The following is a 57,671-nucleotide window of genomic DNA, read 5'->3' as shown; positions in this document are numbered from 1 at the left end:
AATCCGCCGGTACGGAAATCTTTTTGTTCCACCAGACCAGTGGCATATGCGATGGCGTTTGCAGGCGTAGACACGGGAAGCAACAAGGAACAGGAACAACTGATGGCCACCATTACCGGGCCGGCAAGGCCATACACACCCGGCAAAGCCAGGCTAAGCGGCACCAAAATGGAGGCAGCAGCGGTATTGCTCATGACATTGGATAGCAGTACCGCTACCAGGCAGAAGAAAATGGCAATAAACAACATGGGCATGGGCAGGTTATTGATTTTGGCCATGACAATTTCAGCCAGCCCCACCTCCACAAGCGCAATGCCCAGGGCCAGGCCTCCCGCCACCAGCATCAGGGTATCCCAGGGAAGACTTCTGACCTGCTCGGAATGAATCACCTGGGTCATGGTGAGCAGTACTATGGGAATGGCCGAGGTAGCGGCTACGGGAATCCCATGCAGCGGTTCGGTCAGCCACATCAGCACCGTGAGCGAAAGGGTAAATATGACCGCATACTTCTTAAAGAGATCTACTTCCCCTACCCCTTTGGGCAAAAGAGACAGGTCCAGAACTACCCCTGAAAAATCATGTTTTTTACATAGGAATTTCCAAAAAAGCCAGACCAGCAATAATCCGCTTGGAAAGCCTACGATCATCCAGTCTACAAAAGTGATGCTAATCCCCTTTTCCTGTAAGGCCCCAACCGCAATGGCATTGGGAGTACTTCCGATAATGGTACCTATCCCTCCCACCGAAGCAGCTGCGGGTATGGCCGTAAGCAAAGCTTTGGCATAAGCGGATTTTTTACCGATCAGCTGTATCAGGGGAATGATGGAAGACACCATCATGGCGGTGGTAGCTGTATTGGACATGATCATACTGGCGATGGCTGTAGTCATCATCAAACCCAAAAGCAAATATTCCGGCCTCTGACCAAAACTGCGCACCGTAAACCGGAAAAGCTGCCGGTCCAGCTCCACCATACTCATGCCCTTGGCCAGGAAAAAACCACCCAGCAAGAGCCAGACCACATTACTGGTCCAGGTGCTTATATACAGGTCCGGGGACATGGTCTTTTCAAAAAAGAAATCTGTACTGAACCCTACCAATAAGGCTGCGATGATAAAAATACCTACGGCAAAAGGAGGCATGGCCTCAGAAATCCACAGTCCTATGGCCAGAATGCTGATAAAGAAAACAAAGTTGACCGGAGGATCGTAACCGATTTTCCGAAAAAAATAGCTAACCAACAGGGCAATCAGGAAATTGCCAATAAATGTAGAGGTACTGAAAATCCAATTGAGCCTGAGTTTTCTGTAAAGAATCTGGGCCGCAGTCCTGGAATCTGAATAAAACATTAACACTTTGGTTTTAGCGGTTCAAAAAGATCCGGGTTCTGAAAAGTCCTTTTTAAAAAACAGGCTGGCTTACCTCAGACCTACTTATGGGGCAATTTACAGAAAATTTAAGAAAACTTTACCCGGTACTGATCCAAAGCCGGCAGCCACCTCGTAAATCCTGCCAAATAAGAAAATATCATAAACGACTAAATTTTAATTGACCATGAAAAAGTACTTGAATTTAAAAACGACATTAAACCTGGGACTATTGGTTGCAGGATTAGGGATTTTTGCTTCCTGTAACGATGATCCGGAACCGGAAATGCCATTTACTCCTGGAATGGAAACCTTTGATTATGGATTTAACGAAGGTCAACTGCTAGACAATCCAGCCACGGCCTACAACGGAGATGGCGAGGGAGACCATCCCAGGAATCTTTCTGCACAACTTGAAATTACCGAAATGGAAAACGGCAATGCAGAAGTGACCATTCGTCTGGAAAACGGTCTGGATGGCGTTCAGTATCCGGTTCATGTGCACGATGCTGCCGACCCCAGTACTACACCTAACGGCACCCCCTATAACGAGACGCCGAATGGAGATATTTTTGCCGGGATGATCAGTGTAAGCAATGGCATGGGTAGCGGAACCATGGAGACGGACATGGATTATAACATGTTGCTGGACACCTATGAGGGCTTTCTGGTAGTGCATGACCCCACTCAGGCAGTGAGCACTACAGACCTGGGTACTTATCTGGTGCTGGGTGTATTTGGACAGGACCTTGCTGCAGGGGAAGCCAACCTGAGAACAGAAACCTTTATGTATGACTTCAACGAAGGGCAGTTGCTGGACAACGCTGACCTGGCCTATGAAGGGGAGCATGCCAGAAACCTGATGGCGGAAATCATGGTGGAAGAGATGGTAGATGGTACTTCCAAAATCACCATCAGCCTGATGAACACCATGGAAGGCATGACTTATATGGTGCATGCACATGATGCCGCCGATCCATCCACGACCCCCAATGGTACGCCTTATAATGAAACGCCCAACGGTGATATCTTTGCCGGCGGCATAGCCGGTAATGGAGGAACAGTGATGGCTGAAAATGAGTTGGAGATTTCTTACAATGAATTGACAAGGATGTATGAAGGCTTCCTGGTGGTACACGACCCCACTCAGGAGATCAGTACCACAGATCTGACCACTTATCTGGTACTGGGTACATTCGCAAGATAATTTTTTAATAGTAAATGTTGGTCAAGAGGTCATGGGAGCGATCCCATGGCCTTTTTTTGTTTTCCCGGCCGGTTGCTGCCGAAGGTTTTTGCGGGAAGTAAAGGGGTGGTGAGCGTTTTTCCAGGTGGGATATTGATTCAATAAATTACCTGACATTAATGGAAAAACTATTATGAGCCATAAATCATTGCCAAAACTCCCTCAATAGGAATGCGGCTTTAGCCCATTCTAAAAATATAGTATTCCAAAATCCCTGGCTTTAGCCAAAATTGGAGAAATCCAAGGGAAATTGTTTTTTATGATTGAATAAGTGCCCAATTCAAAATATCTAAACACAAATTCACTTCCGCCTTGCAGGTTTTGGCGTTAAAAAACAGGGGTGGTGCGGAAGGATAGAACCGGAAAAAATTTAAAGGTTTGGAACCAAATTTGTGTTAGCTTTGTCTTTACCAATCATATGGGGCTGACCGGTTTTGACAGTAGGTGTAAGGACTGGGCTCGCATGCAGGCTGGAGTATGTACGGCCTTGAAAGATTCATACGAACCATACTTGGCGAATCTAATTACGCCATGGCTGCCTAATCTTACCCTTCGGGGAATAGATACTGCTTAAAGGGTTGAGCTTCGATAGATGCTCCCCGGCCACATCCCACTACCCGTTGCACTGTCCGGGTAGAGTTGGGGTGTCGACTTGACGGTGCTGCTCCCTGTGAGGCTACTAAGCAGGGCTAAGATCAGTGGCTAAGCCGGAAGTAGGTGTGTCACCCAGCAGCTTTCGGCCGACAATCCAATCGGTGACTAAGCATGTAGACGGTACGGTGTTTCCCTATCTGGACGCGGGTTCGAATCCCGCCAGCTCCACTTAAAGATCCCTCGCTCCCCTAAACTCTTCGAGTTTAGGGGAGCGAGGGATTTTTGTTTGGGAGGTTGACCTGATCTGAGGTCATTTAAGCCGGTTAGGATTTGAATACTTTTTGGGAATTCAGTTAACTGTCGAATGAAACCTGTTTCTACTGCCGCGGTACAGTTGGCCTATCTAACTATATCTGATCATTGATCAGTATACCATTGCTTACTTATTTCCAGTAGTGATGGACCATGATCAACAAAATCCCCCACTCAAAGAGTCCTGAAATCGCAAGGATGAACACGCAAGCAGGATCGCAAATCCTGTATTATCTGAATTTCCTGATTGAAAAGAGTTTCTCTTAAAAACCGGCCCTGGCTAAGAAACCTGCGGGTTTTGGAATAAGTCTCTGTTAACCGCGAACAAAATTTACTTTGTGTACTAAATCTCATTTTACCGTTTCAGCCCGCATGTTTTCTTAGCCGGTGTTGTAACAGTTTTTTTAATATTTAATTACGTATCCTTTTTGCAGCAATTCATTTGCCTCAGTCCAATTAGGGAGGCAATCTGTTTCTATCGTGATTGTCCTGATTTCCTTAGCTATCTTTTTACTTGCTTTCATAGCTTCCAAGTGAGCTCCGCTTCGGGCAAAATTTTTCAATTCATCCTCATTATTCCACAATGTCATAGTATAATGAGTTGTCCAAAATCCTTTCTTTCTAAAATCTTTACAATTCGTAGCTTTCAGCTGTCTAATGATTTTGAGAGCTTTTGAAGTTAAAGCGAAGAATTTTAGCGGACCTCTTAACTCGATTGATGTAATTGTCGCTTTCATTTTTATATTATTGCTAACATACTAAGTACCTGCAAACCCTATTTTTTCACCCTGTTTTTTTCATTTTCCTCCACCCTGAAAACCACCATTCTCTCAATCAGGTCAAAAGGAATAGGTTTGGTCAAGGGAAATTGTACGGATCCCTTGCCTTGCTTATAGGGAGCAAGTTCCCTTTCAAATTCAGCATGGCCTGAGGGAGTGGCATAGAAGCCGATATGGTTTTTAAAGGCCGCAAAATAGACCAGGGGCTTCCCCAGGGTCTTGTATCCGGGCATACCGCAGGAAAAAATTTCCTCCGCTCCTGGCGCGCAGGCTTTGATTATCTTCCGGATATGCTGCAAAATGTCTTGAACATCCCTGGGAAATCCGGCCATGTACTTGTCTATTACATCCATATTTACCTTTCCATAAGCCTTCCCGATTACAGGGGTTTTGCGAAAAAAAATTATTGAAATGAAGTCCGAAAAAGTAACTTGTAATGAGCCGGCAATTTAGAAACCTTTTAAGCCACAATGGTCAATTAAAAATACGGGTTTGGAATAAAAAATCCATTCATTTAAGCATTTTTTTTAATAAAAAGCCGCTCCGCGGAATTTGAAATTCCGTGGTACAGACAAAGGGGATTTGCAATCCCCCGGACGGGCACGTAAGTAGGATTACAAATCCTGACTTATCTGTGGACCGACATTACAAATGTCGGACAGCAAGGCCCCGTACCGCTCCGCGGAATGTGTAATTCGGTGGGGCAGACAAAGGGGATTTGTAATCCCCGGAACGAGCACGAAACCAGGATTGCAAATCCTGCATTATCTGTAGTCCGACATTACAAATGTCGGACAGCGCAGTTCCTTACCGCTCCGCGGGATTTGTAATCCCCGGAACGGGCACGAAACCAGGATTACAAATCCTGGTTTATCTGTGGTCCGACATTACAAATGTCGAACAGCATGTTCCCAGGTGCGGGAAATCCAGGCCTAATATTATCAATATTTTTAGTATTTACCGCTTTGTAACCAATTCTGGTGCTATATGGAAAAGGCCTATACCAGGAATCAGTAGGGCCCTGTTCCGAATACTCACCCTTGGAAAGGGCTTTTCAACGCAACAAAAGCCAATCCTGCCAACCACTCCCTTTACCCATCAACAAACGCCCATTCCCTCACGGGTTTACGGCCAAATCAATGTGGAAAATTTATGGCCCGGCTTTTGGTGGAAAAAGGATGCTGGGAGCAATGGAAAGGGCAAATGCCCGTACTGTATAACCGAGCCTGAAAAGGCGACTCCCGCTCATAAAACAGGTCTCGATAATCCTGTAACTACAACTGAACCCTTTGACTAACTAAATAAAATCGCACTATGAAAAATGCACCGTACACCACCTTTGTTCTGATGCTGGCCTGTTCGGCCATTTCCATGTACATCACCATGTATTTCAATACCTATGAGCTAAGTCATGTGTTTTTTAGCTGGACCAGAATGTACATGACCCTGATCGGTATCGGCGGCATGGCCATCATCATGTTTTTGTTTATGCGGAAAATGTACGCCAACAGGAAAAAAAATGTGGCCCTGATCCTGTGCAGTCTCTTATTGATGGCAAGTTCCACCTTTTTGGTAAGGCAGCAGATCCCCATTGAAGATGTGAAATGGATGCGGGCGATGATACCCCATCATTCCATAGCCATCCTGACCAGTAAACGCGCAGACCTGAAAGACCCGGAGGTGAAAAAATTAGCGGATGAAATCATCAAAGCGCAGGAAAGAGAAATAGCCGAGATGAAAGCGATGATCAAGCGGTTGGAAAATAATTAATAGGAAAGCATGGAAAATATTTGGTTTGATAACTGGGAAAGCCTGACCCGAACGATTTGTTTAACTACCCTGGGATACATTGCCATGGTGTTGTTATTGAGGATTTCAGGTAAAAGGACCCTGTCTAAAATGAATGCCTTTGATTTTGTCGTCACCATTGCTTTAGGCTCCTGCCTGGCCAGTGTAGCTTTAAACAAAAACATACCCCTGGCTGATGGGGTAACGGCAATTGGTCTGTTTATCGCCTTCCAGTTTCTATTAACCTGGCTGTCTGTCCGGATAAAGACCATTAAAAAATTAATTACCAGCAGTCCTTCCTTATTGTTTTACAAAGGTGAATTTCTGTATCCGGCCATGAAAAAGGAGCGAATTACCGTCGAGGAGATTTATAGCAAAGGCCGGCAGGAAGGCATGGCCAGCCTGGATGAAGTCGATATGATCATTTTAGAAACTACCGGTGATATCACCCTCATCGAAAAGACCATTGGGGGTAAGAAATCTACCTATGAAAACGTTAAGGTAGCCAGCTGAAACAGCTTCTCTAATCCAGGTCACTTTGGTTTAACTGGACATCTTCTGACCTGACAAGAGCTATCTTTTACAAAGCTACCTATTCAGCGGATATTCATTTATCCAATGAAATCCCCTGCTCAGCAGAAAATAATCTGACTTCATTTTCCGCTTTGCCTTTAGCGTAAATGGCTCATCTCCGAATCTGGCTGCCAATTGATACTCCTCCCCCTCTTCCTGTAAATGCAAGGTCGGAGTATCCTTCCCTTCAGCTGAACCGGACAGGGTAATCACACCGTTTTCCCCGACTTCTACTATGGAATAATAGGATCTGTCTCCGGAAACCCGCTCTACAACCAGCGTTTTTCCATCCAGAATCACTTTCGCCCAGGCTTCATTTGGCTGAAAGTCCTGCTGTCCGCTCTCCAGACCAATCACCTCATACGCCCCTTCCCAGGGGTTATCAAAACTTCGGTAGGATTGGGATAAAACATGACCTACCATCATGCTGACCGGCACAAACACCACCATGTAATATTTCACCAGCCGGTAAGCCCATTTCTTTTTCGGGGATAAAAAAGTCCGGGGCTGATAGCTCAGTTGTCCCGGTCTATGGAGAATAAGCAGGCAGAATAATTGCTTTATATAAGGAGCCAGGATCAGTACCGAGAATAGCAACAGGTGTGAAGAAAGGATTTTCACAGGAACGTCAAAGGAGAAATTGACCAGCACGATATTCGTCACCACGGCGATGGATAGCATCGCGCCAACCACCACCGTTCGCCGGAAAAGCAAGAGCGCCCCTGCTGTAATCTCCGAAAGGCCCATAAATACCTTGTACAAATCTGAATAGCCAAAAAACCGCCAGGCCAGTCCCATGGGCGAAAAATCGCCAAAAGATTCTTCCATGGAGATGAGGCTGGGACCGGGGAATTGCCCGATCATAAATTTGGCAACCCCATAATGGATCAAGGTGAGCCCAACAAAATACCTCGCATAGACAATCATGGAAGGGTAAGTCTTTCGGATCCAGGTAAGTTTGTTTCTCAACAAAAAGAGCAGTACTGCCAGCAGGAAAGAGAGCAGCAGCCAGGTTACGAGGTACACATAATCGAAGCGCGTATCCCCGCTTCCCCTGCCCCCGTCATAGGCCAGGTCTTCCAGTCCAAGGAACTGCCGACCCACCAAAAAATTAAGGTTTTCCATTCCCAATGAAATGGGAGCAGCAATCAGTTCATGGGCAAAGGGTATATGCCTGACCGGGAACGGCAGCATAAAAAGGAAAGCATATCCTGCTATCCAAAGCAGAAAAAAGGTGGGTAATGCGCTTGTTTTTTCAGTTTTCATAGGCTGCTGGCGAATGATTTGGGTGCTAGGCCCAAATTCAGCAACTAAAATAGTAAATAAAATTAAAGCAGCTACTAAAATTAACGGAGATTAACAATCGTCCGGCCTTATCGCTGGCTGAAGCCCTGCCCGGGCAGCTACCCTATCCCGGGGATTTGAAATCCGTGGCACGTAAACAACTCCTGCTAAATGGGTGCTGCAATAAATTTAAAATACCCGAAAAAATCCTTCCCGATTTTGGTCGGGAAAGACTCAACCCCTTGATATAGGGGATTTATTTTAGAAAATAGCAATATTCAACCAAACAAATCCTTTTCGGATTCAAACCCGGGATCACATTTCTATAAACTGTTTGTAGTGCTCATACCGCAGAAATATGTCCCTGACATAGTGGTAAGGTTCCGCTCCCCTCACAAACCCATGCCGAACCACATCATCGTAGTAGTATTCCTTATCCGCCAGTTTCAATATGAATTCTTCCACATTTTCGTCCCAGATAGCAGGGTCTTTTCCATACTTTTCTGCCAGCCGCATGGCATCATACACATGACCCGCCCCACAATTGAAGGCAGCGAGAGTAAACTTTACCCTTTGCACGGAATCTTTTACCGATTCGAAGTTGTCCCACATCTTATCCAGATACTTTACTCCTCCCTTTACATTCTGTGCCGGGTTATAACTATTGGTAACACCAACTTCCTTTGCGGTGGCCGGCATCAGTTGGATCAACCCACTGGCGCCCACCCAGGAGGTGGCCCTTGGATCAAACCTGGACTCCTGGTAAACCTGAGAACAAAGGAAACGCCAATCCCATCCCAACTCAGGGGCATTTTCTTTTATGATACCGTCGTATTCGCTGATCCTATTGCCGTTTTTGCTGTAAAAATCGCTTTGGATCCTACCCCTGAAAGATTTCCTGTTTTTGAAATATTTGTTGTAGATGACATAGTAGTCGTCTGACTTTTTCTCCTCTTTGATCCAATCGTTAATGGCCTGAAGCAATTCAGGGGAATTTTGTCTTACCGCCCAGGCAATGCGCTGGGAGAAGGAAATCCTGGTATCAATATGGAGGATGGGATAATAGGTTTTGTTGATTGCCGCAATATTGTAGTCTGCAACCGTCCTGTCAATTTCCCCATCCACTACCATGCGGATGATTTCATCTGTGGGTATATTTCCGTCTATCAGTTTAACAGGGATTTCCGCCCCAATCTCATCCTGAAGGTTTTGAAGCCTTTGGGAGTAGGAAGTGTTTTCTCTCACCCAAACGGTATCGTCCTCCAATTCAAGCGTATTGGAAATAAGCTGTTTATCAATCTTATAGCCGGGCAGCGAGCGCCAATTGTCTGGCATGCGCTGAACCAAAGCCTGATGGGTCACATAATGGTATTCTGTAAAATCCACCAGTCTTTTTCTGGGCTCCGTTACCGTCAAACCATAGGCGATCAGGTCCCCATCCCCATTGTTCAGCATATCGAATAAATCATCAATATCCTCCGCAACAGTAATCTCTAGCTCCAGATCCAGGTGTTCTGCCAGGCGGGACAATAGCTCATACTCAAAGCCCATGGGCATTCCCTTGTACAAAAAATAGCTAGTTGAGCTGTAAATGGTGATGGCATGCAGTACTCCATCCTCTTTTATGCTTTCCAGATCCTTGTCCACCTTGTAAGGAACGGTGTCCGGCAGCAATTGGCCATCTCCTTCCCCGGAACCTCTTTTTTCTTGAGAACAAGCTGACATTATCAATAATACAACAGCAAATAAAGTAGTAATTCTTATATCCATAACCTCCATATTATAAACAAATAAATGAAATTTGCAAGAAATTGTTTAACTAATTTTATTTGAAGCCTCTTTTTTTAAACGTTAAATTCCAAAAATTAAGTACTGCTAAACCCATGACCAGGTAAGAAGTGGCAATGGGTATCCATCGAAATAGGAAAGTTACTGGTAGCATGGAGTAAAATTTTATCATGAACGAATCTACTGGGTGAAGTATGCCACTTCACCCTGATATCACAGAAGCAAAAAACAGATTATTCTTACCAAAAAGCCATTTACAATGGCTGGACCTGCCCGTCTCCAATCATATTAATTTACAAGTGATCCGGCATTACAAATGCCTCGATGACATAAATCAATGGATAGAAGGGATGTAGATGCACCTACACCCAGTTTAAAATCGGGAAGTAGCTAAAAAAATAAGTAATCTAAGTGATTTTGAATATTTACATTGGATTTTACAGGTTGTACCTGGCCCAGACCCTTATTCCCTATATTATTTGGTCAAAAATAGATGTCCTTTCTATATCATTTTGCCCAAAAATGCCTTAAATTGAATTTGAATTTTCTAGGTTGAATATGGAAAGCATACAGTATATATCCGTAGTCAATATCATGATAGGTATTACCGTTACCTATTTTGTACTTGAGATCCTGCTCATGCTCAATGGAATTGATCAGGATACCTCGAATAAACTCCTGCTGGAATGGTCTAAGGGCAAGTCCTTCTTTATCCCCTTTGCCCTGGGGGCCATTGGAGGTCACCTGTTTTTGGGAACCTCAAATGCAGCCTTCAAAATGTCCAATGGCATGTTTCCGGTTTTGATATTATTCGGGCTGACAATAATCATGGTATTGATTGCTTTCAAGGTGCCCTTTAAGAAATCCAGGGCCTTCCTGACGGCTCTTCTGATAGCCGGTTTCCTGTACGGACATTTTTTCTGGTCCATGAATTATACGGTAACGCCATGAACAAACTCAAAAAGTTTTTAAAAAGGCATTTATCTGAAATACGAACGATCAAGATCATTGTGGCAAGCATGCTGGGATTGATGGTAGTGATTGATATTGTGCTTGTCACTTTGGAAGGAAAGGACTTTCCTACCTTCAGCTATGTGGTCAAAGACCTCCGGCACCGGCTGATCTGGTTTACCTTCCTCTTCGGAGGGCTGTTAGCCAAGATTTTTTATAACAGAAAAACCAGTGAAAAAAAAGAAGAAGTAACCGGAATGTTGGCTTTCTTTTCCATGGTGCTGCTGCTCTTTGTCATAGGCAGGAACCTGGAAACAGCACCAGGATTGTTTCTCCAGATTTTATTGCTGGTATGCGGTGGTGTCTTGGCCTTCAGGACATGGCCCCAATACCGGTAGCTCCAGGGCTTTTGAGTTTGATTCGTGCTTTGGAACAGATTCGACTACAAAACACCAGGATTTGATGATACCAATCCTTTCGGGAGCAAGTTAATTTTTCATTTTAGTCCTTGGGTAAAAATATGATTAGGTCTTTTGCCCTAGTTTTTCTATTTTTGGCCCGATAAGTTTCAAAAAGACAAAGGCATGCTCCCTTACACCATTAATTTGGCCCTTCGCTTAACCCGGAATGAAAGTGACCAGGGCTTGACCCCTTCCCTATTCCGTCCAGACCGCTCCCTGCACCAAACTGTTGGATATGAATTCAACTGACTTTTGGGATGTATTGATCATCGCAGGCTATCTGTTGGGCATTGTCCTGATCGGACTTTTGTCTGTGCGCAATAAAAAACGTAACAGCGAAGGGTATTTTTTGGCGGGTAAGTCATTGTCATGGGCCGTGATAGGCGCTTCCCTATTTGCATCCAATATTTCTACAGTGCACCTGGTGGGGCTTGCCGAATCCGGCTTTACAGATGGAATCGTTTGGGGCAATTTTGAGTGGTTTTCCGGAATCGAACTCCTGATCCTTGCTTTTGTATTCATCCCTTTTTACCTGCGAACCAAAATCACTACCCTGCCCCAGTTTCTTGAAAAACGCTATGACTCCCGGTCCAGGGTACTGCTGGCCATATTCAGTATTCTTGCTGCCCTCTTTATGCATATCGGAGTGAGCCTGTATGCCGGAGCCGTGGTATTTGAAAATGTTTTCGGTGTCAGTATCCCATTGTCCATTGTCATCATTGCCCTGGCTACCGGGATCTACACCATTGTGGGCGGACTGACATCTGTAGTGATCACAGAAACGGTGCAGACGGTTATATTGATTGCCGGATCCTTGACCATTACGGTACTGGCCATCTACCGCCTGCCTGAGATAGGCATTACTTCCTATGCGGAACTAAAGACGGCTGTAGATCCGGATCGCTTTAAAATTGTAAGCTTCGATGCTTCAAAAAAAGGCTTCACTTTCGCTGACATGCTATTCGGTCACCTGATTTTGGGGATCTGGTATTGGTGTACAGACCAGACCATTGTACAGCGGGTATTGGGTGCCCGCTCAGAAAAACAGGCTAAGCTTGGAGCCCTTTTTGCCGGCTTCCTGAAAATCCTTCCGGTATTCATCATGGTAGTGCCAGGTATTTTGGCCTTTGCCCTGTTCAGGCAGGAGATCGGAGCGGACACCAAAAGCGTCTTGCCAATGATGATCAATCAATTGATGCCGGTGGGGCTGAAAGGACTCATGCTGGCCGCCTTGCTTGCCGCAGTGATGAGCAGTGTGGCCGCTGCAATCAACAGCTGTTCTACGCTCATTGTGTACGATGTCTTCAACAAACTAAAACCCAACCTGGCCGATGTGCAAAAGATTTACATTGGGAGAATTACCGGCGTGCTGGTATTGATCCTGGCCGTCATTTGGTCTCCCTTTCTGGGGAGCCTGGGAACGATTTTCGAATTGATCAACCAAATGTTTTCCATCTTTGCCCCTTCTATAGTAGCCGTTTTCCTGCTTGGGATACTGTCCTCCAGGGGTACTGCCAATGCAGCCTTCTTTACGCTTTTGGGGGGAAGTTTATTTGCTGTTGCGGTTTTTTTGGTAGAAAAGTATATCCCGATTGGAGGGGTTTCGAATTACATCTCCAGTACTGATGGGCTTGGCATCAATTGGTTAAAGCAAACTTACCTTAACTTTATTTTCTCTGTTTTGCTATATGCGGTCATTTCCGTTTTCGATAAACAAAAACAGGTGATTTTCCCTGGTTTTTACCTGAAAGTCCGAAGTCCTTCATCTCTTGTCAATTGGCTGAGTGTCGTTTTATTGCTTACCATGCTGATTTTGTACTGGACATTCTATTGAGAAGGAATGACCTGGCCAAAAAAATTTAAAATTTATTCCAACCCATGCATTTGAATCAAAGACCGGTAATTCCTGATAACCCGCTTCCAGTTGTCATCATAGGGGCAGGTGGCATTGTGCGCGATGGCCATCTGCCAGCCTACGCCATGGCAAAATTCCCGATTGCTGGCATCTATGATCTAACACCGGGAAAAGCCAAATCACTGGCAGATTCCTTTGGTTTGGGGCAGGTTGCATTTGATTCTCTGGATTTGCTTATCCGGAAGGCCCTGGAGGTCGGAGCGGTATTTGACCTGGCGGTGCCCGCAGACCAAATTTCAGACCTGCTGAAGCAATTACCTGATGGCGCATCGGTACTGATACAGAAACCCATGGGCGAGAGCATTAAGGAGGCAAGTGAAATCCTCGCCCTATGCCGGGAAAAGTCCCTGGTGGCGGCTGTCAATTTTCAACTTCGGCATGCCCCATTTATTTTAGCTGCCATGGACCTGGTTCAACAGGGTCTGATCGGAGAGCTGTTTGATATAGAGTTTAAGGTAGCTGTGTATACCCCCTGGGAATTATGGGAATTCCTGAAAAAAAAGCCAAGGGTGGAAATTCTGTACCACAGTATCCATTATGTGGATACAGTCAGGGCTTTTTGGGGAAACCCATCAAGGGTGTTTGGCAGTACCATACAACATCCCAAAGCTGCTTCATTGGCAGCCACCAGAAGCACGATAGTTCTGGATTATGACACATTCAGACAAGCCCGTATCCTTACCAACCATGGTCATGATTACGGATCGAAGCACCAGGAATCTTACCTGAAGCTGGAAGGAACGCAAGGTGCCATCAAGATACAAATAGGCGTTTCATTCGATTATCCCAAAGGCAGGGCATCCAAATTGGAATATTACAGCAAATTGGAAAGTGATAAGGCTTGGCAGGAGGTTCCTTTGGAGGGGGATTGGTTCCCCCACGCCTTTATGGGCCCCATGGCATCCTTGCAAAGCCGTCTGAAAAATCCTACAGCTGCTTTCCCCAATGCCGTGGAAGACGCCTTCCAAACCATGCGCCTGGTAGAAAAATTGTACGATTCAAATGAACAGGGTGGGTTACCATTCAAATAAGAAAAGTTCGGGAAAAATCGCTTTGCATAAGGCTGAATAATCAACTTAGGCAAAACAGCAAACTTGAAAAGAAAAAGGAATGAATAAGTCAATACTAATTAAAACCGGAAGATCGCAGGATGTCCAGTTTCCTTTAAAAAATGGTGCCGGTTCTGATGCGGTGCATTCTACACCCATCTATGCCTATGCGGTGTGCAAATTACAAACGGACAGCTCTCTGGAAGGAATCGGGCTGGCTTTCACCCTGGGCGCCGGTAACAGGCTGGTCTGTGAAGCCATAGATTATTTGTTGCGCTATGTTGAGGGCAGGGAAATCAATGAACTCATGGCCGATTTTGGAACCACCTACAAAAAAATGGCAGATGACCCCAACCTCAGGTGGCTGGGACCCCATAAGGGAGTGACCCACCTGGCTCTGGCTTCGGTGGTCAATGCCTGTTATGATCTTTGGGCCAAATCCAGGTGCCAGCCACTCTGGAAATTGTTACTGGATCTTTCTCCTGAGGAATTGACCAACACCCTTGATTTTTCCTATTACGAAGATGTTTTAAGCAAACAGGAGGCCATTTCGCTGATGATTGAGCAAGAGGCAGGAAAGCAAAACCGGATGGGGATCCTTAAGGATGGATACCCGGGTTATGACACTTCTATCGGCTGGTTCAACTATTCCGAAGAGCAGTTGGTACGCAATATCAAAAAATCAATTGATCAGGGTTTTACCGCCATCAAATTAAAAGTTGGGTCAAGTGAAGTGGAAAGGGACATCCAAAGGGCAGAACTGGTACGAAAAACTGCAGGCCCAAAAGCCAGTATCATGCTGGATGCCAATCAGCAATGGAACCTGCCCAAAGCCATCACTACTTGCAGGAAACTCATGTCCATTGATCCCTATTGGATAGAGGAACCTACCCATCCCGATGATGTACAGGCTCACATCACCCTATCAAAAGAGGTACCCATCCCTATAGCCCTGGGTGAGCACGTACCCAACAAGATCATGTTCAAAAATTTTATACAATCAGGTTGCATGGCCTTTAATCAGGTGGATGCAGTCCGGGTTGGTGGCGTGTCTGAATTTTTACTTATCAGTCTTTTGTCCAAAAAATACAACATTCCTGTTGTACCTCATGTAGGGGATATGGGTCAGATCCACCAGCACCTGGTACTTTTCAATCACATTTCACTGGCCCATCCTGCCCTTTTACTGGAACACATCCCTCATTTAAAAACCTATTTTAAATTTCCTGCCCAAGTGGTAGGAGGAAAATACAAAACGCCCCAGGAACCGGGTATGAGTACCGATTTAAAGGAGACTGAAAAAGTAAAAAAAGCCCTTTCCTGTTAATTTTTGCCTACCGTAAAAAAGACCTTAAAACTTTTCATGGAAAAACTTAACCTAATATTAGGTCGTTTGGCCTAATGTTAGTATAATTGGGGCAAATGCACTAAAATAAATTACTGGCAATCAACTTCTAACAAAGCATTGCAGGTATTTTCCCTTCCAAAAGGGGCAATGCCTAAATGGGTAATCTCCCGAAGGAAAACGAAGAATTTCCAGATTCCGGTTTGGCCAGAAGGTAAAAAAGGCTGGTGAAATCCTGATGGAATTGGATTTTCCTGTTTCGTGGATTATGGTTTAGAATTAGAAAGAATGGACCAGGACTTAAATTTCAAATGATGGCAACAACATACCACAACACCTCCTAAAAAAAGCTGCAGGTCGAAATCTCCCTTAAGCATTGGGATAAGAAATATGCCTGCAAAAAAGCAAAATACAATCAATAATTATAAACCTAACATACAAAATTATGCTAGCAAATTTACAAAAGTCGATTTGGCTGTTGGCCAGGTATCTCATTTATGGCTTTGGGATGCTATTGCTGATGTTTCAGATAGTAATGGCAACCGGTTTCAAAGAAAAAGATCTTGCCTTTAACGCGCATTCCGAAAGCATGGTGGCTGAGGATGCTCCCATACAAGGCAAAGTAATGGACGAGGAAGGGAACGCCATTCCGGGGGCAGCCATCCTGGTAAAGGGAACTTCCACAGGAACTTCCACAGATATTGACGGAAACTTTAGTCTTGACGTACCCGATGGAGCGGTATTAGTGGTTTCTTTTTTGGGTTTTGTCACTCAGGAAATCGAAGTGGGGAATCGAACGGATTTGGAAATCACGCTCACCGAAGACATTGCTCAAATGGATGAAGTGGTTGTGGTTGGTTTTGGTACCCAAAAGAAATCGCACCTTACCGCAGCGGTAGAACAAATTGGAAGTGAATTGATCGAAAACAGACCCATTAACAGGTTATCCGAAGCCCTTCAGGGCGCTGTGGCCGGCTTGTATGTGACCCCGGTAAATGGTGGCCCTGCGCAAGAGTCAAATTTCAACATTCGCGGGTATACGGGATTTGGCCAGAAAGGCGGACCTCTTGTTTTAGTGGACGGAATCGAGCGAACCATGAGCGATGTAAATCCAAACGATGTTGAATCGGTTACGGTGCTGAAAGATGCTGCTGCTTCTGCCATTTATGGTTCAAGAGCTCCTTCAGGAGTTATTCTAATTACCACTAAATCAGGTTCAAAAGGAGAAAAAATACAGGTCAATTACAGCGGTAATTACAGTATTGGATCGCCCATAGGAATGCCCCAATGGGCCAATTCCTGGGAATATGCAGAAAAAATAAATGAGCAATATAGAAACTCATTACAAGCACCTATTTATACCGAAGAGGCCATCCAAAGAATGAGGGATTATGGTGCAGGATTAATCCCCAATAACATAGTAACCGAAAATGGCACCTATGGTGCACACTGGGACATGAATGGCAACAGTGACTGGTTTGATATCATGTATAAAAGTGTAGTTCCAAGTCAACAACACAATGCCAGCGTTTCAGGAGGAAGCAACAATACTGGGTATTATGTGGGACTTGGATACAACGAATCTATGGGTCTCATTAAAGGATCCGATGACAGACTGAACCGGTACAATGCGCTCTTAAAAGTAAATTCAGACGTTACAGATTGGCTTAGCCTCCGGATGAGCATGAATTATGTACGGACAGATGAAAAAGCGCCCAATTATCGGGGAGGGGGACCAAATTACGGTGACATTTGGCAGAATGCATCCGCATCACTTCCCAATTGGAATGATTTAAATCCAAATGGAAGCCCTTCTTTTTTAAGTAGTGGGCCCTCATTGCGCGGGGAAGGTGGAACCCAAACCAATCAAAGAAACGAAACCACGCTTACGGGTGGGTTTACCGTAAAACCATTTAAAGGGCTTGACATTCGGGGAAATTATACCTGGAGGAACCTTACTTCCCACCTTGAGCGCAACACATTTGTGATTTTTGTGGAAGAGGCAGATGGAAGCATCCGAAACTCCGCAAGGTCTGCACAACAAAGTAGTGTAATCCGGCAAATGAATTTTACCAATTACCACACAGCGGATATCGTAGCCGATTACAATAAGCAGATTGGAAAACACTCCATAAATGCATTGGTAGGTTACCAGGAAGAATACAACAATTTTGCCCGTTTAGCCGGTGTAGGTAGGGATCTGTATACCAATTCGGTTCCCAGTATCAGTACCACCTTCAACCCAAATCCAACTGTGAATGACATGTTAACCCATTGGGCTACACAGGGTGTCTTTGGCAGGATGGCATACAACTATGCTGAAAAATACTTTATCGAATTTAATGGCCGCTATGATGCGCATTCAAAATTTCCGGCAGACATAAGGTGGTCCTTTTTCCCCTCCGTTTCCGGAGCATGGAATATAGCAAAAGAAAATTTCTGGTCTGTCAATAAAGTAGATGCCTTCAAAATAAGAGCCGCCTACACCTCTTCCGGCGACCCTGGATCTGGTAATTACCTGTACCTTCCAACCATGGGTACCGGTATAGGAAATGGGGATGTACTGCTTGGCGGAGTGAAACCAAACATGGTCTTTATGCCACCATTGGTAAGTTCCGATTTAACCTGGTCCTCACCTCAAACACTTGGATTTGGTCTTGATGTAGTGGCTATAGAAAACAGGCTCGAGTTGACTTACGATTGGTACCAACGTACCATTTATAATCAACCAGGCCCTGCTAAAATTTTACCCCAAACCATTGGAACCGGTTTGCCAAGTATCAATAACGCAGTTAGTGAGACCAGAGGCTGGGAGTTTTCGATGAAGTGGAGAAATACGGGCAGGTTAGCCGGCAGACCATTTAATTATTCTGCAAGATTTAACATTGCCGATTATATAGGTTATGTGGTAGAATACGACGAAAACATCAATGGTCAAAGAAATGGTACCTGGACTCCAGGCGAGGTATTTGGACAGATATGGATGTACGAGTCCAATGGTGTGGCACAAAATATAGCCGATGTGGAAGCAAACGTCCCTCAGGGAGGCGGTTGGTACTACCCGGGAGATCTGATGATGAAAGATTTAAATGGCGATGGGCAGATCAATGCAGGAGAAGGAGGCAGGTGGTATGCACGTGGTGACCAGGTCATGGCCGGCTATAACTATGGGCGTTACCGATATGGTATGAATTTGCAAGCCAACTGGAATGGCATTGACCTTTCGGTAACCTTTACGGGTGTACCAAAATGGATTACCTATACCAACAACTTCCACGTCATTCCGGCAGGGATAAATATCTGGAATTCAAAATGGTTTACAAGCCACAGGGAGTTAGGTACATGGTCTCCCGAAACACCGGACAATTATTTCCCCAGACATTCCTTCAAAACCTATGGGGCAAACGACCAATATGTAGAAAACCTGGCCCATCTCAGGGTTCAGAATTTACGCCTTGGCTACAACCTTCCTCAAACACTGCTGGAAAAGGTAAAGATGAGAAAGGTGTATGTCTATACAAGTGCTGAAAACCTGGGAATGATCTATTACAAGTCAAATTTCAGGTATGAACCTGAAATATTGTCCAGATACGGTGGAAATGGTTATCCTCCACAGCGTCAAATTTCTTTTGGTGTGAACATAGGTATTTAATATAATAAAATTAACTATGAAATTTAATCTGAAATATATAAGGACATTGCTAATCCTATTTACAATGTCATTTTATAGCTGCGTAGAGGATTTTCTGGAAAGATATCCCTTAGATGCAATGACTGATGCCACCTACTTTACCTCCCCAAATGATTTAAAGGTAATGGCAAATGGCTTTTACAGACTTTTACCGAGATACCATTTTCAGGGACAGGGCAATGGAGCCCAGAACAATTTCTTAGATGCCAATACCGACATTCAGGTGGGCACCGGTCCTTCCGGCTTTTTGTTCCAAAGAGGGGCTTCAGGCCAGGCACCTGCAACAGATGGTAGCTGGAATGGCAATTTTAATTGGATAAGACAAATTAATTATTTGATAAATAACGCCAGACGTGTTGATGCAAGTGCCGAAGCAAACCAATATACGGGAGAAGCATTCTTCTTCAGGGCCTGGGTCTATTTGAACATGTTGGAGCGGTATGGAGATGTTCCCATTTACACAGAAGTACTGGATACGGATAGTGAAAGATTGTACAAAGCAAGAGATTCCCGGTATGATGTGGCTAAATTTATCATTCAGGACCTGGACTCTGCTATTGCAAACATGGGCTGGAAAAATTCCACTTTCGCAACTCCGGGACGGGTAACAAAAGAAGCTGCCCTCGTGATGAAAGCACGGACGGCTTTATTCGAAGGCAGCTGGGAGCGTTACCATGGATCGAAAAACACCCCATTTGCGGTCGAAGGCAGGGATGGAAGTGAATTTTTACAAATGGTTGAACCTACCATACAGGAATTGATTGACCATCAAGGCACCAATTTGTTTACCAATGGAGGCCCCTTTAATGAGGCTTATAATCAACTGTTTTCCCAACAGGATGCGGCTTCATCTGCCGGCGTATTTCTATATCGCATCTACGATGTGAATGAAATAGTGGGACATAATTTCTACGATTTGGTAGTAGATAATGCGCAGGCGTTAACCTGGAAACTGGTTGGCAGTTACCTGGATAAAGAGGGGATTCCGCAAGAACTATCTGCCTTGCCCTTAGATTATGCAAGTTTGAATAATCTGGGTGAGAACCTGGATCCGCGCTTCAGACAGTCTATCTGGACTCCTGACAGAGGACCTCACCAGCAAATTGAAGGTTATGGATCAACACCGACTCCGCTGCCTTTAAGGTATCCGCAGCTCAACAATGTGTTCTCGGCAAACTATACCTCAACGGGACTTCGCAGGTGGAAAGGAGCTATTTTAGATAACAATGAATGGCGAAATGGCTCAACCGATGAGGTATTGATACGTTATGCAGAAGGATTATTGGCGCTGGCAGAAGCAAAAGCCATATTGGGTACGATCAATCAAGGAGATCTGGACAAAACAGTGAATCTACTTCGTGAGAGGGTAGGTATGGCTCCCATGTCATTGGCTGACATTAATTCCTGGCCTGTTACTTATTCGGCAGAAAATGGCTTTGAGCCTTCCGAGCCAAATATTGTAAATGAGATTCGGAGAGAACGGTTAGTAGAACTTGCTTTTGAAGGACATCGGCAAAATGACTTGAAAAGGTGGGCCGTCTTTCATGAGGTAATCAATGATTGGAAACCTAAGGGTGCTCATTATCAGGAATTTGTTGATTATTATAATGATCCATCCAGGCTAGAAGCAGACGGTGTTAATCCTGGCAATACGGGTATTTGGGCCTTGACGATGGGCGAAGATTTTGATATCTTCAGTGATGGGCACATTAATCCATTTTTCCGAAATCCAGATTTTAGATCTTCTGGAGAGGGCTTCTTCATTGAACCGGGCCGGGTCTATTTATCCCCTATTCCTAGAAATGAAATTGAAGTATATAGCGATGCGGGATATGAATTGACACAAAATCCCGGATGGTTCTAAATTAATTGACTTTCAAAAAATGAATGATATGAAAAAGAATATTTTAATCCTATATATCCTGGTAATTGCAGGGGCACTATCTGCCTGCGAACCCAGGATTGACTTTGATGAAGGACAGTGGGGAGACACTGCCTTTATCACCAATGTAAATATATTTACCTTACAAGCAGATGAGCATGAGCTTCAGGAATATTATGAGAATGAAGAGTTGACACCGGCGCGCAGAAGACTCATTATTTCAACCGGAAATGCGGTGATTGAAGATGAAAATTTCACTGCAACAGTTACCGTACCAGCGGCTGCTGATCTTAGCAGGGCAGGGATCATTATTAACCATCAAAGCATGCGGGTAGAACCTGTTGGGCTTTCGCCGGTTGCTGGTATTATTACCGATTTATCCGATAGAGAATTTATTTACAAGCTTGTTTCAGCCGATGGAACAACACACGATTGGGTGATCAGGATTGTGGAAGGACAATAAGTCCTGAAATTTAAAATAAGTACTCAAATAAAAAACAATTCAAGCAGTCAAGTGTATCTTGGCTGCTTGATTTATGCTTGGCATTCAAATTATTGCCGAATAGAAAAATATACAACTACACAAAATCCACAGATTTAATTGCCCTAAAGATAACCTATGAATACCCTTAAAATAGCACTGTTTTTTTTACTGCTTCCCTCCTGGCTTGCTGCCCAGGAAACCGTTGATCTTTTTATCTGGGCCGGACAATCCAATGCGCAGGGATATATGGGTGATGCAACGGAATACCCAAAAGATGAGGAAGCATTGGATAATGACATTTTATTAAACTACACTGTATCTGGCAAAGAAAGTTCGAATGGTGATTGGATACCCATGCAAGCCCAAAAAGGGAGGTTTCCTTCCGGCCATTTTGGCCCGGAAGTGAGCTTTGCCAGGGAATTGAAAAAAGCCGGCTACCATCCTGCCATTTTCAAATATACCCGGGGTGGAACCGGGCTGAAAAGGGATTGGAAATCACCAGGAGAAGGGGGCATTTATGATGCCATGGTCGCAGATTTAAAAAAAGCCGTCGAAAATCTGGAGAAGAGTGGGCATCAGGTTAACATCAGGGGCTTTATTTGGATACAGGGTGAAACGGATGCCGGAGATGATGAAGCAGCCAAGAATTATGAAAAAAATTTAAGCCAACTGATCGCCCATTTGCGGTCTGAAGTTGTGAAAAACGATGCCCTTAAGGTTATTTTGGGAGTAGATGAACAACACTATTTTGTGGCGGAGCGGCCAATTGTTCTTGAAGCCCAGCAAAAAATTGCTCAAAGGGATACAAATATTATCTATACGACCATGCATGGCCTGCCAAAAGCGGATGTTACTCATCTGACACCTACCGGACTTGTCACACATGGCCATCGAATCTACAGGGCATACACGATTGCAGTAAGCAGCAGTAAGAATGATCTGGTCAGAACATCTTTTGCAGCTCATTGGCAATATGTAGGCCAGGCTGTAGCTGAACCGGGATATGCGGTATGGGGCACCTCTCCAGTCAAGGGAGATGATGGAAAAACACACCTGTTTGCCGCACGCTGGCCTGGAAGCAGGGTGGATCCGGGTTGGCGTTCCCACAGTGAGATTGCCCATTATGTGGGTGAAAATCCGGAGGGTCCGTTTGTTTTTTCGGATATAGCACTGAAAGGGAGCGGCAGTGATACCTGGGACAGGTATGGGATGCATAACCCGACAATCCACAAAATAAACGGTCAATATGTCCTTTTGTACATTGCAAATGACAATTACAAACAGCCTCCACATCCTTCCAATCAAAAGATAGGGATGGCACTATCAGATACCCCATATGGTCCCTGGAAAAAAGTGAACGGGGATGGATTATTGCTGGACGTTCCCGCAGACCCCGATTATTGGAACCATAATGCTAGCAATGGTGTCAACAACCCAGCCCTTCTGCAGCACCCGAACGGAGGATTTTACCTCTATTTCAAGTCTGAAAAAGCCAGGATGGGGATGGCTGTTTCAGAAAATTTAACAGGACCTTATGTACAAATGCCTTTTCCGGTTACAAATAACGACCAGGCCATTGAGGATGGGTATGCTTTTATGATGGACAATCTGTTTTGTCTACTTACGACAGACAATCATGGACTTATAGAAAAAGGTGGAGGCATACTCTGGCAATCCAAAGATGGAATAAAATTCGAAAAAAGAGCGCAAGGTTTCTATCCCGTCGAAGCCTACCTGGGCAGCGAAAAACTGGCCAATGCGATCAACCATTATGCTGGTGACATCATCAAATTTGAACGCCCCCAATTATTGATGAAAGAAGGAAAGCCCTGCTACCTGTATGTCGCCTCAGGATACAACTGGTTTGGCGGAGAGGCACCCGTTAGTTATATTTTTAAATACAGGGAGGACCAATAGATGATTTAGAATATCTTTAAGCGTATTGATTCAGGAATTCGAAGAAAAAATAATTAACAATGAAAAATATTTGTTACAGCTACAAATACCTGCTACTGCCATTGCTATTTTGGTCCAATTCAATTATTGCCCAGGATGCAGCCGACTATCTCAACAACATTGAATTTACGTTTAAAGATGTCGCCGGCATCGGCTACGAAAAGGGGGTGACTCGCAGAGATCCCAGCGATGTGATGAAAGTAGACCAGACGTATTATGTGTATTACACCAAAATACCTGATGCCCAGCCGGAATATTGGGGAGCTGGATACTGGGGAGCAAGCGTTTGGTGCGCCAAATCTGAGGATGAGGGATTTACCTGGACAGAGGTAGGTCAAATGTTGGACGTAGGAGAAAATGGAAAATGGGATTCACAAGCCGTTTTTACGCCAAACATATTTTTCGCAGATGGTAAATACTACCTGTATTATACCGGGGTAAAGCCAACACCGGGAAACCCCAATGGCGAGTTTGAGAACAACAATATCAGTGACATTACAGCGATCGGTGTGGCGGTAGCTGACTCTCCCACCGGACCTTTCAAGCGAATAAACGAGGAACCCATTCTGAAAGTAAGCGTGGAGCCTGAAAAATTTGATAGTTACCGGGTGGATGATGCCTCCTTGCTATACCGAAATGGTTTGTACTGGATGTATTACAAAGGCCGATCCTTACTTGGCGGACAGGGCGGGCCGGCGCACACCTGTATGGGCGTGGCCTATGCTAAATATCCGGAAGGGCCATACACCAAATTCGGAAAAGAAATACTCGAAAGGAGCCATGAAGTATTCATCTGGCCTCAGGGTACCGGTGTTGGTGCCTTTGCTTCCTTATCGGAAACATTTGAATATGCCCCTGATGGAATTGATTTTATGTCAAACAAACTTAATGCAAAGGTAAAAGAACGTGCGGTTGCCCCGGGAGGTTTTCGGCCTGATATAACCGATCCTGTGGTTGTAGGAGAAGGATTAAAATGGGGTATATCCATGATTCCAAACAAACACGAATGTTACCTGGTACGATTCGAATTAACCTCAAAATAAAAAAATGCAAATAAAAAGATTTATGAAATTGAGATCGATAATGGTAATCTGCTTTTTAATCTATGGATTAAAAAGTTGGGGACAGGCCGAAGTCCCCATTCCGACCCAAGCCCAGCTAGACTGGCAAAATGCTGAACTCGTGGCCGTTTTCCATTATGATCTACATGTCTTTGACGGGAAGCCCTACAACCAGGCAAAAAACAGGATTACCCCTATTCCTGATTACAACATCTTTAATCCCGTTAACCTGGATACTGACCAGTGGGTCAAAGCTGCCAAAGATGCCGGCTTTAAGATGGCCATCTTAACGGCCACCCATGAAACAGGCTTTGCGCTCTACCAAAGCGATGTCAATCCCTATTCATTGAAAGCAGTAAAGTGGAGAGAAGGCAAAGGAGATATTGTACGCGACTTTGTAAATTCCTGTCGCAAATACGGTATTGCCCCTGGCATTTACATCGGGATCCGTTGGAATTCCTTTTTTGGAGTACATGATTTCAAAGTGAATGGGGATAACGAATTTGCAAAAAACAGACAGGCCTATTACAATAAAATGTGTGAGGGAATGGTAGAAGAATTGACCTCCCGTTATGGTGACCTGGCCATTATTTGGTTTGATGGAGGAGCACATGGCCCTGAAAAGGGAGGACCGGACGTGCTGTCCATTTTTGAAAAGAACCAACCTAATGGTATATTCTACCACAATACCCAACGCGCAGATATCCGCTGGGGAGGAAGTGAAAGCGGTACGGTCCCCTACCCCAGTTGGGGTACGTTTCCCTTCCCTTTCTCGCATGCTGCCAATCAGGAAGTGGTTCTTAAAAATAATTTCCAACTACTTAAGGAGGGGGACCCAGACGGCAAACATTACATGCCCGCCATGAGTGATGCTCCTTTGCGTGGATACAATGGAGGGCACGAGTGGTTTTGGGAGCCGGATGATGAGCTACATATCTATCCACTTGAAAACCTTATGGACATGTACTACAGGAGTGTAGGACACAATACCTCCTTGATTATGGGATTAACACCGGATGCCAGGGGCTTGTTGCCCCAGGCAGATGTACAACGTTTGAAGGATTGGGGAGATGAAATAAAAAGAAGATTTAGCACGCCTCTGGCAGAAACTTCAGGAAGCGGCAAAAAACTGACCCTTAAATTAAAAAAAAGGACCCCCATCAACCACATCGTTTTGCAGGAAGACATTGCCCAGGGCGAAAGAGTCAGGGAATTTGTCTTAGAGGGTAAAACTAAAAATGGTTGGCAAACCATTTTTGAGGGTTCAGTTATCGGGCACAAGTTTATCCACAATTTTGATGAAATGGAAGTGGACGCAGTAAGGCTCAAAATCCTTGAATCAAAAGGGGAGTCCTCGATCCGGAATTTTAAAATATTTCACATAAATGAATAACCCTATGAATCGGAATGAGACATGTATCACATCCTTTTACCTTTGCGGTCTCGCATTGATCCTGTTTTTTGCTTTGGGTGGATTTACAAATAAAAAAATTAAAATTGCCTGTGTCGGAGATAGCATTACCTTCGGTGCCCGACTGGATGATCCGGACCAATACTCCTATCCTGCCCAATTGCAAGCATTACTGGGCGAGAAATATGCTGTAGAAAATTTTGGGGTGGGTGGCTGTACCCTTATCAGAAAAGGGATCCCCACCGTTTGGAACGAATTACCAAAAATAAAGGCGGCAAACCCCGACATAATTATCATCAGTCTTGGCACCAACGATACCTGCGGCATGGGCACCTGCGGGGACCGAAAGTGCTGGGAATACAAGGATGAATTCGAAAGCGATTATCGTGATCTTGTTGATGAATTATCAAAATTATCCTCCAGGCCACAAATTTACCTGTGCGCTCCATCACCAATGGTGCTGGAAACTCCCGGCCTCGATAGTGAACGCATAGCCGGACTAACTACCCGAAAGCCCAGGCTTCAGGAACTGATTGGCATGACAAAAAGCGTTGCAGCCGAGAAAAACGTCCATTTTATCGACCTGAATGCGCCGTTGGATCACCGACCGGAACTGTTTACAGAAAGTGATGGGGTGCACCCAAATAAGGAGGGGTACAAAGCCATTGCCGAACTGGTATTCCAGAAATTAGGAAATGAAATTAATTTCTAAGGTGATTTCAGGTCAAGTACATCTCAAACCGGTTAAATCACCAAACAAACAATATACTGTAGAAGCTATGGTGAGGCAGTCCCGATTTACCGGAGATTACCAGGGGTTCCACCGCACAAAACCCTTTTAAGCCTACCGATGAAGGTTTTAAGAGTAAATTAGGCCCAACTCATGTTACCAGGAAATGATTGCAATTATATATAAAAAAAGAAAACAATGCGTAATCGAGTGATACTCTCTTTAAGTTTATTTTTTGTGTTTTGCTTACAGGCAGGCGCACAACAACAGGTACCGGTTCCAAGTCCCGCACAATTGCAATGGCAGCAGGCTGAACTGACTGCATTGGTTTGCTGGGACATGCATGTATTTGATGGTGAATTTTATGTGCAGCCAAAAGCAAGAATTACCCCGGTAGAAGATTATAACACATTCAATCCACAAAAGTATGATATGGACCAGTGGATCAGGTCCTTAAAAGATGCCGGATTCAAAATCGCCATTTTTACCGTAAGCCATGAGACCGGCTTCTTCTTTCACCAAAGCAACGCTACTCCCTATTCCATGAAAGCCTTGAAATGGCAGGATGGAGAAGGAGACATCCTTCGGGATTTCAAAGCAGCTTGTGAAAAATACGATATACTCCCTGGAGTATATATCGGCACACGCTGGAACGCTTATTATGGCGTTTATGACTTTAAGGTCCAGGGCGAAAATGAATTTGGACGCAACAGACAGGAGCACTATAATGGAATGATTGAAAAAATCGTTACTGAAATATTTACCAATTACGGTGATTGGGCAATTGTCTGGTTTGACGGGGGGGCACACGGACCCGAACAAGGGGGCCCGGATGTATTATCCATTTTTGAACAACATCAACCCAACAGTATTTTTTATCACAACCTCCAACGGGCGGATATTCGCTGGGGTGGAAGTGAAACCGGAACAGTACCCTATCCTAGCTGGGGGACTTTTCCCTACCCGGCAATTGGTGCCGGTGAAAGTGCCAAAAAGGAAATTGGAGCCAATAATTTTGAGCTTTTAAAAACCGGAGACCCCAACGGCAGCTTTTACATGCCTGCCATGAGCGATGCCCCATTACGAGGACATGGCGGCCACGATTGGTTTTGGGAGCCAAATCGTGAGCATATTATTTATCCGCTTGAAAACCTGGTGAAAATGTATTATAACTCAGTAGGTCACAATTCAACATTGATCCTGGGGGTGACGCCCAATGCGGATGGCTTGATGCCGGAGCCTGATGTAAAACGCCTAAAAGAATTTGGAGATGAAATCGAACGGCGATTTTCCAGTCCCCTGGCCCGGATTTCAGGTAGGGGAAAAAACATTTCCCTTAACCTGGAAAAATCGCAAGCGATTGACCATATTGTATTGCAAGAAGACATATCGAAAGGCGAACTGGTACGCGAATTTATACTGGAGGCCGAAATAAATGGTAAGTGGGCTGAGGTTTATAGGGGCTCTTCCATTGGCCATAAGCACATCGTAACAATAGATCCGGTACATACGGATAAAATTCGGTTTGTGGCCAGGTCATCCAAAGGTGAGCCCCGGCTAAAATCCTTGTCAGTCTACAAAATTGATCCTCCACAGTAATATGGTTAAACACTTGCTCCGGTACGCATTTCTATTGGTACTGTTCCCATCTGTTGGCCACTCACAGGCTGCACCTGCAGGAGATGAGCCAACAAACATTCTTTTTATTCTGGTGGATGATTTGGGTTATCATGATCTGGGCTACACCGGGAGCCGTTTTTATGAAACGCCACATATTGACAAACTTGCCAATGAAGGTATGGTATTCACCCAAGCCTATGCCGCCAGCCCCATTTGTTCTCCCTCCAGGGCAGCCATCATGACGGGAAAGTACCCTGCCAGATTAAAACTTACCGACTATATCCCCGGAAACCGGCATTATGGGCCCCATCCGGACCAAAAACTCGCAGCGCATCCCTTCAAGCTATTTCTCGATCCCAAAGAAACTACCTTAGCCGAGGCCTTTAAATCAAATGGATATGCCACCTTTTTTGCCGGAAAATGGCATTTGGGCGAGAAAAAGATGCATTATCCGGAAAATCATGGTTTTGATATCAATAAGGGAGGAAACCATACCGGACATCCTGCTGGTGGTTATTTTTCACCCTATAATAACCCCCAATTACCTGATGGACCGGAAGGAGAGTACCTGACGGATCGGCTAACGGATGAAACCATAACGTTTATTACACAAAAAAGGGAGCAACCGTTTTTTGCCTTCCTTTCTTATTATACGGTTCATTTGCCACTGGAGGGAAAACCGGAAAAAGTAGAAAAATACAGGGAAAAGCGCAATGCCATGCAATACAAGGGGGAAGGATATGAGCAGCAAGATGAAACCTATATCAAAAAGCAGCAGGATAATCCCTCTTATGCAGCCATGGTAGAAAGCCTGGACGAAAATATCGGAAGGCTGATGCAGGCCCTTTCCCTATCCGGGCTTGACCGCAATACTCTGGTTATCTTTACTTCCGATAACGGAGGCATGGCCACCAGCAATATCATGGACCAAATACCAACGTCCAATGCACCCTTAAGGACAGGAAAGGGCTATCTGCATGAAGGAGGCCTTGGTGTTCCCCTGATTTTCCGATGGCCTGGCAACATTAAGCCAGGTAGCAAGAGCAATGAACCTGTAACCGGAACCGATCTATTTCCCACACTGCTTGAAATGGCAGGCCTGTCCCTTTTACCTGAACAACACAGCGATGGGATTAGCCTGAAACCTCTTTTAGGAGGGAAATCGATGGCGGAAAAGCCCTTATTTTGGTATTTTCCCCATTACAGTGGCGGGCTTGGCGGAAGACCTGCTGCAGCTATCCGGGTGGGGGATTATAAACTAATCCATAATTTTGAGTGCAATAGCAACGAATTGTATCATATAAAAAGGGATAGGGAGGAAAATGCTGACATGGCTGAGCAACTCCCGAAGAAAAGAGCCCGATTAAATAAAAAATTGCAAAATTGGCTGGGGGAAATGGGGGTACAATTGCCCTATCCCAATCCATCTTATCAACCCGAAAAAAAATGAAAATAAGAGAACTATCTGGCAATATCCTGGCATTCACCCTTCTTTGTTTGTTTGCAACAGCATCTTGTACCGGCAAGGAAAAAAAACAGCCATTGCCCTATTACATGGAGCTCAGTTTCCCCAATCTGGCCCAGAGCTGGGATGAGGGCATTCCACTGGGCAATGCTATGCTGGGCGCACTCATCTGGCAAAAGGAAGGGAAGCTGAGGTTTTCACTTGACAGGGCAGATCTTTGGGATCAGAGAGAAATGAAAAACCTGGACTTTGAAAACCATGATTTCAACTGGGTGAAAAAACAATGGGAAGACAAGCAATATGGGGCAGTACAGAGACAATATGACCTTCCGTATGACACCCTTGCCGGACCTTCAAAAATCCCGGGAGCTGCACTTGAATTTGATATTTCCCAATTGGGTGAAATAGCATCCGTCAAACTGGATCTTCAAAAAGCGAGCAGTGAAATCCGATGGAAAAACGGCACCCTATTGAAGACCTTTGTACATGCCACCGAACCGGTTGGTTGGTATCGTTTTGAAAACCTCAAAGTTGACCTGTTACCAGAAATGGTGCCCCCTCCTTACGTAGGAGCCGGACCATCAGAAGCCCTGGACCCGGTCAGTGGACAAGACCTGCGAAGGTTGGGCTATCCCGCTGGAACGCTTTCCGAAGAAGAAAATACCATTACCTATGAACAGGAAGGATGGGATGGGTTCCGTTTCCAGGTGAATACGAGATGGGAAGAAAATGGAAACCAACTGGAGGGTAGCTGGAGTATTAGCTCCGGAAAGAAAGGTCAGGAGCCATCCAAATTGGCCGAAAAGGTTACCGAAAAGGCTTTTAACAAGGGCATGGAGAATTATCAGGAGAGTCATGTGGCCTGGTGGGATTCTTACTGGCAGCAGTCCTCTATAACACTTCCCGATTCACTTTTGCAGCAGCAGTATTACATGGACATGTATAAACTGGGGGCTGCCGCCAGACAAGGGGCACCACCCATTTCGCTTCAAAGCGTCTGGACTGCGGACAATGGTAAATTACCTCCCTGGAAAGGTGATTTCCACCATGACCTCAATACCCAATTGAGCTATTGGCCTACCTATAAGGGCAACCACCTGAGCCTTGAAAAAGGATTTTTGGACTGGCTCAATCAACACAAACCCACCTTTAAAAAATACACCAGAGAATATTTTGACAGCAATGGGCTAAATGTACCCGGGGTAACCACCCTGGAAGGCGACCCCATGGGGGGCTGGATACAATATGCTTTTGGACCTACGGTAAGCGCCTGGCTGGGACATCATTATTACCTGCATTGGCGGTATTCCATGGACCGGGAATTTCTAAAAAACGAGGCCTATCCATGGATCAGAGAAGTCGCCATTTTTTTAAGGGATCTTTCTGTAATGGATAAAGATGGAAAAAGAAAACTTCCCTTGTCTTCCAGTCCGGAAATCCATAATAATGAAGCACGGGCATGGTTTGATCAAATGACCAATTATGATCTGGCCCTTGTCCGTTGGACCTATACCACAGCAAGCGAACTCGCTTTGGAACTTGACAATCCGGATGAGGCGGAAGAATGGAATACCATATTGGCCGAATGGCCGGATTATGCCATTGACGAGACTGGACTAATGGTGGCTCCCGGCGAACCTTTAAAAGAGTCACACAGGCACTTTTCCCAGATCATGGCGATTCATCCCCTTAGCCTGATAGATCCGTCCAATGAGGAAAAAGACCGTGAAATCATCGACAATACCATTGACAGGTTAGACGAATTGGGCTCCTCCTACTGGACCGGCTATTCCTTTGCCTGGCTGGGCAATTTAAAAGCAAGGGCTTATGATGGTAACGGTGCAGCAAAGGCATTGAGAGATTTTGCCTCCTCCTTTGTATTGCCCAACAGTTTCCATGTCAACGGAGACCAATCAGGAACCGGCAAGTCGAATTTCACCTACCGTCCTTTTACACTGGAGGGCAACTTTGCCTTTGCAGCAGGCATACAGGAAATGTTGATTCAGAGCCATGCTGGATTTGTCAAGCTTTTTCCTGCAATTCCGGAGGATTGGAAATCGGTAAGGTTTGAAAAACTCCGGACTGAAGGAGCGTTTCTGGTTTCTGCAGAAAGAATTGAAGGAAAAGTTGAAGAAGTCATCATTTACTCGGAAGCAGGGGGAGTTATACCATTGATCAACCCCTTTCCAGATAAAGCTATTGAAGTTCAGGGCAATGCGGATATTCAGTGGGAAGAAAACACCCTGCTCATATCCATGCTTGCCGGAACGGAAATCAGCTTGAAATTAAAATAATGCCAAAAGGAAGCAAAGGTGTAAAGGGTTCTGGAAGGAAAAAGGGTCCTTTGCACCCTTCAGATTGAAAATAAAAATATTGCTCCTTCAGGTGAAGGAGCTACTTTTATCCTTATGCGGGAAAGTAAGAACCGTAAAATTTAGTGTAAGTACTTGAGTTTTTTTACTTTTGTCCTCAAGGTTAACCCTACACCGGTTTAGCAGTTAAAATGACAAAAAAGAGCAAAACAAATACCAAGCAGCGAATCATGGATACTGCCGTAGACCTTTTCAATAAAGATGGGGTTCAAAGCATTACCAGCAGGCATATTGCCAAAGAGATGGGTATAAGTTATGGCAACCTTGACTACCATTTTAAAAACAAGGAAGTACTTTTGCTGGCCATATACAAGCAAATGAGGGCCGAAATGTCCGATTCCTACAAGGCCGCTGATCCTGCTACAGGGAGTTTTGATCAAATCCACCGGCTGCTGCTTCATTTGGAATCCTTTCAATATAAATTCCGGTTTTTTAACCTGGATGTATTGGAAATTTCCCGTTCCTACCCAAAAATCAACCGACTCCTGAAAAACACCCTAAGGATCCGGAAACAACAAATGTCAGACCTGTTTAAACGGGCTATTGAAGATGGCTATTTTATCAAAAGCACGGAAGATCACATCGAACAACTGCTTTTGTCCATCAGGATCATTATTACCTTCTGGCTTTCACAGGAGGAATTGCTTTCCAATGCCAAATCTAAAAAAAACAGCAGCGGCATGTCGGACAATATCTGGAAATTGCTTTTTCCTTATATGACGGAAAAAGGACAACTTTTATACCAGGAGCTGGTGGATGGTTCAAAGGTGTAGTGCAAAGAAACATTCTTATAAACCTTCTTCAGATTTATTGAATGATCAAAAATCCCGAAAAACAGCGGTGATGATTGGTGCTTTCCGGAAAGAGTCAGGAATTCTTGTCCGCTTGCGCACATTTTTGTTCGAATTACTTTCGTGAATGAATGGCAACATTACATTTTCAGCAAAAATGCAGGGTTTTGGACTGGCATGGAAGTGGAACAAGTTAGCTCTGAAATAAAACCGTAAATTGACCTGAAATGGAGTTTTATTTAGGGGACTAAAGCATTAACATTAGGCATCATGTGGAAAAATTATTTTAAAATCGCCTGGAGAAACATCAGCAGAAGTAAGCGATATGCATTTATAAACATTGCCGGACTGGGGATCGGCATGGCCGCTTCTATTCTCATACTTATCTGGGTGCAGTTTGAGATGTCTGTCGACCGCTTTCATGAAAATTCCAATCGGATATATGCTGTCTGGAGAAATGCAACCATGCAAGGCCAGGTATCAACCTGGGACTATACACCAGCTCCCTATGCCCCAGCCATGAAAGCGCAGTTTCCCGAGGTGGAAGAAGTAGCCAGGATCACAGAATGGGACCAGCAACTCTTAACTGTGGGTGAAAATAATTTTTACGAAGAAGCCACATTTACTGATCCCGGTTTTTTTAAAATATTTAGTTTCGAAACACTTGAAGGAGATCCGGTCGCTGCTTTGGCCGAACCGGGAAATATCGTTTTGACAGCCTCGGTGGCCAGAAAGCTCTTTGGGGAGGATACAGCTTTAGGCCAAAGAGTCTCGGTAGCCAAGCAACTGGATTTTGAAGTAAAAGCTGTAATCAGGGATTTGCCGGAAAATACCGATTTCCCATTTACTGTTTTTTTACCTTTCAAGAAGCTGGAAGCCATGGGCTGGGCAGATGATTATTGGGGCAATAATTCCTACCGGACCTTTGCCTTATTAAATGAGCATGCTGATCCCGCTTCATTCAATCAGAAGTTTGCGGACTTCACTGCCAGCAACTCCGACCTGGAAGACATTTCTGATTTTCTTTTTCCTATTCGTGATCTTCACCTTTATTCCAAATTCGAAAATGGAAAGTCTGTAGGGGGAAAAATCGAAATGATCCGGATGTTTGGCATCGTCTCCATCATTGTATTGGTACTTGCAGCGATTAACTTTGTGAATCTGAGTACCGCCCAAAGTGACCAACGGTCCAAAGAAGTGGGGATCCGGAAGATCTCCGGTGCAGGCAAAGGCATGTTAATTGGCCAATTTCTTGCCGAATCTGTATTCATTGCATTCACCGCTTATTTGCTGGCCATCACCATTGTATCCCTTTCTTTTCCCTGGTTTAAGGGTTTGGTGGGCCAGGAATTGCCCAACCCATTTACCCAACCCTACTTTTGGGGGATTTCTGCCTTTTATATTTTCGTGACAGGGGTACTGGCAGGTAGCTATCCGGCATTTTTGTTAAGTGCTTACCATCCCACAGCAGTTTTTAAATCCCAAATGAAAACAAGGAGTAACTTTGGATGGAATGCTCGCGAGGTTTTGGTAGTTTTTCAGTTTGCCGTTGTGGTCACCCTGATATCCTGTGTGTGGATTGTGCAGGATCAGATGAGGTTTGTCCAGAACAGAGATTTGGGATTGGATAAGGAGAATCTGATTTTTCATCCGGTAACCCAAAGTATAAGAAAGAATAAAGCGGCACTTCGTCTTGAATTGCTGGCCCTTCCGGAGGTAGCCGAGGTCAGCTATACCTTTTCTCCCTTAACCAATATTTACAGCGACACAGATGGAATGGAATGGCAAGGCAAAGACCCGGAATACAAGCCAAATATCAGTCGCATGGGAACAGATGCAAACCTGGTGAAAACAGCCGGAATGGAATTGATCGCGGGAAGGGATATTGATATTTATTCCTATGCCAGTGATAGCCTTTCGGCAATCGTCAATGAAAAAGCGGTTGAGGTGATGGGGTTTGAGGACCCCATAGGTCAGGTGGTCAAGGATGATGCCTATTTCTTTACCATTGTGGGCGTAGTAAAGGATTTTATTGTGGAATCTCCCTTTGATGAAGTATCTCCGATCATGGTAATGGGGCCCAAACGCGACCTGAATTTCATCCATATTCGTTTTGAAGAAGCAGCTGATTATTTGAATTCGCTTGCCAGTGTAGAGACCATTTTCAATAAATTCAATCCCGATTCCCCTTTTGAATACCGATTTGTAGATCAGGAGCATGCCCGCAAATTCATATCCCAGGAGCGTACCGCCAGGCTGACATCCTTGTTTACAGGCCTGGCCGGGATAATATCCTGTATGGGGCTTTTTGGATTGGCAACCTATATAGCAGACCGGCGAAAAAAGGAAATCTCTGTTAGGAAAGTAATGGGTGCATCAATTGGCAGTGTGGTGGCGTTGATCTCTTCTGAATTCACCAAACTGGTGCTAATCTCCGTGATCATAGGCATCCCGCTTACCTGGTATTTTATGAGCGACTGGCTGGAGACATTTGCTTACAGGACTACCATTGATTGGTCCTTGTTTTTATGGACCGGTGGCTTGACACTTTTGATTGCCTTATTGACAGTAAGCGCCCAGGCGATCAAAGCAGGACTGGCCAATCCAGCTGAGACGCTGAAAAGTGAGTAGTTGGATGATTTATGAGTTCTGATTTAGGATTGGAGAATGAGAGATCAGAGATCGGGTGAGTTGGAGATATGGTGATGGATAATGGAGAGATGGGTGCAACTGAAAATTAATGCCTGAGTTAGTCAACAATCATAACTACTATTAGCATGTTAGAAAACTACTTTAAAATCGCCTTTCGCTACCTCTGGCAAACCAAAATAAGTTCTCTCATCCATATAGGAGGGCTGTCTGCAGCCATGGCCGCTGCTGTACTGATTCTTCTCTGGAGCCAAAATGAGCTGCGCTTTGATACTTATCATCCCGATACCGACCGTATATATTTGCGGGCAGATATTGACACCATCAAGTCGGAATACACATTTAATGGCTTTTCATCTTACCCTATTTACGAGGCCATTCAGCAAACTATTCCTGAAATAGAACAAATAACAACTGCGGGCACCGACCTGAGCAGAAAAGTTATAGAAATTAATGGGCAATCCTTTAAAGAGTCGAATGGGCTGATCGTTGGCAGGGACTGGATAGACATGTTCGACTATAAGGTCTACCAGGGAAGCCTGGATTATTTTTTCAATCATCCCCGTACGGTTATCCTTACCAGGTCCAAATCCGCCCAATATTTTGGAGACCTGCCCCCCTTACAACAAACCCTATACATCGATTCTATACCCTATACCATTGCTGCAATTATCGAGGACATTCCCGCCAATTCCTCTTTCCAGCAGGACGTCCTTGTTTCAAATTCCATTTATAAAGAAACCAAGGGGGGTATTGAAAACACAGCATCATGGGGCATATTTTCACAAATTTTGATTTTAAAGTTACACCCGGGCGCATCACTTGAGGAAGCGGAGAAAAAAATAGCGGAAATCATAGCCAGTAATAGGCCACCATGGATGGCAGATTCTCCCAGGCGAACAAAATTGGTGGCACTGAAAGATTTACATTTTGAAAAAGGGCTTCTGGATCAAATCATTCCCCATGGAAACACCCTCAATCTTTGGGTTTTTTCTATTCTTGCCGTTTTACTGCTTGCGGTAGCCAGTGTCAATTTTGTCAACCTGTCCATTGCAAGGATTGGTAGCCGGATAAAGGAAATCGGGATACGGAAAACAGTGGGTGCCTCTAAACAGCACCTATTTATCCAGGCAATGGTGGAAACCTTTCTTTCCATCACCATGGCTTCAGGGCTTACCTTGTTACTGGTTTCCTTGTTGCTTCCTGAATTCAATGCATTTGTAGAAAGAAACCTTGTGCTCAACCTGATGGACCATCATGTATTGTTGTTAATTTTTGGGGTGGTTGCATTGGTTTTTATCATGACCAGCCTCTATCCCGCAATGGTACTAGCTACATTGAAGCCTATAGGTTTGTTAAAAAACCAGGTTTTGACAGGGATAAGCCGGCAGCATTTCCGAAAGGGGCTGGTAACCGGCCAACTTATTTTTACCATAGTAATGCTCATTGGAATCGTTACGGTCCACCATCAATTTACATTCATTCAGCAGCAAACCGATCATTACCAAAAGGAACAGGTATTCAGGTTACATGTGCCCTTGCCTTTGGGGTTCGGGTTTGGTGACGTTGAGGCAAAGGAACGCCACAGGAGCCGGGTCAATAGCATTAAAGCCCGGTTGCTGGCAAATAGTGCCATCCAGACTGTTTCCCAGGTAAATGGTACTTCCATCCTGGATGACAAAAGGAATCAGCCTGTTGAGATTTCCTGGTCAGGCTATCCCAAACCAACAGAACCAACTGATGCCGTTATTATCTGGGCGGATGAAGATTATGCTGCATTGGCAAACCTGACCCTGGTTTCGGGTCGCTGGTTTGAAGCGGAAAATACCGTAGACCTCAACAATCTTATCATTAATGAAACAGCTGTTAAAATTTTTGGGCTTCAGGAACCTGTTGTGGGTACTTCATTTTCTACTATATCATACCGAACAGGGTCGGAAGAAACCGGAAGAATAATTGGGATAGTCAAAGACTATCATCACAAGAGTCTTCATGAACAAATCGATCCCATTGTTTTTTCCCTTGATCCATATGGGGCCTCCTCTTATTTGGTGAAGGTAAATGCAGGTGCAGCACCTCAAGCCCTGGATCACGCCAAAAAAGTTTGGAAGGAATTTACCCCGGAGCATCCTTTCAGATATACTTTCCTCGATGAAGAATTTGACCGCTTGTACAAAGATGACCGGAAGGCTTTGACCCTGAGCCTGGTATTTGGCGGACTGAGTATTCTGCTTTCCAGCCTGGGGCTGCTTGGAATGATATCCGTATCCATACAGCAACGTACCAAGGAAATTGGTATTCGCAAGGTGATGGGGGCGAATGTCACAGGTATCCTGACCCTTTTCAGCAAGGATTTCGTGAAATTGGTACTGATCGCATTTGCCATAGCCAGTCCAATTGCCTGGTATGGCATGAACCGCTGGTTGGAAAACTTTGCTTACAGAATTGAATTGGACTGGTGGATATTTGCCGGGGCAGCAGTGATTACCTTGCTGATCGCAGTCCTCATCGTAAGCTCACAAACCCTGAAAGCCGCCCTTAAAAATCCTGTTGAGTCCTTACGCACCGAGTAGGTACATTAGGACGAAAACCTGACGTAGTCAGGGTTGAGTCAGTCCGAACGGAGTGAAGAGAGACAAAAAAATTTTATATCAATAAATTTGGGTCAAAAAATCTCTTGGATGAAATACAGGAAGTGAAGGCGAAGAAAACATATAGTCTTTGGTATTTCTGGTGATGAAATAATCCGAACCAGAATGAAGTGCCGTATAATATTGAAGTGCATCTTCTTTGTCCTTGAATTGAGATGCCAAAGCTTCCATCAAAACAGGTTTACCGGCAATAACTATATTACAGGCACCCATAAAATGCAATAGTCTTGAAGACGCTTTCTGTAATTTATATATGTCATATGACAGATAAATAAGGTTTGCTACACTACTTTCAGCAATTTGAAGTGCCAGTTGATCTTTAGCTGCCAATTCAAGCAGTTTAGCTGCATCTGCGAAATGGGGAACTCTTTTTGAAATAATATCAAAAGCCACATCCGTATCCAGAAATACATTAGGCAAACTTCCTTTTAACATGCGATTTAATTAATGCTTTATCATCTTTCGTTGGTATACTGCCGGAATTTTCAAGCAGTTGAAGCAATCGCTCTGCTGCCCTTTGTTGCTCAGTCTTTATTTCGTAGGATCCCTCTTCTTCAAAAATCTCCTCAAACATCCGGGAAAGGGAAATCCCTCGACTTTTGGCTCTCCTTTTTGCTGCATCTATGATGCTTTTGTTTACGGTTAAAGTCAATTTCGTTTTCATAGTAAATAGATATGTACGTGTAAATGTAAATATACGTATTTTTGTGTAGCTGTTGAAATTCCGGAGTTTAAAGTTCCAAAATTGAATCTTGTTCGGGGCAGGTGGAGTGATCAGGGAACCTGAATGTGATAGTAACAGCTTACTGGTTGAGGGTTAAGAAGAATTCGTATTATTTTGCATCATCTTTCATGTTAATATTCAATTAATTATATTTAGGTATGGAAAAAAAGGTTAGCAAATCTCTGCTGAAAGAACCCGATTTGAGCTACGGGAACTATACCTATGCGGATTACCTGACCTGGGATATGGAGGAGATGGTCGAACTGATCAAAGGAAAAGTATTCAAAAAAGCCGCCGCAGCTCCAAAGAGAATTCATCAAAGTTTGGCTGGAACCCTTTATACGGAATTTCATCTGTTTTTGAAAGGTAAAAAATGCCAGGCCTATATTGCTCCCTTTGATGTCCGGCTTCCGGTAAATTCAAAAAAAGACGATAAAATTTTCACGGTTGTACAGCCGGATATCTGTGTGGTATGTGATATGGAAAAGCTGGACGACAGGGGTTGCATCGGTGCCCCTGACCTGGTGGTGGAAGTCCTTTCACCAGGCAACAAACAGCTGGAACTCCAAAATAAGTACGAGGTTTATGAAACATCCGGAGTAAAAGAATATTGGTTGATGGATCCCGAAGGACAGACCCTCCTGATATACCGGTTGATTCAGGGCCACTATCAGCCAACTCGCCTGATGACTTTAGGGGATACCGCAATATCCTCGGCTATCCCAGGATTTGAGTTGGATTTGGAGGCATTTTTCGCTGAAATCAATTGATTTATTTTTCTTTAGACATGCTGAACTCTCTGTTAAAAGAGGGCCATATTGTATTTTCCATTTTATGCGTTTTTATTTTGATTTTTAAGATCACATGCCAGCCTTTCGGCCAGCAGGGAATCTCGGATGGTTAATCAGCATCCCAATATGGGACGTTCTGCCTCATGTCTGAGACGGGCTCGATTTCCCCTATCAAAATTAATTCTTAAAGGTAAATTTTGGGATCGTTTCAGTTAATTTGCCCGAAAACGGACGGTTTTGTCCGAATTGATTTTCTATAACTTGGTAGAATTTAGCATTCCAGCCGTTTTAGTACTTTTTTCGATGGCACAGATGTAGCAGATCTGTTTATATTGGAAGAAATTGACCTATCCTGTTTGAAAAGCCTTATCCAGGTGGAAGCTTGCTGCATGTAGTCCTGAAGCATCCTGATAACCGATCAAAAAAATGTGGAAAAATCATCTAATAATCGCCTACCGCAACCTTAGGAAAAACAAGGTATTCAGCATTATCAACATTGTGGGACTGGCCATTGCGATGGCAGCGGGTCTGCTTATTCTGAAGTATGTTACCTTTGAACTGAGTTATGATGATTTCCGCAAACCGTCAGTCTACCGGGTTGTCGATTATGCCTATCTCAATGGTGAAATGGTCGGAAAAAGGGCGCAAACAGTCCCTGCACTTGCCCCTGCCCTGCTCAGGGAAATTCCCGAAGTAAAAAACAGTGCGCGATTGGTCCATAGCGGCCCACTGATGTCAGACCCGGTGATGCAGGTAGATGCGCGGAGTTTTCATGAAGACAAGGTGTACTATGCAGATGCGGCATTTCTCGACCTGTTCTCCTATAAAATGGTTCATGGCTATCAGGATCAGGCACTTACCCAACCTAACAACGTGGTCATATCCATGGAGATGGCAGATAAGTATTTTCCGGGGCAGGATGGTCTGGGAAAAGAACTTACCTTTTATATGGGTGACCGGGGAAATACCCAATTAAAGGTTAGCGGAATATTTGAAAATATTCCCGATAACTCCCATGTGCATACTGATTTTATCATCTCTTTTAATTCGATTCCCTGGAACCTGGATGATAACTGGGATTGGGGCAATTTTTACAATTACGTGGAACTAACTCCTCAGAGCAATCTGGCCGTAGTTGAAGGGAAGTTTTTAGATGTAATGGAAAAGTATCTGGGGGAAAGTTTGACCGAATGGCGCAATTCAGGTTACACCTCTACGCTAAATCTACAGCCCATACAAGACATCCACCTGGACTCCCACCTGGAGGCCGAGGCTGAACCCAACGGAAGCCGAAACATGGTTCGGTTCCTTACCCTTATTGCTATTTTTATTTTAATTATCGCCTGGATCAACTACGTGAACCTGACCATTGCCAAATCTGTTGAGCGGGCGAAAGAAATGGGCATTAGAAAAGTGGTGGGATCCAGTAAAGGACAATTGATCGCTCAATTTATGACTGGTTCTTTCCTGCTCAACGGACTAGCCGCTATTTTGGCTATTGCAATTTCGCATCTCATGATGCCCATTTTCCAAAACCTTACAAAAGTAGGTTTTTCTCCCACTCCATCTACAGCATTAAGCATTGGGGTAGCTGCGTTGTTTTTGACAGGCACTATTTTATCGGGCCTATACCCTGCGTACATCATGTCATCTTTCCAACCTTTACAAATGATTAAGGGCCATTTAAAAAACCCAAGTCAGGGTGTCCCCATTAGGAAAGCACTGATCGTATTCCAATTTGCTGCTTCTATCGCCCTTATTGCCGGTACCTTGGGGGTACGCCAGCAGCTTAGCTTTATGAAGGAGCAGGATAAAGGATTGAATATGGAGCAAACACTGATAGTAAAAGGACCGGGAATAAAAGATTCGACTTATCAACAGCATCTGGTTTTTTTCAAGAACGAAGTGAGCAAGCTTCCCCACATTCAAGATGCAAGCGTTTCCTCAAGCATCCCCGGAAAGGAACTGAGTTGGGCGAGGCAGTTTTACCATCCCGCACAGCCGGAAAGCGGCAAAGGCATAAATATCATCGCAATTGATGAAGATTTTTTTCAATTATACGGCGCTGATTTCCTTGCAGGCCGTAATTTTTCCCGGGAAGTAACTTCTGACCGTGGCAATTTGATCTTAAACGAAACTGCAATGCGCCAGCTTGGTTTCAAAAATGCGGAAGAGGCCACCCAAAAAACCATTATCTGGCATGAATCTGACGAAGATAAACATGCCAAAACAATTATCGGAGTGATCAGGGACTTTAATCAGGAATCGCTTCATAAGGAAGTGGTACCGATGGTATTTGCACTAAAGGAATACCTCAATGCGCCCTGGGCGGGGGAGTATTATTCTCTGAAAATACGTTCCCATGATTATACTACAGCCTTAAGCGAAATAAAGCTAATTTGGGAAAAAGCCTTTCCAAATAGTCCTTTTGAATACTTTTTTCTCGACGATTACTTCAACAATCAGTATCTATCCGAACAAAATTTTGCAAGAATTTTCAGTCTTTTTGCCGGTCTCGCCATCCTAATTGCCTGCCTGGGACTGTTTGGTCTTGCCTCTTACATGACCATACAACGAACCAAAGAGATCGGTATCCGCAAAGTGCTCGGAGCCTCAATGATACATATCATCACCTTACTTTCAAAGGATTTTTTCCTGCTGATCGCCGCAGCCAGTGTCATGACCTTGCCGCTCGTTTATTTTATCTTGAAAAGCTGGCTTCAAAATTATGCCTATCAGATGGATATCCACTGGAGGATTTTGCTATTGCCTATTTTGCTGGTATTTCTTGTCGCATTTTTCACTGTGACCCTGCAAACGGTAAAAACAGCGTTGGAAAACCCTGTTAAATCGCTGCGAAGCGAATAGCTGTCTTTGGGTTGCATGGAAGCCAAAGCATACACGATACAGGCCAAAATATCTTCACCAATTAAATCCGGGAATTCTTCCAATATTTTATCTAAACCTCCTCCTTCTTCAAGATATTCAAGTATCGCAGACACTACATATCTTGTACCACGATTATTGAGTGTACCATGATATATTTCTGGATTAGTGGAGATAAGTGACAAAGGATTATTCCTAAGAATCTTCTCAGGCAACATTAAAATCCCTGGCACAAACACCTAAACGAATCCGTTTAATTTGTAAATTAGGAAGTGAATTGCTGATTTTTCTATGTCCAGGCTACTGAAATCCTCCTATTACTTCCCTTTGCAAATCAGCATTGATGACCGGGAACCTCCTGCACTGGAAGAGGCATTTTGTAAAATGGGAAACATGATTATCCATCGCCAACGTTTGTTGGTAGGTGACTATCTTCTTGACTGCGATTTACTGGTGGAAAGGAAGACCATTCCTGATTTCTGCAAATCCATAAAAGATGGTCGGTTGTTCCAACAAGCTAAAAAACTGTCCAAAAGCAAGGTGCCTGCCTGCTTAATGCTGGAGGGAAGGAAAAGGGATTTTAAGCAAACCGACTTTTTACCCCAGGCCATTCAAGGCATTTTGTTATCCATCTCCTTGTCTTTCCGAATCCCAATATTGAGGACTAAAAACACCAAGGAATCAGCAGCAGTTATGTTGCAATGCTTCAAACAACTTACCAAAGACAAGCTGGAGGAACAGCGGTTTTACCACCGGCCTGTACCTTTTAAACGGAAGAGTCAGGCCTTGCTTAAACAACGAATTCACATTCTGGAAGGCTTTCCGGGGATAGGCGTCGATCGGGCGGAAAGGCTGCTGATGAAATTCGGCAATCTTCATGGGGTATTTACGGCAAGGCAAGAGGAACTTCTAAAAGTGCCAGGTGTGGGGAAAAGGACGGTCGATCAGCTATATAAAATATTAAAAAAATAATAGCTTTCCATTATGCCCGATTGATCCATAATTGGACGAAGAAGCTGACTGTTTTCACAAACGGGCCTGCAAGCCTGTCCACAGATCAAGCTGATAAAATTTCCCGGAATAAAATTGGCATTTTAGGTAAACCTCTATCAGTTTTTCCCTATTTTAAAAAAATTACAATTTCAAGATTTGTAAATCGAAATGTTTGCTTATAAGATCGAAGTCAGTGTCATCATGTACCATCGAACATGAAAATTCAAGTGCATAAAAGGCAATAAGACAATCATTACTTTTCCTTACGGTCGCCCCCTTCTTTCGTAAAGACCTGTATAAATCGGAAGCTCCGATCGCTGCCTGAACGGCAGGTAAATCCAACATGGTAAAATAGGAAAGCATTTCTTTAACTTGTAGATATTTATAATCATCCCGTATACCTTGCAGAATCTCCTGTAAAATGGTTGGTGTCAGCAAAACTTCCATATCCTCCTCAATAAAATGCGCTAGCAAATTGGCTGCTGGTGTACTTTTTTTATTTAGAAAATCAATCCATACTGAGGTATCAAAAAGAATGGGTTCATTCATACTTCCCGCATTTGCCCTAAATCACCGATCCACGTATTCTTCTCACGAAGTGACAATAACTGTTTTTTTTTCAACGAAGCCACATATTGTTTCAATGCTTCGTGAACAATATCCTTCTTTGTCTTTAATTTACTGATTTTCAGTGCCTGTTGAACAAGTTCATCGTCCAATTCAATATTCGTTCGCATATTGATATAATTTTTATGTGTAAAGATACGACAATGTCATACACATTTCAAATGACGCAGATAGGGAAAAGTAAATTTCTGAAAAATCTATTGGGTTATTAGACAACTTCAATGCTTATCCATTCAAATGGAACAGAGAAGCGAGAAAGAACTTCTCCAAATCTTTTCTAAATGCATATCCAGAAACGGCGACAGCGGTTATCACCCCTGACAACTATGTACAATTTTTGACGGAGCTTTAAATGAAGGTTTACCCTTCCGGAAACGCCTCGTTTCTCACCTGAACCTCCATCTGCTCCAATGCTTTTTTTAACTTCAACCAGGTCCTGGTTTTCAGGGTGCTGGCAGCATAAATTTTTGTTTGGTAATCCCGGGTGATCAGCCTGAGTCTATATGGCCCCTTGCCTGGACTTTCAAATACAACCTCCTCAATACCACTTAAAGCATAAACATGTTTTTTCCAGAATAAGTAGTGGTAATGAACAAAAAAATATTCATTTGTCAAGCCAAAGTAATGCGTACCGAAGGCAAGAATAAGAAACCAAACGATTCCGACCAAAGCAAGAAAAATAAATACGTCATTGTGGTTTGGTGGATCTATAAGCAAATGCCATAGGAAAGTTCCGATGATAAGCCATAAAACTGAGGCCCTGAAATTGAAAAAAGGATTTCCCTTAAAAAGTTTCTTACCCTCGCTTCTAAGCGTATTAAAATCCCTGATTCCAGCAGCTTTTGGTGCAGATGTATTGTGAATTTTCCTTTCCAATAGCACTTTCAACTCCGGTCCATTGGCATACATCATGTCGAAAATGTATTTCTTTGTGCCATCTTTGAAGGAAAGGCAAGCTCCTTCTTCAGGAAGAGAAATACCCCAGCCAAAGGGAAATTTCCCTGTCATTTCCAAAGCCGCTACCTCCTTTAAATCATAGGATTCTTTACCAAATGCAATCCGATCCTGATGCAGCCTGATAATGGGTGCATTTTTGAAATACATGATCAAAAAGAAAACCGCAAACATTACCATAAAACCACCCAAAAACAACAAAAGATAATCCCCAACTTCAAAATCAGGTGTTCCCCACTTTCCATAGAAATCCTGGATAAAATAAATACCTACTCCGCCCATTAGCAGAAGCACCAGGACAAGTAAAATATAAAATCGAAAGAAATGCCTTTTGGTTGTAAAATATTCCATTTAGAGAATAGTATAAAACGTCTAACAACTAACGGATTAATCTCTGAAAATCCATTATTTGTAAGTTGGAAAAGAAATTAACGGCTATTCTCATGAAGGAAACGAACCTTAGGCTTTTGGGCAAATGCACCACGGGGGCAAGGAATCTTTTGCCCGCCAGCGAACAACAATGTACGATAAAAAAGCACAAAAAAGCCACTTCAGCCCTTAACAGCTGTTTGGAGATGTTTTTTACTGGTATGGAAGTAGATATGATAAATTGCAAGCCTCGCTAAGGCAGTAGCAGATCTTAACAAAAGTTGTCGGTTAATCATGAATGAGCTGCCTATTGTTAAGTTGGTAAAGAGATAAGGGAGGCTAAACTTGAGTTGAAAGAAAATCATTAGCTGTTGACGATGATAAAAAACTACATTAAAATTGCGCTAAGAAATCTGCTTCGGGACAAAACTTTCACTGCGATCAATATATTGGGGCTGGCCATTGGGATGGCCTCCTGCCTGCTGATCCTACTTTCAATAATCAGCGAGTTGGGGTATGACAGTTTCCATGACAAGGCAGACCGCATTGTTCGGGTAGTCTTTCGTGGATCCGTACAGGGGGGAACAATGAATGAAGCTCATGTCATGCCCCCGGTAGCAGCTGCCCTGAAGGCAGATTATCCTGAGGTGGAGCAGGCTACCCGTATCCGTAAAATGGGAAATCCAAAAGTTATTTACGGAAACAGCGCTTTCCGAAACAGACCAGCTGCCTTTGCAGATGCCAATTTTTTCCAGGTATTTACCTTTCCATTGATCCAGGGGAATCCGGCTCAGGCTTTAAAAGAACCCCACACCATTGTCATTTCTGCATCTACTGCACAAACCTATTTTAAGGGGGAGAACCCAATTGGAAAAGAGCTGTTGATCGGGGATGACGGGGCCCTGTTCACCGTTACGGCAGTCATGGCAGATATGCCGGCCAACTCCCATTTTCATTTTGACCTTTTGGCTTCGATGGCGACCTTCCCGCCAGCCAAAAACCCATCCTGGATGGTTTCAGAATTTTATACCTATCTATTGCTTCAACCCGGCTATGATTACAAACACCTGGAAGCTAAACTTCCCCATGTAGCCGAAAAATACATGGGCCCACAGTTGGAAGAAGCCATGGGAATCAGTTACAATCAATTCAAGGAAGATGGAAACAATATAGGCATGTTCCTGCAGCCACTCACTTCCATTCATTTGCATTCTGACTTGATGGGCGAACTGGGACCGGGTGGGGACATCAGGTATATCTACATTTCCGGGGCCATTGCCCTTTTTATGATCCTGATTGCCAGCATCAATTTCATCAACCTTTCCACAGCAAGTGCCGGCAAAAGGGCCCGGGAAGTGGGTGTTCGAAAAATACTTGGGTCAGAAAAGCAGCAACTTGTTGGGCAATTTCTGGCCGAATACACCCTATTGAGCCTTTTTGCACTGTTAATTGCCATGACATTGGTAAAATTATCGCTGCCCGTATTTAATAACCTTGCAGGAAAAGACATAGACATTCAGTATTTTTCCAACTTATGGACTGTACCCGCCCTGCTTTTATTTGGACTGATGGTAGGGATACTTGCCGGCATATATCCGGCTTTTTTCCTTTCTACTTTCAAGCCTGTTTCCGTACTGAAAGGGTCCTTTTTCCCAGGCTCAGGCAGAATGGGCAAACGATCCTTTAGTTTGCGCAGCGGATTGGTCACATTCCAGTTCGCCGTGTCTGTAATACTGATTATGGGCACAATCGTGGTTTACAACCAACTGGAATTTATCCAAAATAAAAACCTGGGTTACAACAAAGATCAGGTTTTGATTTTTCCAGATGCCCGGTACCTGGGAAACAATACTGAAGCATTCCGGCAACAGCTGCTTCAGGACTCAAGAGTCGCCAACGTAAGTATTTCAGGATATCTGCCTTCAGGGCCATCCTTCAATAATAATTTCTTTTTGTATCCGGATGGCGACGTCCGCAGGCAAGTGAAAACCTTGAGGTATGATGTAGATGCCGATTACATACCCACCCTGGGCATGGAATTGGAAGCTGGTAGAAATTTTTCGGACGCATTTGGCTCCGAACAAACCTCCATTATTCTGAATGAGACTGCGGCCCGGGCATTGAATTGGGAGGAAGATGCACTGGGCAAGACCCTTTCCCACCATGACAATGAGGGAAACCAAACAAATTACCAGGTCATTGGCATCGTGAAAGATTTCCATTTCAGGTCCCTGCATGAACGCATCTTTCCATTGGTAATGGTGAAAGGTAACCGTCATGGAGCTGTCATCGCCAGGATCAACACCGATGAGCCAGGAAACTTACTGGAGGATATCAAATTGAAATGGAATACACTCGCTGCAGAGGAGCCCTTTGCGTACTCATTTTTGGACGAAAGGTATTACCAAACCTATCAGGCAGAACGAAGGATGGGATACATCCTGATGGTATTTTCAGGCTTGATCATTTTTGTTGCCTGTTTGGGCTTATTTGGGCTGGCTATGTTTACCGCAAAACAACGCAATAAGGAAATCGGAATCCGAAAGGTTCTTGGTGCGGATGTATCCACCATTGTGAGCATGCTTTCCAGGGAGTATATAAAGTTGGTGCTTTTGTCAGCCTTCATTGCCTTCCCAATTTCCTGGTGGCTGATGAACCAATGGTTGGAAGGCTTTGCTTACCGGATAGATATTTCCATCTGGACCTATTTGGCTGCAGGAGGATTGGTTTTACTGGTAGCCTGGTTGGCCGTTGGCAAGGAGGCCATTAAGGCTGCTTTAGCGAATCCAGTGAAATCTTTGCGTAGTGAATAGGAGAAGTGGTCTGAAATGAATGGTATGGGATATTATTAGCCTCGGTTGATTTTCCTGCCTTGCCTGTCGCGACCAATGAAATACTATCTCAACAACAATGACCAAGGCAAATGATCAATCGATTTCGATACTGAATTTATTTTGGGTATTGTACTTTTCTGGTTTTCCCATCGATACCATCCACCGGTCATAGGCTGCCTTTTTCAGCCAATGGACCAGATAATGATTCTGTAGGTGTCGGGCTTTTGCCGCTTCTGAAGCCAATTTTGAAGCTATTTTATAATCTTTGCTATCAGCGCTATGGTGGAAGATAAAAGCAGCATAGAATTTTTCAATTGGGTCCAGATTTTTATTCCGTTCATAAATACTTTTAACCTGGTTAAGCCTTGATTGATCCCTGTCTTTCAATCCACTTAAAAAGGGGATATAGGATTTCAAATATTTTCTATCCGCCTGGTCCGTAACATAGGCATTTTCCAATTGCTCCCTTTCAGTGCCCAAAGAATGGGCCGAATCTTCATAGGGCCTGAATAATGATGCAAGCACTCCAATAATACAAATGCCAATTAACCGTAATGGTATTTGAATCCAAATACCCTTGACTTTTCTGAAGTAAGAGATTATCCAAACAAAAAATAAAAACAAGACTGCGACAAAGCACAAAAACAGCCATACAAATTCCAATCCTACAACTTCATAGGAAATAAAAATCACTGAAATACCATTCGCTAAATAAAATATGTTTTTTTTCATTGAATCATTATCTTTTGGTCAGGCGCCCGGAACCTGAAAACCTGACATCACTCCGTTCCGGGTTTCCCCTGTAGTAGACATCCCCTGAACCAGAGCCCCTGACAGATATAGTCTGACTAACTCCTATTGCCGTATCACCAGATCCTGATGTTCGAATTGAAGCTTCCTGCGCCAACAAGTCCAAGCCTTCAAAGTCACCGGAACCTGATTGCCTTATTTCTATTCCATCTACCTCCCCCTCATGAACTTCCATGTCACCAGACCCACTCAGAGTTACATTCAGGTTTCGGGCTTGAAGATTACTGAAACTGGCATCACCAGATCCCGACACGTGGATATCCAGATCAGTAGCCACAATAGCAGATAGACTTTTAAAATCTCCTGACCCGCTGTTTCTAATGGCTTCCAGTTCAGTGAATGTAATGTATACCTTGAGGTTCATGTTTCTATAATTCCCTTTTTCCAGATAAACCCTCAGGGTTTGGTCTTCCACCTCGGTGATCACTTTTTCAAGATCCAGGTTACTGGATTCCAGCCTTACCTCGGGCCGATCCCCTTTCTGGATAATAACTTCCCAACTGCCGCCTGTAGAAAGCCTGGTGAAAGGATCCAGGCTTCTGGTTGTTACGTTTTGGCTCATTACAGGAAAACTGACAAGGGCGAGAAAGAAGGTCAATAATGGTAGGTTACCTATTTTCATGGTGCTTCATTTTTTTGTGGAACAGTGATCATTTTACCAAAAAGGTGCCAATCTAAAAACGCTGATAGGGGCCGCCTAAACAAGGTTTAAAGATTCCTCTGTTCGGATCACTACACTGAATGTCCGGTTACGAACAGAGATTGATCTCTTTTAACCCCATTCCGTGAAAAGTCTGTCAACAAAACTTAGACTCATAAACTCAATCCGCTAAAAATAAACGAGTTAGGGCATAATCTTTGTTGTTAGTTATAAAGAAGGAAAGCCAGATTGGTTTTCGATACTTACTATAAAAATCTGTAATGCTATGGGAATTGTTAAAATAATAGAGGTAATCGCCAGCTCTGACAAAAGTTTTGATGATGCTGTTCAGAATGCGCTTAAGGAAGCCTCCAAGTCGGTAAAAAACATCAAGTCTATTTATGTCAAACATTTTAATGCCAATGTCGAAAATAACCAAATTGTCTCTTATGGCGTGAATGCCAAAGTCTCCTTTGAAGTTAACTCCTAATGAACCCAAAATATCAAAGAGGTTACTGTGAAGTCCTCTTTGGTACTTTTTATTCTGTTTTTAAAGTATCGACCACTTTTATTCTGGCAGCATGCAGTGCCTGAAAGGTTACCGTTAGGTATGCAATGGAAAAGGTGAGTTTGTACCTGGCAAAACCCCTTGTCGCGATTTTCAAATGGTTTTTGAACATGGTCTTCTGGATGAGGTAAACTAGATATGAAATTGTTCCCGGATATTTTCAGTCACCACTTTACCATCAAATAAATTGATGATCCGGTGGGCATAATTGGCATCATGCGGGGAATGGGTGACCATCACGATGGTGGTTCCCTCATTGTTCAATTCCTCCAAAAGCCGCATGACTTCCTCCCCATTGGCCGAGTCCAGGTTACCTGTAGGCTCATCGGCCAGGATTACTGCCGGCTTGGCCACTATGGCACGGGCGATGGCCACCCTTTGCTGCTGGCCTCCGGATAGCTGTTGGGGAAAATGGTTTTTCCTGTGCATGATATTCATCCTTGTCAACACCTCCTCCACCTTCTTTTTCCTTTCGTCGGAAGGAATTTTAAGGTACAGCAGGGGCAATTCCACATTTTCAAAGCAGGTGAGTTCGTCTATCAGGTTAAAACTCTGAAAAACAAATCCGATATTTCCCTTTCTAAGTTGTGACCGTTGTCTTTCCGAATATTTGGCCACCTCCTTTTCCAGAAAATGGTATTCGCCCTCATCGGGATTGTCCAGCAGACCAATGATGTTCAGGAGGGTAGATTTGCCACATCCTGAAGGACCCATAATGGCCACAAACTCCCCTTTTTTAATTTCGATATGAATATCGTCCAGAGCGGTGGTTTCTACTTCTTCAGTGGTATACCGCTTTTTTAAATGATTGGTTTTGATGATGTTTTGCATGTTATTAATTTATGAATTAAACCTATAATTAGGGAAATAGCTGTATTGGCTGTGAATTGGATTGCTACCCATTTTACTTTTGTATGGTGCTATCGATTAAGGTTCAGCACTTCATTTTTACCGAAGTTTTCGTATCCGCTGACGATCACTTTTTCTCCGGGCTGTAAACCTTCGATCACTTCATAATATTCCGGGTTTTTCCGGCCCAGTCGGATGTCTCTTTTTTCCGCATTTTCACTTTCTTCATCCACCACAAATACCCAATTCCCCCCTGTATCCTTATAAAACCCACCCGTGGGCAATAAGGTGGCCTGTTCACTTTCACCAAGTTCCAGCCTTATCCTGACCGTCTGACCCCGGCGAATTCCGGTGGGAGCATTGCCGGTAAAGACCATGTCCACCTCAAATCTCCCTCCGGTCACATTGGGATAGATTTTAGAAATTTCCATCTCAAAGGTTTCATCTGAGAAACTAAAGGTGCCTTTCAAACCGGTACTAATCCTGGGCAAATACAATTCATCTATGGGCACCCGGGCCTTAAATTTATCAATAACATCGATTTGTCCATAGCGCTCTCCTGCATTGATGGACTGCCCCACTTCAATCTGTTCTGTGGTCAATTGACCGGTGATGGGAGCTCTAACCAGGAGGTTATCCAAAATATGCCCCACCCCGTTAAGGGACTGATTCATTCTTGCCTCCGATTCCCGCAACTGCCTTTTTTGAATGGAACGGGCAATGGAGTCGTTTCGGTAAGATTCGTAGGTCAGCCTTTGCCTTTTCAAGTTGTATTCGTATTCTTCTTTCACCTCTTCCAGCTCCCGGTCAGAAATCAGTTTTTTGTCGTGCAATTCCCGGAACCTTTCATATTGTGGTTTAAGCAGGTTGATCTGATAATCGATTTCGGCGAGTTGAGCCTGTTGGCTGAGGTCATTTTGATCCAGAAGCAGCCGGGTTTGTCTGAGGTTATTGATTTGAAAATAAAGATCTGTCTCCCGTTGCATCACCTCCAGTTGAAGGTTGGAATTGGTCAGCATCAATATGGTATCCCCCTTTTCCACCATGGAGCCTGATTCCCGGATGATCTCCTGTATGTTTCCCCGCTCAATGGCATCTAGATAGAAAACTTCCCCCGGCTCTATGGTTCCGCTCACGGGGATATAATCAGTGAATTCTCCTGTTTTGACGGTGGCAATGGTAATACGTTCCCTATTCACATTCATACTGGACCGGGCATCTGCAAAAACCAATTGGTACAGCACAAAGGCCACCACCAGGGTTCCTGCGAGTAACATACCAATCAATTTTGGGGTCCAGGTTTTTTTTTCAAGCTTTCTGTCCATCTCTTGGAGCATCATTTTAATTCCTCTACTATTTGCCAATTAACATGCCATCTATAAAACCCTTTCCTATTTGCACTGAAAGCCATTTTGGCAACCAAAGCTCATTTTTTTCGAACAAATTTGTCCGCCAGCGACCAAAATTGTATAAGAGAGGACATGCGCTAGCTGCAGGAAAAAATAAGCAGGATTCAAAAAATATACTTAAATTCCCCCTAATGCCCGTTTATGGGAAAAGTTTGTCCGACTGTATCAATTCGGTACAGGTTTTGGCCTTTCCTGAATAACAGTAAGAAATCCAAGTCTATATTTATGAAAGCGCAAAAAGCCGGTAAAATCCTGATCATTGATGACAATGAAGACCTGCTGAAAGCAGCAAAAATTTATTTAAAAAGGCATTTTGGCCAGGTGGATACGGAAACCAACCCCGGCTTATTGCCGATCATGATGTCAAACGAACAGTACGACGTTATATTATTGGACATGAATTTCACCAGGGATGTCAGCAGCGGGCAGGAGGGGTTTTATTGGCTGGACCGGATACTTGAGCTGGACTCCTCGGCCGTAGTGGTGCTGATCACCGCTTATGGTGACGTGAATACCGCCGTAAAGGCCATTAAAGAGGGGGCCACAGATTTTGTGCTTAAACCCTGGGAAAACGAAAAATTACTGGCCACCCTTCACGCTGCCCTGCAACTCAGGCAGTCCAAATTGGAAATCACCCAACTGAAGGACCAACAGCAGCAATTTTTCCAGGACATGGACCATAAATTCAAGGACATCATCGGGCAGAGTCCGGCCATGATGAAAGTATTTGAAACCATAGAGCGGGTAGCAGGCACGGATGCCAATGTGCTGATACTGGGAGAAAATGGTACGGGCAAGGAGTTGGTGGCCCGGGCTATTCACCGGAACTCCAAACGGCACAGAGAGGCGTTTGTAGGTGTGGATTTGGGATCTATCACCAGCACCTTGTTTGAGAGTGAACTGTTTGGCCATAAAAAGGGCTCATTTACGGATGCCCGGGAAGATCGGGCCGGGAGATTTGAACAGGCACACAAAGGTACTCTTTTCCTGGATGAAATTGGCAATCTGCCCCTTCCGCTCCAGGCCAAGTTACTGGCCACCCTGCAAAACCGGGAGGTAACCCGGGTGGGCACCAATAAATCCGTTCCCATAAACATCCGGCTTATTTCCGCTACCAATATGGCCATCCACAACATGGTTTACGACAACAGTTTCCGGCAAGACCTCCTGTACCGGATCAATACCATCGAAATCACCCTCCCCCCCTTGAGGGAAAGGGTTGAGGACATCATGCCACTGGCCAATCATTTTATAGCCATTTATTCCAAAAAGTACAATAAGGACATCCGCAAAGCCGGGGAAAGCCTGATCAAAAGAATGCAAAAATATTCCTGGCCGGGAAATATCCGGGAATTGCAGCACAGTATAGAACGTGCGGTCATCATGTGCGACCGAAGTGTGCTTCAGCCGGAAGACCTGTTCATGCAAAAGCCTTCCGGGCCGGAAAATCAGGAAGAAACCATCAACCTGGATCACTTCAATATCGAGGATGTGGAAAAAATCCTGATCCGCAAAGCACTGCAAAAGCACAATGGACACATCACCCGGGCAGCAGAGGAACTTGGCCTCACCAGATCATCCTTATACCGAAGACTGGAACGTTATGGGCTTTAGGTCATTTGCTTTTGGGATCACGATCAGGGTGCTGTTGATCATTCTGATGGTGCATTTGGGCATGTATTTCTATATGAAGGAAAATAGCCTGCTGCAGGGTTTTATCTTTTCCCTGATCCTTGTATTTCAAACCTTCAACCTGATTACTTTTAGCAATACCACCAACAGAAAAATCACTCGCTTTCTGGATTCTATCCGCTATTCAGATTTTTCATCCACCTTTACCAAAGACAGCAAGCTGGGAAAATCATTTAAGGAAATGAACCTCTCCTTCAATGAAGTGATCAATGCCTTCAAAAAAACCAGGGCGGAAAAAGAAGAACAGATGCTGTTCCTTCAGATCATGATCCAGCACATCAACACAGGCATCCTTTCCTTTGAAAGCCGGGGACAAATAGGCGTGATCAACGGGGCTGCCAAACAGCTCCTTCAGATTCCCCAGTTTAAAGACATCCATGATTTGGGCAAGCTTTCCAAAGAATTGCTGAAAATGGTCCTTGACCTCCACCCGGGGGGTTCATTTTCCATTAAAATCAATGCCGACCTGCATTTAAACGTCCAATCCGCTGCATTCAAAATGGAAGGAAAAAGCTGGACTTTGCTTTCCTTTCAAAATATCAAATCAGAACTACAGAAAAATGAGTTAAAGGCCTGGCAAAATCTGACCAAAGTGCTGCGCCATGAGATCATGAACAGCATGACCCCCATTGCCAGCCTGGCCAATTCTTTGGGTACCATTTTAGAAGAGGACCTGGAGGAAGTTGCCAGCGGCTTAATGATCAATAAAGACAGTTACCTGGATCTTTCAGAAGGTTTGGAAACCATTTCAAAACGGAGTACAGGCCTGGTGGACTTTGTGAATGCATATCGGGATTACACCAACATTCCCCCTCCAAAAATCAGGCGGGTAAGGGTGAAAGATATGTTTGAAAACATTTGTACATTAATGAAGGAAGAATTACCCCAATCGGGAATTAGCCTGGAAACCAGTATTCAACCAACAGGCCTGGAAATCATCGCTGACAGGGAAATGATACAAATGATCCTGATCAACCTGATCAAAAATGCAAGGGAGGCCATGGAAAAGGCCAACATCCGTATGATCCTGTTAAATGCTGCCTCCGACCCCCATGGCCATCCTTATATTCAGGTTACCGACCATGGGGAGGGTATCGTTCCGGAAGCCCTGGAACGGATATTTGTACCCTTCTATACCACCAAAAAAACGGGAAGCGGCATTGGACTGGCCATCTCCCGGCAGATCATGAACCTGCACCAGGGAAATCTGGAGGTAGCTTCCGTTCCCGGTGTAAGGACTACATTTACCTTGTTTTTCGGATCAGGTTAGGGTTCGTATGGAAAATTGATAGAATCTAAGTTCGACTGAATTTCGTTAAAAAACGGTCATTCCGAGAATTAACATTTTACAAAACGCAGAGATCGGGATGACGGTATTTATTTATATCTATTGAAAATTCAACATATTATATAATACGTCATCGGTACACCTACCGTCATCGCGAGCACAGCGGGCTTCGGCAGGCTCAGCCTAAAAAGCGATCTGAATCGGAGCGGCGGCATTAATCCATCGGGAAATGGGAATAGGATCGAAAGGTCGTCCACGTACCCTTTCAAACTTTGCTTCCTGTTTTTTTAAAAAGTTAATAGAGACAAGTTTAAGAACTATTTTTACCTCAAATCAGTTTTCAGGTTAAATAACTACATAAAAACCAAATTATTATGGATATAACTAAAAAAGCAAAAGAAGAACTGGAAGACCGTCTTGATAAAATTGAAGCATTCATCGCCTCAAAAGGGATCGGCTCCACCTACCTAAAAAAAGCACAAAAAACACAAAGAGATATCAACCTGGCAATTGTATTAAGTGGTGTAGTTACCATTGCCGGTCTTGCCCTCTGGTTGAAACTCAGAAATACCCAGGATTAGATTTTTAAGGGATTAGGGAATACTTCCCATGGCATAATTCAATATGACTTCCTGGAAATACAGGGTATATTGGGCCTGTGCATGATCCGATTGGGCAGTGACCCATTGCTGATTGGCCTGGGCCAGGTCCACAAAATTGCTTATCCCTAAGCGGAACCTTTCCGAAATGGCCTCCCTGGCCTGTGCTGCTGCTTTGAGTTGCAATGCAGTGGATGCCTGCCTTTGTAAGGCACCTTTATAATTTTCAAGGGCCAACTTTACTTCCTGGGAAATTTTCCTTTCCAAGGCTTTACTTTCAAGTTTCTGGTTCATCATATTCGCCCTGGCTCGGATAATGGCCGCCTTGTTGTCGAAATTATTGAAAATGGGGATGCTCAGGTTCAAGCCAAAAATCCGCTGGGGGTACACGGTCAACAGCTGATCCCTGATGGTCCTTTCATCCAGAGAGGTGAAAAAGGTATTGTAATTGAAAAATGCAAACAACTGCGGATACCTGGAGCCTTTTGCCGCTACCAACAGCCTTTGGTTTCCCTGCTCCAGCAACTGCTGTTCCCTGAAATCCTTCCTCTGCTGTAAAGCCTGCTCATAAAGCGCAGGCAAATCCATGCCCAACCATTCATTCCTGATTTGCTTCAAATCAACAGCCTGAAGTCTGGGTAAAACATTGGGCCCCAGTTGCAGGGTTTCGGCCAGGGTCCACAAATCTGTTTCCCATTGAATCCTCGCATTTAAAGCAACTGTCTCCAATCTGGCTACTTCCGATTGTTGGTTGTACTGGTCCGAGAGGGTGCGGAGACCGGCTTCCACAAAACCTTCAATTTGTTCCAACTGCTTTTTTTGGTTTTGGAGATTTTGTTTGGCAATTGTATACAACTGTTCATCCAGTAATACCTGCAGGTATTGTTGCGCAATGGTAAATTTGACCTCTTCCTGAGCCCTTCCCAGGGCAAATTCCCCCGCCTCCTCAAAATACCTGGATGCCCTGGATTCATTAACCCGTTGAAAGCCGGAGAATACCGGCACCTGGGAATTGAGCCCGGAAGATATCCTGTTATTGATTTGGTTGGTTACGATCAGCTCGCCTTCCACCTGCTGAAATTGCTGGCCTACCTGCCTGCCTATGCTGTTATTGATATTGAGCGATGGCAGCTGCCTCAAGCGGGCGTTCAGGCTATTCATGCGGAGCACCTGCTGTTGGTTTTCCAATACTTTCAAATCTATCTGCTGCTCCAATCCGATGGCCACTGCCTCCCCGAAGGAAAGGGGAATGGTATCCTGTGCCCAGGTATTCATGCAGGCAAGTAGGATCATCATCGGGATCATCATTATTCTTTTCATGTGTTTATAATTTGTTCTTAATAGGCCACCTCGATTAGTCGGGGCAGTCTATGGAATCTTTGACGATTAAAATAATCATTGCCCTGTGTGTTTAATGATGATT

45 protein-coding genes, 1 other RNA gene and 1 pseudogene (1 of these 47 running past the window's edge) are annotated in these 57,671 nt (G+C 44.1%); 30 read left to right on the top strand and 17 right to left on the bottom strand.

Features of this window, described 5'->3' with window-relative positions:
- Positions 1-1,349, bottom strand: partial view of a DASS family sodium-coupled anion symporter gene (locus HUJ21_RS10210; RefSeq protein WP_291369417.1) — the 5' portion only. 70 nt of this gene lie to the left of the window's left edge; the window shows 1,349 of its 1,419 coding nt (coding positions 1-1,349); the start codon lies at positions 1,347-1,349; its stop codon lies off the left edge, out of view.
- A gap of 205 nt (positions 1,350-1,554) precedes the next feature.
- On the opposite strand from HUJ21_RS10210, the gene HUJ21_RS10205 reads away from it, so the two are divergent.
- On the top strand, positions 1,555-2,574 hold the full coding sequence (locus tag HUJ21_RS10205; protein WP_291369415.1) for a hypothetical protein: 1,020 nt from the start codon (positions 1,555-1,557) through the stop codon (positions 2,572-2,574).
- A 459-nt stretch (positions 2,575-3,033) separates the two neighbouring features.
- Positions 3,034-3,438: a transfer-messenger RNA gene (gene ssrA / locus HUJ21_RS10200) on the top strand.
- A 485-nt stretch (positions 3,439-3,923) separates the two neighbouring features.
- Here ssrA and HUJ21_RS10195 read toward each other — a convergent pair.
- Positions 3,924-4,256 carry a DUF3291 domain-containing protein gene (locus HUJ21_RS10195; protein WP_291369413.1) on the bottom strand — a complete coding sequence of 111 codons (333 nt, stop codon included), beginning with the start codon at positions 4,254-4,256 and terminating at the stop codon, positions 3,924-3,926.
- Between the two features lie 38 nt (positions 4,257-4,294).
- Positions 4,295-4,651 (bottom strand): DUF1801 domain-containing protein, encoded by a 357-nt coding sequence (locus HUJ21_RS10190; RefSeq protein WP_291369411.1) that lies wholly within the window; start codon positions 4,649-4,651, stop codon positions 4,295-4,297.
- Positions 4,652-5,612: 961 nt separating this feature from the next.
- Between HUJ21_RS10190 and HUJ21_RS10185 the strand changes: the two genes are divergently transcribed.
- Both HUJ21_RS10185 and HUJ21_RS10180 read left to right on the top strand, forming a co-directional pair.
- Positions 5,613-6,068 (top strand): DUF305 domain-containing protein, encoded by a 456-nt coding sequence (locus HUJ21_RS10185; protein ID WP_291369409.1) that lies wholly within the window; start codon positions 5,613-5,615, stop codon positions 6,066-6,068.
- Between the two features lie 9 nt (positions 6,069-6,077).
- Complete coding sequence (locus HUJ21_RS10180; protein WP_291369385.1) at positions 6,078-6,599, top strand: YetF domain-containing protein; 522 nt, start codon at positions 6,078-6,080, stop codon at positions 6,597-6,599.
- A 75-nt stretch (positions 6,600-6,674) separates the two neighbouring features.
- Here the strand turns inward: HUJ21_RS10180 and HUJ21_RS10175 are convergent, their stop codons facing one another.
- Positions 6,675-7,925 (bottom strand): hypothetical protein, encoded by a 1,251-nt coding sequence (locus HUJ21_RS10175; protein ID WP_291369384.1) that lies wholly within the window; start codon positions 7,923-7,925, stop codon positions 6,675-6,677.
- Positions 7,926-8,258: 333 nt separating this feature from the next.
- The gene (locus tag HUJ21_RS10170) at positions 8,259-9,713 is read right to left on the bottom strand and encodes a transporter substrate-binding domain-containing protein (RefSeq protein WP_291369382.1); all 1,455 of its coding nucleotides are present in this window, start codon (positions 9,711-9,713) and stop codon (positions 8,259-8,261) included.
- 576 nt (positions 9,714-10,289) lie between these two features.
- Between HUJ21_RS10170 and HUJ21_RS10165 the strand changes: the two genes are divergently transcribed.
- From HUJ21_RS10165 to HUJ21_RS10080, 18 genes are all read left to right on the top strand, one after another.
- Positions 10,290-10,682 (top strand): hypothetical protein, encoded by a 393-nt coding sequence (locus HUJ21_RS10165; protein ID WP_291369378.1) that lies wholly within the window; start codon positions 10,290-10,292, stop codon positions 10,680-10,682.
- On the top strand, positions 10,679-11,080 hold the full coding sequence (locus tag HUJ21_RS10160; protein WP_291369377.1) for a hypothetical protein: 402 nt from the start codon (positions 10,679-10,681) through the stop codon (positions 11,078-11,080). The genes HUJ21_RS10165 and HUJ21_RS10160 overlap by 4 nt, the downstream gene beginning before the upstream one ends.
- 298 nt (positions 11,081-11,378) lie before the next feature.
- A complete protein-coding gene (locus HUJ21_RS10155; protein WP_291369375.1) occupies positions 11,379-12,977 on the top strand; it encodes a sodium/solute symporter in 1,599 nt (532 codons plus the stop codon).
- Positions 12,978-13,021: 44 nt separating this feature from the next.
- Complete coding sequence (locus tag HUJ21_RS10150) at positions 13,022-14,089, top strand: Gfo/Idh/MocA family oxidoreductase (RefSeq protein WP_291369373.1); 1,068 nt, start codon at positions 13,022-13,024, stop codon at positions 14,087-14,089.
- Positions 14,090-14,168: 79 nt separating this feature from the next.
- Positions 14,169-15,434, top strand: coding sequence for an enolase C-terminal domain-like protein (locus HUJ21_RS10145; RefSeq protein WP_291369371.1), 1,266 nt, complete (start codon positions 14,169-14,171; stop codon positions 15,432-15,434).
- 463 nt (positions 15,435-15,897) lie between these two features.
- Positions 15,898-19,104 carry a TonB-dependent receptor gene (locus HUJ21_RS10140; protein WP_291369369.1) on the top strand — a complete coding sequence of 1,069 codons (3,207 nt, stop codon included), beginning with the start codon at positions 15,898-15,900 and terminating at the stop codon, positions 19,102-19,104.
- 64 nt (positions 19,105-19,168) lie between these two features.
- Positions 19,169-21,007, top strand: coding sequence for a RagB/SusD family nutrient uptake outer membrane protein (locus HUJ21_RS10135; protein WP_291369367.1), 1,839 nt, complete (start codon positions 19,169-19,171; stop codon positions 21,005-21,007).
- A 28-nt stretch (positions 21,008-21,035) separates the two neighbouring features.
- Entirely contained in the window at positions 21,036-21,488 is a 453-nt protein-coding gene (locus tag HUJ21_RS10130) for a hypothetical protein (RefSeq protein WP_291369365.1), read from the top strand.
- A 156-nt stretch (positions 21,489-21,644) separates the two neighbouring features.
- A complete protein-coding gene (locus tag HUJ21_RS10125) occupies positions 21,645-23,426 on the top strand; it encodes a sialate O-acetylesterase (protein ID WP_291369363.1) in 1,782 nt (593 codons plus the stop codon).
- Between the two features lie 59 nt (positions 23,427-23,485).
- The gene (locus HUJ21_RS10120; protein ID WP_291369361.1) at positions 23,486-24,508 is read left to right on the top strand and encodes a family 43 glycosylhydrolase; all 1,023 of its coding nucleotides are present in this window, start codon (positions 23,486-23,488) and stop codon (positions 24,506-24,508) included.
- 22 nt (positions 24,509-24,530) lie between these two features.
- Complete coding sequence (locus HUJ21_RS10115) at positions 24,531-25,919, top strand: alpha-L-fucosidase (RefSeq protein ID WP_291369359.1); 1,389 nt, start codon at positions 24,531-24,533, stop codon at positions 25,917-25,919.
- Entirely contained in the window at positions 25,912-26,649 is a 738-nt protein-coding gene (locus HUJ21_RS10110; RefSeq protein WP_291369357.1) for a GDSL-type esterase/lipase family protein, read from the top strand. Before HUJ21_RS10115 ends, HUJ21_RS10110 begins: the two co-directional genes overlap by 8 nt.
- A gap of 216 nt (positions 26,650-26,865) precedes the next feature.
- The gene (locus HUJ21_RS10105; protein ID WP_291369355.1) at positions 26,866-28,266 is read left to right on the top strand and encodes an alpha-L-fucosidase; all 1,401 of its coding nucleotides are present in this window, start codon (positions 26,866-26,868) and stop codon (positions 28,264-28,266) included.
- A 1-nt stretch (position 28,267) separates the two neighbouring features.
- Positions 28,268-29,737, top strand: coding sequence for a sulfatase (locus tag HUJ21_RS10100; RefSeq protein ID WP_291369353.1), 1,470 nt, complete (start codon positions 28,268-28,270; stop codon positions 29,735-29,737).
- Positions 29,734-32,046 (top strand): glycoside hydrolase family 95-like protein, encoded by a 2,313-nt coding sequence (locus HUJ21_RS10095; RefSeq protein WP_291369351.1) that lies wholly within the window; start codon positions 29,734-29,736, stop codon positions 32,044-32,046. Before HUJ21_RS10100 ends, HUJ21_RS10095 begins: the two co-directional genes overlap by 4 nt.
- Positions 32,047-32,255: 209 nt before the next feature.
- Positions 32,256-32,897, top strand: coding sequence for a TetR/AcrR family transcriptional regulator (locus HUJ21_RS10090; RefSeq protein ID WP_291369349.1), 642 nt, complete (start codon positions 32,256-32,258; stop codon positions 32,895-32,897).
- A 288-nt stretch (positions 32,898-33,185) separates the two neighbouring features.
- Positions 33,186-35,546 carry an ABC transporter permease gene (locus HUJ21_RS10085; protein ID WP_291369347.1) on the top strand — a complete coding sequence of 787 codons (2,361 nt, stop codon included), beginning with the start codon at positions 33,186-33,188 and terminating at the stop codon, positions 35,544-35,546.
- 146 nt (positions 35,547-35,692) lie between these two features.
- The gene (locus HUJ21_RS10080) at positions 35,693-38,137 is read left to right on the top strand and encodes an ABC transporter permease (RefSeq protein ID WP_291369345.1); all 2,445 of its coding nucleotides are present in this window, start codon (positions 35,693-35,695) and stop codon (positions 38,135-38,137) included.
- A gap of 78 nt (positions 38,138-38,215) precedes the next feature.
- Here HUJ21_RS10080 and HUJ21_RS10075 read toward each other — a convergent pair whose 3' ends face one another.
- Entirely contained in the window at positions 38,216-38,650 is a 435-nt protein-coding gene (locus HUJ21_RS10075) for a PIN domain-containing protein (protein ID WP_291369343.1), read from the bottom strand.
- A complete protein-coding gene (locus tag HUJ21_RS10070; RefSeq protein WP_291369341.1) occupies positions 38,628-38,879 on the bottom strand; it encodes a DUF6364 family protein in 252 nt (83 codons plus the stop codon). Before HUJ21_RS10070 ends, HUJ21_RS10075 begins: the two co-directional genes overlap by 23 nt.
- Positions 38,880-39,097: 218 nt before the next feature.
- On the opposite strand from HUJ21_RS10070, the gene HUJ21_RS10065 reads away from it, so the two are divergent.
- Both HUJ21_RS10065 and HUJ21_RS10060 read left to right on the top strand, forming a co-directional pair.
- On the top strand, positions 39,098-39,709 hold the full coding sequence (locus HUJ21_RS10065) for a Uma2 family endonuclease (protein WP_291369339.1): 612 nt from the start codon (positions 39,098-39,100) through the stop codon (positions 39,707-39,709).
- 447 nt (positions 39,710-40,156) lie between these two features.
- Positions 40,157-42,598 (top strand): ABC transporter permease, encoded by a 2,442-nt coding sequence (locus HUJ21_RS10060; RefSeq protein ID WP_291369337.1) that lies wholly within the window; start codon positions 40,157-40,159, stop codon positions 42,596-42,598.
- A 38-nt stretch (positions 42,599-42,636) separates the two neighbouring features.
- On the opposite strand, the pseudogene HUJ21_RS10055 reads toward HUJ21_RS10060, so the two are convergent.
- Positions 42,637-42,834: pseudogene (locus HUJ21_RS10055) on the bottom strand (DUF433 domain-containing protein); the annotation flags it as partial.
- Between the two features lie 73 nt (positions 42,835-42,907).
- On the opposite strand from HUJ21_RS10055, the gene HUJ21_RS10050 reads away from it, so the two are divergent.
- Positions 42,908-43,588, top strand: coding sequence for an ERCC4 domain-containing protein (locus HUJ21_RS10050; protein ID WP_291369335.1), 681 nt, complete (start codon positions 42,908-42,910; stop codon positions 43,586-43,588).
- Positions 43,589-43,750: 162 nt separating this feature from the next.
- Here HUJ21_RS10050 and HUJ21_RS10045 read toward each other — a convergent pair whose 3' ends face one another.
- The 3 genes from HUJ21_RS10045 to HUJ21_RS10035 form a co-directional block, all read right to left on the bottom strand.
- Positions 43,751-44,158, bottom strand: coding sequence for a PIN domain nuclease (locus HUJ21_RS10045; RefSeq protein ID WP_291369333.1), 408 nt, complete (start codon positions 44,156-44,158; stop codon positions 43,751-43,753).
- On the bottom strand, positions 44,155-44,346 hold the full coding sequence (locus HUJ21_RS10040; protein ID WP_291369331.1) for a type II toxin-antitoxin system VapB family antitoxin: 192 nt from the start codon (positions 44,344-44,346) through the stop codon (positions 44,155-44,157). Before HUJ21_RS10040 ends, HUJ21_RS10045 begins: the two co-directional genes overlap by 4 nt.
- Before the next feature lie 250 nt (positions 44,347-44,596).
- Positions 44,597-45,541: a hypothetical protein gene (locus tag HUJ21_RS10035; protein WP_291369329.1), complete on the bottom strand. Its 945-nt coding sequence runs from the start codon at positions 45,539-45,541 to the stop codon at positions 44,597-44,599.
- Positions 45,542-45,936: 395 nt separating this feature from the next.
- Here HUJ21_RS10035 and HUJ21_RS10030 point away from each other — a divergent pair, with 395 nt between their 5' ends.
- Positions 45,937-48,372, top strand: coding sequence for an ABC transporter permease (locus HUJ21_RS10030; protein WP_291369327.1), 2,436 nt, complete (start codon positions 45,937-45,939; stop codon positions 48,370-48,372).
- Between the two features lie 114 nt (positions 48,373-48,486).
- Here HUJ21_RS10030 and HUJ21_RS10025 read toward each other — a convergent pair whose 3' ends face one another.
- The gene (locus HUJ21_RS10025; RefSeq protein WP_291369325.1) at positions 48,487-49,125 is read right to left on the bottom strand and encodes a hypothetical protein; all 639 of its coding nucleotides are present in this window, start codon (positions 49,123-49,125) and stop codon (positions 48,487-48,489) included.
- Between the two features lie 7 nt (positions 49,126-49,132).
- Positions 49,133-49,825, bottom strand: coding sequence for a head GIN domain-containing protein (locus HUJ21_RS10020; RefSeq protein WP_291369323.1), 693 nt, complete (start codon positions 49,823-49,825; stop codon positions 49,133-49,135).
- Between the two features lie 304 nt (positions 49,826-50,129).
- On the opposite strand from HUJ21_RS10020, the gene HUJ21_RS10015 reads away from it, so the two are divergent.
- Positions 50,130-50,333, top strand: a complete 204-nt coding sequence (locus HUJ21_RS10015) for a dodecin family protein (RefSeq protein ID WP_291369321.1) — start codon at positions 50,130-50,132, stop codon at positions 50,331-50,333.
- A 49-nt stretch (positions 50,334-50,382) separates the two neighbouring features.
- Here the strand turns inward: HUJ21_RS10015 and HUJ21_RS10010 are convergent, their stop codons facing one another.
- From HUJ21_RS10010 to HUJ21_RS10000, 3 genes are all read right to left on the bottom strand, one after another.
- On the bottom strand, positions 50,383-50,508 hold the full coding sequence (locus tag HUJ21_RS10010) for a hypothetical protein (protein ID WP_291369319.1): 126 nt from the start codon (positions 50,506-50,508) through the stop codon (positions 50,383-50,385).
- A 35-nt stretch (positions 50,509-50,543) separates the two neighbouring features.
- The gene (locus HUJ21_RS10005; RefSeq protein WP_166147755.1) at positions 50,544-51,242 is read right to left on the bottom strand and encodes an ABC transporter ATP-binding protein; all 699 of its coding nucleotides are present in this window, start codon (positions 51,240-51,242) and stop codon (positions 50,544-50,546) included.
- An 89-nt stretch (positions 51,243-51,331) separates the two neighbouring features.
- Positions 51,332-52,585, bottom strand: a complete 1,254-nt coding sequence (locus HUJ21_RS10000; protein ID WP_291369315.1) for an efflux RND transporter periplasmic adaptor subunit — start codon at positions 52,583-52,585, stop codon at positions 51,332-51,334.
- A 309-nt stretch (positions 52,586-52,894) separates the two neighbouring features.
- Here HUJ21_RS10000 and HUJ21_RS09995 point away from each other — a divergent pair, with 309 nt between their 5' ends.
- The 3 genes from HUJ21_RS09995 (at position 52,895) to HUJ21_RS09985 (ending at position 56,230) form a co-directional block, all read left to right on the top strand.
- Positions 52,895-54,283: a sigma-54 dependent transcriptional regulator gene (locus HUJ21_RS09995; protein WP_291369313.1), complete on the top strand. Its 1,389-nt coding sequence runs from the start codon at positions 52,895-52,897 to the stop codon at positions 54,281-54,283.
- Entirely contained in the window at positions 54,273-55,631 is a 1,359-nt protein-coding gene (locus HUJ21_RS09990) for an ATP-binding protein (RefSeq protein WP_291369311.1), read from the top strand. The genes HUJ21_RS09995 and HUJ21_RS09990 overlap by 11 nt, the downstream gene beginning before the upstream one ends.
- Positions 55,632-56,023: 392 nt before the next feature.
- Positions 56,024-56,230, top strand: a complete 207-nt coding sequence (locus tag HUJ21_RS09985; RefSeq protein ID WP_291369309.1) for a hypothetical protein — start codon at positions 56,024-56,026, stop codon at positions 56,228-56,230.
- Positions 56,231-56,242: 12 nt separating this feature from the next.
- Here HUJ21_RS09985 and HUJ21_RS09980 read toward each other — a convergent pair whose 3' ends face one another.
- Positions 56,243-57,568, bottom strand: coding sequence for a TolC family protein (locus HUJ21_RS09980; RefSeq protein ID WP_291369307.1), 1,326 nt, complete (start codon positions 57,566-57,568; stop codon positions 56,243-56,245).
- Positions 57,569-57,671 lie beyond the last annotated feature (103 nt).

The sequence above is a fragment of the Cyclobacterium sp. genome (assembly GCF_014762705.1).
Classification (GTDB): Bacteria; Bacteroidota; Bacteroidia; order Cytophagales; family Cyclobacteriaceae; genus Cyclobacterium.
This window is presented reverse-complemented; position numbering and strand designations above follow the sequence as displayed.

Coding starts and splice junctions, on each gene's coding strand:
- HUJ21_RS10205 (WP_291369415.1), top strand. CDS start 1,555: ATGAAAAAGTACTTGAATTTAAAAACGACATTAAACCTGGGACTATTG.
- HUJ21_RS10195 (WP_291369413.1), bottom strand. CDS start 4,256: ATGAAAGCGACAATTACATCAATCGAGTTAAGAGGTCCGCTAAAATTC.
- HUJ21_RS10190 (WP_291369411.1), bottom strand. CDS start 4,651: ATGGATGTAATAGACAAGTACATGGCCGGATTTCCCAGGGATGTTCAA.
- HUJ21_RS10185 (WP_291369409.1), top strand. CDS start 5,613: ATGAAAAATGCACCGTACACCACCTTTGTTCTGATGCTGGCCTGTTCG.
- HUJ21_RS10180 (WP_291369385.1), top strand. CDS start 6,078: ATGGAAAATATTTGGTTTGATAACTGGGAAAGCCTGACCCGAACGATT.
- HUJ21_RS10175 (WP_291369384.1), bottom strand. CDS start 7,925: ATGAAAACTGAAAAAACAAGCGCATTACCCACCTTTTTTCTGCTTTGG.
- HUJ21_RS10170 (WP_291369382.1), bottom strand. CDS start 9,713: ATGGATATAAGAATTACTACTTTATTTGCTGTTGTATTATTGATAATG.
- HUJ21_RS10165 (WP_291369378.1), top strand. CDS start 10,290: ATGGAAAGCATACAGTATATATCCGTAGTCAATATCATGATAGGTATT.
- HUJ21_RS10160 (WP_291369377.1), top strand. CDS start 10,679: ATGAACAAACTCAAAAAGTTTTTAAAAAGGCATTTATCTGAAATACGA.
- HUJ21_RS10155 (WP_291369375.1), top strand. CDS start 11,379: ATGAATTCAACTGACTTTTGGGATGTATTGATCATCGCAGGCTATCTG.
- HUJ21_RS10150 (WP_291369373.1), top strand. CDS start 13,022: ATGCATTTGAATCAAAGACCGGTAATTCCTGATAACCCGCTTCCAGTT.
- HUJ21_RS10145 (WP_291369371.1), top strand. CDS start 14,169: ATGAATAAGTCAATACTAATTAAAACCGGAAGATCGCAGGATGTCCAG.
- HUJ21_RS10140 (WP_291369369.1), top strand. CDS start 15,898: ATGCTAGCAAATTTACAAAAGTCGATTTGGCTGTTGGCCAGGTATCTC.
- HUJ21_RS10135 (WP_291369367.1), top strand. CDS start 19,169: ATGTCATTTTATAGCTGCGTAGAGGATTTTCTGGAAAGATATCCCTTA.
- HUJ21_RS10130 (WP_291369365.1), top strand. CDS start 21,036: ATGAAAAAGAATATTTTAATCCTATATATCCTGGTAATTGCAGGGGCA.
- HUJ21_RS10125 (WP_291369363.1), top strand. CDS start 21,645: ATGAATACCCTTAAAATAGCACTGTTTTTTTTACTGCTTCCCTCCTGG.
- HUJ21_RS10120 (WP_291369361.1), top strand. CDS start 23,486: ATGAAAAATATTTGTTACAGCTACAAATACCTGCTACTGCCATTGCTA.
- HUJ21_RS10115 (WP_291369359.1), top strand. CDS start 24,531: ATGAAATTGAGATCGATAATGGTAATCTGCTTTTTAATCTATGGATTA.
- HUJ21_RS10110 (WP_291369357.1), top strand. CDS start 25,912: ATGAATAACCCTATGAATCGGAATGAGACATGTATCACATCCTTTTAC.
- HUJ21_RS10105 (WP_291369355.1), top strand. CDS start 26,866: ATGCGTAATCGAGTGATACTCTCTTTAAGTTTATTTTTTGTGTTTTGC.
- HUJ21_RS10100 (WP_291369353.1), top strand. CDS start 28,268: ATGGTTAAACACTTGCTCCGGTACGCATTTCTATTGGTACTGTTCCCA.
- HUJ21_RS10095 (WP_291369351.1), top strand. CDS start 29,734: ATGAAAATAAGAGAACTATCTGGCAATATCCTGGCATTCACCCTTCTT.
- HUJ21_RS10090 (WP_291369349.1), top strand. CDS start 32,256: ATGACAAAAAAGAGCAAAACAAATACCAAGCAGCGAATCATGGATACT.
- HUJ21_RS10085 (WP_291369347.1), top strand. CDS start 33,186: ATGTGGAAAAATTATTTTAAAATCGCCTGGAGAAACATCAGCAGAAGT.
- HUJ21_RS10080 (WP_291369345.1), top strand. CDS start 35,693: ATGTTAGAAAACTACTTTAAAATCGCCTTTCGCTACCTCTGGCAAACC.
- HUJ21_RS10075 (WP_291369343.1), bottom strand. CDS start 38,650: ATGTTAAAAGGAAGTTTGCCTAATGTATTTCTGGATACGGATGTGGCT.
- HUJ21_RS10070 (WP_291369341.1), bottom strand. CDS start 38,879: ATGAAAACGAAATTGACTTTAACCGTAAACAAAAGCATCATAGATGCA.
- HUJ21_RS10065 (WP_291369339.1), top strand. CDS start 39,098: ATGGAAAAAAAGGTTAGCAAATCTCTGCTGAAAGAACCCGATTTGAGC.
- HUJ21_RS10060 (WP_291369337.1), top strand. CDS start 40,157: ATGTGGAAAAATCATCTAATAATCGCCTACCGCAACCTTAGGAAAAAC.
- HUJ21_RS10050 (WP_291369335.1), top strand. CDS start 42,908: ATGTCCAGGCTACTGAAATCCTCCTATTACTTCCCTTTGCAAATCAGC.
- HUJ21_RS10045 (WP_291369333.1), bottom strand. CDS start 44,158: ATGAATGAACCCATTCTTTTTGATACCTCAGTATGGATTGATTTTCTA.
- HUJ21_RS10040 (WP_291369331.1), bottom strand. CDS start 44,346: ATGCGAACGAATATTGAATTGGACGATGAACTTGTTCAACAGGCACTG.
- HUJ21_RS10035 (WP_291369329.1), bottom strand. CDS start 45,541: ATGGAATATTTTACAACCAAAAGGCATTTCTTTCGATTTTATATTTTA.
- HUJ21_RS10030 (WP_291369327.1), top strand. CDS start 45,937: ATGATAAAAAACTACATTAAAATTGCGCTAAGAAATCTGCTTCGGGAC.
- HUJ21_RS10025 (WP_291369325.1), bottom strand. CDS start 49,125: ATGAAAAAAAACATATTTTATTTAGCGAATGGTATTTCAGTGATTTTT.
- HUJ21_RS10020 (WP_291369323.1), bottom strand. CDS start 49,825: ATGAAAATAGGTAACCTACCATTATTGACCTTCTTTCTCGCCCTTGTC.
- HUJ21_RS10015 (WP_291369321.1), top strand. CDS start 50,130: ATGGGAATTGTTAAAATAATAGAGGTAATCGCCAGCTCTGACAAAAGT.
- HUJ21_RS10005 (WP_166147755.1), bottom strand. CDS start 51,242: ATGCAAAACATCATCAAAACCAATCATTTAAAAAAGCGGTATACCACT.
- HUJ21_RS10000 (WP_291369315.1), bottom strand. CDS start 52,585: ATGGACAGAAAGCTTGAAAAAAAAACCTGGACCCCAAAATTGATTGGT.
- HUJ21_RS09995 (WP_291369313.1), top strand. CDS start 52,895: ATGAAAGCGCAAAAAGCCGGTAAAATCCTGATCATTGATGACAATGAA.
- HUJ21_RS09990 (WP_291369311.1), top strand. CDS start 54,273: ATGGGCTTTAGGTCATTTGCTTTTGGGATCACGATCAGGGTGCTGTTG.
- HUJ21_RS09985 (WP_291369309.1), top strand. CDS start 56,024: ATGGATATAACTAAAAAAGCAAAAGAAGAACTGGAAGACCGTCTTGAT.
- HUJ21_RS09980 (WP_291369307.1), bottom strand. CDS start 57,568: ATGAAAAGAATAATGATGATCCCGATGATGATCCTACTTGCCTGCATG.